A 56,750-nucleotide genomic window follows, 5' to 3' on the forward strand; every position below is an offset into this window, starting at 1 on the left:
GCGAGGTGCGCGATCTGGTGTGCGATGGTCCACCGCGCCGCCGGCGTCGGCGTCGCCCACGCCTCAGGCGCGAGGTCGGCGACCAGCGCATCGAGTTGCTGCGATTCCGCCTCGAGATCGGCCACGAGCTCTTGCACGATCGACATGAGACCAGCGTCACACGGGGCGCCAGAAAAATCAAGCACGCATGATTGTTTTACAACCTGCGCCTTGCCCTTCCGCCGACTGACACCATCCGCTGGCTGAGGTGCGAGCCTGCGAGCCTCGAAGCCCCTGGTGCGCTGAAAATGTCCTCTCACCAGGCCCTTCGAGGCTCGTCGCTAGCGCTCCTCGCGCCTCAGGGAGCGGTGAAAGGGTCCGCGTTCACCTCAACACGCAGTGCGCAAGGTTAACGCTCAGCAGTAGTGGACGTCGGCCGTCCCGCGGCTGAGGAGCGCGCCGTCGTGCGAGGTCAGGGTGACTTCGAAGGAGCCGATGCGGCGGCCGAGTTTGATCGGCACCACCTCGGCGACCACATCCCCGCCGTGCACCGCTGGTGACCGGTAGAAGCCGACCGCGAGGTCGGCCAGCGTGTAGTCCTGGCCGGGGGCGGTGTGTGCTTGCCCGGCGAGCGAGGCCGCCTGGCCGACGATCGTCGCGATGACACCGCCGTGCATGGTGCCGAACATGTTGCCCATCCACGGTTCGGTCCGGACCCGAAGCCTGACAACCGTGTCGCGACCCTCGCCCTCGATCTCGACCGCCCCGTTCAGCAGTTCGACCAGCGGCCCGGGTGACCGCACACCCGACGCCAACTGCGTGACGATGTCGTGTCCCGGCAACGACGGCTCGATGGCGAGCGGCAGCAGTGCGCCGTGGGCATCGGCACAGTCCGGAATGTCGCCGCCTGCTTCGTCTTCGAGCGATGTCGGCAGCTCGGCGGATCGTCCGACGACGGTGTTGCGGGCGCTGCCGACGCAACACACCCGGCCGGTCGACGTGCGGATCTCGACGCGGGTGACGCCCCACTGGTCGTCGTGCGTGGCGAGGTCGGCACTGCACGACAGGCGGTCGCCGACGTCGATGTGGCCGAGTGCCGAGAGGGACAGACGGGCCTGGATCGTGAAGCCGCCCGACTTGAACTGCTCGAGCTGATAGGGGATGCCGCCGAGGTGGTCGAACAGGACGCCGAGAGCGGGCAATTCGATTCGCCCGCGATGGTCGGCGAAACGGGCGGTCAACTGCTGTTCGGCGATCGCGCCGGTGTCGCCGGCACGCTCGAGGTGGCCGACGTGGAAGGTGGCCAACGGCTCGCGGAGCGGACTCATGAGAGTTATCTATCAGGACGCGCGTCCACACCGAGAACCGAGGAGGTCTTGAGGAGATGCAGGCCACTCCAGTACCGTGAGCCTCAAGTGTGGCCAAAGTGACAGGAGATACAGATGAGACTCAGGGGATTCATCCTCGCCGGCGCGACCATGGCGGCCGGAGCGCTGACGATGTGCACGCTTCCGGTCGCGTCCGCAGCGCCGGATCGAACGTCGCCCAAGCCACCACCCATCGCCGCCCAACAGGTCCCGAACGCCGGCATCACGGTCTCCGACCGGGGGATCACCGACGTGTTCGCCGTCTCCCTGGGTGTCGCTCTGGCACCCCAGGGTGCGACTCGGATCGCGGCGGTTCCGCGCGCCGACAATGCGTGTCGTACCAATCTCAAGGACGCCCGGATGGCGGTCACCTGGCGAAACACCCGCACCGGCAAGATGGGCGACGAGGTGTTCCCAGTGTGTGCCGGCCCGCGTTCGATGCCCGGAGCCACGATCAAGACCGGGCTCGGACGGATCTCGTTCACCACCACGATCCTGGGCAAGCGCACGCAGACCTTCACGATCATTCCCGGTTCGGGGTCGTTCACTCGCCGGTGACCACCGCCGAGTAGACAATTTTCGAAATCTGTACACACGAATCGAGAACACGTTCTAGATTTGGCCGCATGGCCGACACAGTCACCCAGCTTCTCCATGCCCGCGCCGACGACGACAACCTCGCCATCACCTACGACGGCGGCACGTGGTCGTGGCGCGAGTACATCGCCGACGCCCAGCGCATGGCTGCAACCGTCCTTGCCGCTGCCGACACGGGTCGGCCGATGCATGTCGGCGTACTGCTGGGGAACACTCCGGACATGCTCATCGCCCTTGCCGCGGGAGCGCTCGGCGGCTATGTGACGGTCGGGGTCAACAACACCCGACGTGGCGACGGTCTCGCGGCCGACATCAAGCGCGCGGATTGTCAGATCCTGATCACCGACGCCGAGCATCGACCGCTGCTCGACGGCCTCGACCTGCCCGATGTCACGATCTTCGACACCTCGTCGTCGCAGTGGGCCGATCTGCTCGCCGATGCCACAGACCTGACGCCGCATTCGATACCGACGGCGACCGACACCTTCATGCTCATCTTCACGTCCGGCACCAGTGGCAACCCCAAGCCGGTTCAGTTCGCGCACATGATGATTCCGTTCGCCGGCCCGGTTCTGGTGGACAAGTACAGCGTCGGTCCCGGCGACGTCTGTTACCTGTCGATGCCACTGTTCCACTCGGCCGCACTCATGGGCGGCTACTGCGTCGCACTGTGCGGTGGCGCCGCGATGGCTCCCGCCAAGTTCTCCGCGTCGACCTTCCTGTCCGACATCCGGCGGTACAACGCCACCTACATGAACTACGTCGGCAAACCACTCGCCTACATCCTCGCCACGCCCGAGCAGGCCGACGACGCCGACAACTCGCTGCGGGTCGCATTCGGTAACGAGGCCACCGACCGCGACATCGACGAGTTCTCCCGGCGTTTCGGCTGCACCGTCTGGGACGGCTTCGGCTCAACCGAACTCGCCATCATCATCACCCGCGAACCGGGCACGCCGCACGGGTCGATCGGCAAGGGCTTCCCGAATGTCGCGGTGTACAACTCCGCGACCGGAATAGAGTGTCCGCGAGCAGAATTCGATGCCAACGGCGCTCTGGCGAATGCCGACGAGGCGATCGGCGAACTCGTCAACATCGACGGCGGCGGGATGTTCATGGGCTACTACAACGACGCCGGTGCGACGCAGGAACGCCTGCGCGACGGCAAGTACTGGTCCGGCGACCTCGCGTACAAGGATGCCGACGACTGGATCTATCTCGCCGGACGTACCGGCGACTGGATGCGCGTCGACGGCGAGAACCTGGCCGCCGGCCCGATCGAGCGAATCCTGTTGCGTATCCCCGAGATCAACCGTGTGGCCGTGTACGCTGTCCCCGACGAGCACGTCGGCGACGCGATCATGGCTGCGGTGGTCCTGCAGGACGACGCCGACTTCGATCCGGACCACTTCGCCGCGCAACTCGCCGACCAGGCCGACCTGTCCCCCAAGGCGTGGCCGCGCTTTGTCCGCATCGCCGACGACCTCCCCACCACCGCGACCAACAAGATCCTCAAACGTGCGTTGAAGACCGAGGGCGTCACCGCGGGCGACGGCACCCTGTGGGTCCGCGAACCCCGTTCGCGCACTTACCGTTCGGCGGTCACTGCCGGCAATCCGGCCTGACATGACCGGACCTCTGGCCGAACTGGGCTACTACGCACTCTCCCGCCACCCGGTGACCCCGGCCGAGCTCGTCGCCGAAGCGCGCATCGCCGACGAGATCGGACTGGGGACCGCGTTCGTCTCCGAACGGTTCAACATCAAGGATGCGCCGACGCTGTGTGGCGCGTTGGCAGCAGCGACAGATCGACTCGGAATCGCCACCGCGGCAACCAATCACAACACGCGACATCCCATCATCACCGCAACGATGGGCGCGACGATGGGTGAACTCTCGCAGGGGAGATTCGCGCTCGGCCTGGGCCGAGGCATCGCCGCGCAGTGGCAGATCCTCGGCATCCCCGACGTGACCGGTGCACAACTCTCCGACATGTCCGCGGTACTGCGTCGTTTGTGGTCTGGGGAGATGGTGATCGGGCACGACGGTCCGATCGGCTCCTACCCGCTACTGCACCTCGGGGTGAAGCTCGACGCCCCACCGCCGATCATGCTGGTGACGATGAGTCGTCGAACCCTGGAGCTCGCCGGTCAGATGGCCGATGGCGTTGTGCTGCACACCTTTCTGAGCGCCGATGCGACTCGGCGCGCCGTGGGCCACGTCCGCGCCGCCGCGCAGCGAGCCGGGCGTGACCCCGCGTCGATCCGCATCTGGTCGGTCCTCGCCACCGCCACCGACGACCTCGACGAAAACGACCGGATGCGCCGGCTATACGGGCGGTTGGCGACCTATCTGCAGGGCTACCCGGGCCCGCTGATGGCCGCGAACGGTTGGTCGGATGCCGATCTCGAACGTGTCCGTGCCACCGCGGCTTTCACCAACGCCCGCGGACCGATCGACGCGACCGCGACCGTCGACGAGCTCGCGGAGCTGGCCGACGCCATCCCCGATGCCTGGGTGTCCGATTCGGCGATCGGCGACGCCCATGGTGCGGCACGATCCGTGGCTGCCCAATTCGATCTCGACGTCGACTCGGTGATCCTGCACGGCGCGACCCCGACCGAACTGACGCCGGTCGTCGACGCTTACCGGCAGATCCGACCGGAGACGACGCGAAAACTGCCCACGAATCCCGGAAGGATGACTCCGTGAGCGCGATACCCACCGCCGCAGACGATCTCACCGCCGAGCGGCTCACCGACATCCTGCGCAGCGCCGACCATGACGCCGAAGTCACGTCGGTCTCGGCCGAACCGGTGGGCACTGGGCAGATGGCCGGGTCGTATCGGATCCGCCTGACCTACGCCGAGGCCTCCCCCACGCTGCCCGACACCATGATCGCCAAGATGGCCACCGGGCCACAAGATCAGCGTGACTTCGCCTGTGGAGCATTCCGCAACGAGGTCGGATTCTACCAGGACCTCGCGAGCACCTTTCGGGTGCCGGTGCCACGGCACTTCGGTTCGGTCATCTCACCTACCGGCGCCGAGTTCGTGCTGTTGCTTGAAGACATGGCCGACGCGCGTCAGGGCGATCAGATCGCCGGATGCACACCGGCGCAGGCGGAATCGGTGGCGATCGCGGCCGCCGTCCTCCACGGCCCACGATGGAACGACGCCGACCTCATCGACCGTTTCCCACTGCCCACCGACGACGACCGGGCACTCATGGAGTCCGTGCTCGAACCGATGGCCCAGGTCTACCGCGACCGATTCGCACCGGTCGGCATCGACGACGGCGCAGTGGAGTGGCTGGTGGCGCAGGCGGGCGACTGGCTGGTCACACCGCAACGCAGCGTCGCCCTCGTCCACGGCGACCTGCGCATCGACAACGTCCTGTTCGGCGCCGACGACACCGTCACCATCATCGACTGGCAGACCATCGTTTCCGGTAACCCACTGCGCGACATAGCCTTTCTCTTGAGCACGAGCCTCACGGTCGACGATCGACGTGCGCACGAACGCCGGATCGTCGCCGCATACCATGACGCGCTCCTGTCACACGGGGTGTCGGGATACTCGCCCGAGGAATGCTGGGACGACTACGTCGCCAACCTCATCCAGGGACCGCTGATCGTGGTATTCGGCTCTGCGGCAGCCCAACCGACCCCGCGCGGCGACACGATGTTCGAGACAATGCTGCATCGCAGCGCAACGGCGATCGACGACCTGGTGGCGAGCCGATGAAGCTCGTCATCGGTGGCAACGGATTTCTCGGGTCGCATCTGGTCCGACAGTTGTTGGCTGACGGTTCCGACGTCCGCGTGTTCACGAGGCCGACAAGCGATCTGCGCGGACTCGCGGATCTCGACTTCGAGCACGTGACCGGCGATCTGTTCGACACCTCCTCGATCAGGAGCGCAATGCAGGGCTGCCGCACTGTCTTCTACTGCGCGGTCGATACCCGAGCATGGCTCTCGGACCCGGCTCCGCTGTTCCGCACCAACGTCGAGGCCATTCGCAACGTTCTCGACGTGGCCACCACATCCGGACTCGATTCCTTCACCTATACGAGCACCATGGCGACGATCGGTCGTCATCCCGGCCGGATCGTCGATGAGACAGACGACTTCAACTGGGACGACTCCGCGACCGACTACGTCAGATCGCGCGTTGCCGGCGAACGGCTGGCCCTCGGCTATGCCCACGACGGCCGAGTTCCGGTCGTGGCAGCATGTGTCTCCAACACCTATGGCTCAGGCGACTGGCAGCCCACTCCACACGGGTCATTCGTGGCGGCGGCCGCATTGGGCAAGATGCCCTTCGGAGTTCGTGGCATGAAGGCCGAGGCCGTCGCCGTGGACGACGCCGCCACGGCGTTGACTTCCGCCGCCGATCGGGGACGACCGGGCGAACGCTACATCGTGTCCGAGCGTTTCATCGATCTCGGCGAGGTGATCACCACCGCAGCTCGAGCGGCCGACGTACCCCCACCGCGCCTCGTGCTGGGCAAGGCCGCGTTGTACGGAGCCGGCGCGGTCGGCACCGCCCGCGCTCGGATCACCGGCCGCTCGCAGCGCCTGAAGATCGACACCGTCCGGTTGATGCACCACATGTCGCAGATGAGCCACGCGAAGGCTGAGACCGAACTGGACTGGCACCCACGCCCGGTCACCGACGCCATCGCCGATGGTGCCCGATTCTGGCTGGAGCGCAAGCGCAACCGTACTGAGGCCAAGGAGTCGCCTTCCGCCGGCTGAGGCGTTGCCCTGAGGAGCGAGCTTGCGAGCGGCTTTTCTACCGATGGCTGAGGTGCGAGCGAAGCGAGCCTCGAAGCCCCCCTGGTGAGATGACATTCGTTGTCTCACCAGCCCTTCGAGGCTCTCGGCTGGCGCCTCGAGCACCTCAGGGAGCGGAAGGAGTCGGTTGTGCGATGCCTGATCGACGCACGTCACCCGAGCAACTCGGCCAGTTCCTCGAGGCTGTACGGCGCGCTGTCCTGGTGGTCGCGGTAGGCGACGAAGCTGGCCTGTTGCGGTTCGAATCTGCCGATGAATCCGCCTGATGCGCTGAAGATCTGGCCGGAGATGTGGTCGGCCGCGTCGCCGGCAAGGAAGGTGTACAGCGGTGCGACGTACTCGGGCGGTGCCGGGTCGAGCGCGGCGTCACGAGTGAGTTCGTCGAGGATGCCTCGCTCGTGCAGACTCTCGATGTGGCGCACGTAATCGTCGCCACTGGACAATCGCGATTTCGCCCCCGGCATCACGACATTGATCCGCACCCCGTGTGGTGCGAGGTCGGAGTTGGCCGCGAGCGCCAATGCGTTCACGCCACCCTTGGCCGCCGGATAGCCACTGCCGCCGAATAATCCGAGGGAAGCGGCCGATCCGGTGAGCACGATGGACCCCGACCGTTGTTCGGCGAACACCCGGCCCGCTGCCTGCGTGATGTGGAAGGCGCTCATCAGGTGGGCGTCGATCTGCTCGCGGAAGTCTGCGGTGTCGATGGTGAGGATCGTCGATCCGGCCGGTTCGGCAATGCCGGCACAGTTGATGGCGATGTCGAGCGCCCCGAACTCCGAGAGCGCGGTGTCGACCATCTGTTGTGCGACACCGTCATCGCCCGCGGATCCGCAGACCCCGACCGCATACCCGCCACCACCGCGGATCTCGGCCACCGTGTCGTCGACCGCACTCTTGTCCCGGCCGTTGACGACCAGCGAAACACCCTGCCCCGACAGCGCATACGCGACGGCCAGACCGATCCCGCGGGTGGCGCCGGACACGATGGCCACCCGCCCGGACAGTCGGGCGGTCACCGGTGGTCTCCCCTCACCGCCCGGCATCAGGCCGAACTGCCCACGGGCGTGATGGGTATCGACCGTCCACGATCGGTGAACTCGAACGTCGAGCCGGAACTGAAACGTGCGATGGCCACCTCACCAGACTCCTTGTGCGCACGCTCCCCTACACGGAAGCGCACCTCGAGTCCGGCGTCGGTCTGCGTGGAGTCGGCGATCTCCCAGTGCTCGTCGACGGCGGTCGCGATCGCCTGCAGCGGTTCCAGATGGTCACTGTCGATCAGGCTGAGCCAGCCACCGTCGTCCACCGCGGCCGACGAAGACGGAATGGTGACCACCACGTCGTCGCCATCGGCCCGGACTGTGACACCCGTGTACTGAACGGGCCCGAGGCACGGATGCAGGGCTATGACCGACGCGAGACCGGCGGCGTCGCGCGGCAGATCCAGTGCCTGCCGTAGCCGGTCGGCGGCCAGGCCGGCGATCCCGGTGAGCTGCTTACCGTAGATCTCCCGCGCCTGTTCCTCGGTCTCGGCCTGGCGCCGAACACTCCACAGGAATCCGAGAGCCAGCAATTGATGTTGCAAGGCAACCTCTTCGGCGATCCGGACCAAGGCCGTATGCGACCACTCACGGAACTGGATGTCCTCGAACAACGGACCCCGGTAGTCGACGAAACCGTCCGTGGCCGACTCGTCGATCGGCGACAGGGCCACCGAACCCGCTTGGGTCGTGAACATGTCGACGGCGTCGGCCGGCAACGGCAGTTCGTCGCGATCCGGTTCTATGGTCACCGTCCACGCGCAGTGCGGATGTCGATCCGCCGGCCGCCGCGGCGGACGATGGATCGGGCGAATACGCGCACGACGGTTGGTCGCGATCGCGGTGGCGTCGAAGGTCGGGTCCTCGATGTCGTGACACATGGTGGTCACGTAGTCGTCGCCCATCGGCTCGACGTCCATCAGCGCGCCACAGTGATTCAGCACGAACGAGCCGTGGTAGCGGTCCTCGATCTCGTAGCGGAAATCCATGAACTGCGGCGGCGCACCGATGTCGAGCTGGAGGCATTTGAACATGTCCTCCACGCCGTCACCGTCGATACCCAGCGCCGCGCGCATGCGGTAGGTGTACACCGGGCTCGCGGCCATCCACTCCTCGATGGCCACCTGACCCATCACATCCCGTCCGAAGGCGCTGATGAGATGGGCCATGCCGCTGCGGTCGATCATCTGACCCGAGAGCAGGAGCTCGGGCACCAGGGTGGCGAGCTGAGGTTGACTCAGACCTGGGTAGGTCGGGGCTGTTTGAGTCACGTCAGGTCACCAGAACGCGACGGGCGCCTTGCCGAACGGATACCAGCCGGGCTGATCGCCGGTGGCCTTCTCGATCCGCTTGAGCATGCCGTCGCTCATCGCGTTGTTCTTCAGCATCTCGATGAACAGTGCCGATACGTTTCCATAGTCGAAAAAGTCTCGCTGCCACGAGAACTGGAAGTTGCCGCCGTACTTGAACCAGCTTCCCTGGATACCTTCGAGCGCGTATTGGGTTCCGTCCTCACGCTTGCCCTCGTACACCTGCTTCCACAGGCCGATCATGGATCCGGTCTGGTCGTCGATGACCCATTCCTGGTAGGGATACTCCCAACCTTCGAGGCCTTCCATTTCCTGGCCGAGTGCGATATCGCGGATCTCGTCCCGACCGACGGCCATGAAGTCCTTGTCCGGACCGTAGTTCCACCCGTAGGTGGCGTCCTCGGTGTAGAACTCCGCCAACGGTTTCCAGTCGCCGGCCTTCTCGGCCTCGATGTTGGCCGCGAGCCAGCGCTCTTTCATCTCTTCCAGTTCGGCACGATCAAAAGGCATTGTCACTCCACTTCATTCGTTCTCGATGATTCGCAAGGCCTGGGTCGGGCAGTAGTGCACGCCTGCCTCGACCTCCTCGCGCTGACTTTCGTCGGGATGGTCGTTGAGGATCTCCACGTGGTCGGAATGTGCCTCGAAGACGTCGGGGGCCTCCATCTCGCACATACCGTGTCCTTGGCAGATGTCGAGATCGACCTCGATGCGCATGGCCGTCATGCTCCTGCACCTGCGGGAGCGTCGGTACGACGACGATACTTCACGCGGCACGGCTGCTGGAGCTGAACGACCATCTTGGAGTGGTCGTTTCGGTAGGACTCCGACGGCTGGAGCATCTCGAACTCGTAGTTCTGGAAGAGCACCGAGAAGATCGCCTTGAGCTGCATGATCGCGAATTGTGCACCCACACAACGGTGCCGGCCGGCACCGAACGGAATCCACGTCCACCGGTTCACCAGATCCTCTTGGCGCGGCTTCACGTAACGGTCGGGATCGAAGGAGTCCGGATTCGGGAAGTCCTCGGGCAGCCGGTTGGACACCGCCGGCGAGACAGCGATGGTCTGGCCTGCCTTCACCTCGAAGTCCTCGATGTGAAAGTCGTGCTGTACCAAGCGCATCAGGATGATCAACGGAGGGTGCAGTCGCAGAGCCTCCTTGAGCGCGTTCTCGAGCAGCGGCATCTGCCTGGTGTGGGCAAACGTGTACTCCGGTCGTTCGCCGGCCGGTGTGTCACCGTAGATCTCGTCGAGTTCGTCGTAGACCCGCTTCATGTAGTCGGGGTTGCGCAGCAATTCGATCAGTGTCCACGCCGCCGTTCCCTGCGTGGTGTGATGGCCCGCGAACATCATCGAGATGAACATGCCGGTGATGGTGTTGGCATCGAACCCGACCTGGATCAGGATGTCCATCAGATCGCGATCTTCTTTGTCTTCAACAGGATTCGCGACCCGCTCGTCCATCACGCCCTGGATGAACTCGACGAGCTCGGCGCGCGCGGAATCGCGCTTGCGGAAGCTCTCGATGTCGGCGTGCATGTCGACATAGGCGATAGGGTCGGTGCCCTTCTCCAAGTCGTGGAACAGCTCGGACACATGCTTGTTGAGCTGTTCGCGGAACTTCCGGCCGATCAGGCAGGCCGACGACGTGTACAGAGTCAGCTCACCGAAGAACTCCAGCAGGTCGATCTCACCTTCGTCGCCCCAGCCGGCGATGATGCGTTCCACCTCGTTGGGGATGGTGACCGCGTGCTGCTTCATGTGCGGGCCCTTGAGGGCCGAGTTGTGAATCGCCTTGGACCGCTCCTCCGGGCTGGCGTCGAACACCACGCCCTCGCCGAACACCGGAGTCATGAACGGATAGGCGGCGGCCTGGTCGAGGTCTTCCTCGGGCGCACGGAAGAACTCCTCGTTGGCCAGCGCGCCGGAGACGAGGATTACTTCGCGGTCGGCGAGCTGGAACTGGCCGACGTCGCCGCATTCCTCCCGGACCCGCCAAAACAGCGAGATCGGGTCGGTCGCCAGCTCGTCGAGGTGGCCGTGTTCTCCGTCACCGCCGGAGACACGTTTGGGCTTGGTGAGTGCGGTCATGAGCCGGCTCCGTTCGGTGTTGTCGAATCCTGGGTTTTCTGTTCGCGTTTCGCTCGCGGAATGGCGCCTTCGGCCTCGACCTCGACGGAACGCATGTGCGCACCCCGGGGCATCGTGACCATCGCGGCAACGGCTTGCGCAATATGTTCGGGTGCAAGGAAATTGCCGTGCCGGGCCAGCCCGTGTTTGATCCAGTCGTTGAGCATGTCCTCGGTGTCCTTGGGGTCGAGGTTCATACCCATCCCGGTCAGGGTCTGACCCGGACGAACCACCCCCGCGCGCACTCCGGTGCCCTCGAGTTCGAGTTGGATGGTCGCGACCAGTCCGTCGATCCCCGACTTCGCGGCGACATACGCCGACGACCACGGACGCGGACGAATGGCGACGTCGGAACCGATGAACACGAAATCGCCACGCGTGCGGTCGATCATGCCACCGATCACGGCCCGGTAGATGCGGTAGGCGCCGGTGAGGTGGATGTTGATCTGCGCGGCGAATTCCTCGGGCAACGTGTCGTAGGAGAGGCCCACGGCCAGGTCGCCGGCGCCCGCCACCACGATCTCCAAGGAGCCGAGTGCGGCTTCCGCCTTGGCGACACAATCGAGCACGGACTGCTCGTCGGTCACGTCGAGCGGAACCGCCACTGCCTCACCACCGTTGGCGGTGATCTTGTCTGCCAACTCCTGCAGCTTCTCCACCCGACGGGCCGCCAGCGCAACCGGATATCCGGCTGCGGCAAGCCATTCGGCCGTCGCGGCGCCGATACCCGACGACGCGCCGGCGACCAGGACCGGACGACGGTCGGGATGAGGAATGTAGGCCATCAGCGCACCTGCACTTTCACCGGAAGCTCCGCAAACCCACGTACGTTCACCGAATGCACGCGCACCGCGTTCTCGATGTCGATGTCGACCGATTTGATTGTCTTGACCACCTCGGCGAGGCCGACGTTGGACTCAAGCCGGGCGAGATGCGCACCGAGGCAGAAGTGTGCGCCCATACCGAAACTCATCAGGGCCTGGCTGCAGTCCCGCCCGATCTGATAGCGGTCGGCGTCGGCACCGAAGACATCTTCATCGCGGTTGGCCGAGCCGACGAGCAGGAGCACACGATGCCCCTCGGGAATCACGAGATCGCCGTAGGGCGCATCCTGAACGACGCGTCGCAGCACCATCTGAGTCGAGTTATCATAGCGCAGCGTCTCCTCGGTCCAGTCCGGCACGAGAGCCTGATCGGCGAGCACCTTGGCGAGTTCATCGGGATTCTGCCAGCCCCAATACAGCGCGTTGGCAAGCAGTTTGGTGGTCGTCTCGTTCCCGGCCACCACCATCAGCACCATGAAGCCGACGATCTCGTCCTCGGTCAGCTTGGTGTTCTCGCCGGTCTCGTCGTCCTTGATCTCGGCCTCGATCAGCGCCGACACCAGATCCTCGCCCGGGTTCTTGCGCCGGTCGGCAATCAGCGCCGAATAGTACTTGTGCAGTTCGAGATACGCATAGATCGCGGCTTCCGGGATGTCGAGGACACCCTCTTCGCGGTGTAGCAACAGATCCGACTGGTGCCGTAGATGCGCGCGGTCGGCAACCGGCACTCCGAGCAACTCCGAGACCACATCCATCGGCAGCAGACCGGCAAAGTCTGCGACGTAGTCGAACTCGCCCTTCTCGAGGCAGATATTCCAATGCTGCTGCGTCAGTTGCTCGATGCGTTCGGAGAGCTCGTTGACGCGGCGCGGCGTGAACCCCTTGGACACCAGCTTGCGAATACGCATGTGCTTGGGATCGTCCATCGCGAGAAACGACATCGACTTGTGTGCGTCGGGACCGTAGGACGACGGATCCATCGACACGCCCCAGCTGTTCGACAGGCGCACCGTGTCGCGGAAACCGGCCCGCACATCTTCGTGGCGCGCCAACGCCCAGAAGTCCATGTCGGCGTTGTAGTACACCGGCGCTTCGTTGCGTAGCCGAAGGTAGGTCGGATACGGATCCTCGTGGAAGTCATAGGCATAGGGATCGAACGGGAGGCGTTTCTCCATCCCGTCGGTCCCGAGGGTGATCTCGGTCATCACTTCTCCATCAGTAGATGTGCGGCTGCGACAAGACGTTCGGAAGTCTGCTCGTAGGTCATGTGCCCCATGCCGGCGTGCACGAGGCCGCCGGCGTAGATCATTTCCAGCGCGTCGAGCAGCGGGCCAGGATTCTCCGGGTCCACTTCGAGTGCTTCGGCCAGCCGTACGCGGATGAACCCACCGATGCGGAGGCGCAGGTGCTCGACGTCGGGGTCGGTGCCCAGCAGCGCCATGGTCACCGCACCGCCGAGTTGCCCTTCGCCGGCCACCACCATCGACACCTCGCGCAGCACCTGCGCGACGCGCTCGGTATGGGTCGCGGTGGGGTCCGGCTCGGAGACCCCGGCAGACAGTCGGCGCCAGAACACCTCCGCCACCAGGTGGCTCTTCGACGAGAAGTAGGTGTAGGCGGTCGCGGGCGCCACCCCGGCCAACTTGGCCACCGACCGGACGGTGAGTCCGTCGAATCCGTCCTGGTTGAGGATGTCGACGGCTGCATCGGTGAGCTTGGTGACCGTCTCCGCCTGCTGCTGTGTCAGGCGCCGACGAGTGGATTCCTGAGATACGGGACTGGACATGTGAGTGAGGCTACACTAGGTTTGATCACGAGTCCAGACACCTGTCCAGATGGTAGTTCAGTCATTATGGGAGCCCAGACCATGGCACTACGCCCCGCATCCGCGTCGGATCTGTTGATCGACGGCAAACTAACCCCAGGCCAGGGTGGTGTCTTCGACATCGTCAACCCGGCAACCGAAGAGGTCATCGGCCAGGCCGCAGACGGCACCGCCGACGACATGTCCGCGGCGATCGCCGCAGCACGCAACGCCTTCGACAACACCGACTGGTCGCGCGATCACGCGCTGCGTGCGCGGTGCCTCCGCCAGTTGCGCGACGCCCTGCTCGGGCACGCCGACGAGTTCCGGGCGCTGGCCACCGAGGAGATCGGGTGCCCGGCCTTCCTCACCGGTGGGCCGCAGTTCGAGGGTCCCGTCAACGATCTGGGCTACTTCGCCGATCTCGCCGACAACTTCGCCTGGACCGAGGACCTCGGCAACGCCAAGCCGATGGGCCTGAAGAATCATCGCGAGATCCGACGCGAGGCCGTGGGGGTCGTCGGTGCGATCACCCCGTGGAACTTTCCTCATCAGATCAACTTCGCCAAGATCGGTCCGGCACTGGCCGCCGGCTGCACCGTGGTGCTCAAACCCGCACCCGACACCCCGTGGGCCGCCGCTCTCGTCGGCAAGGTGATCGCCGAGGAGACCGACTTCCCGCCCGGCGTCATCAACATCGTGACCTCCAGCGACCACGCCGTCGGCGCACAGTTGTCGACCGATCCCCGAGTGGACATCGTGTCCTTCACCGGGTCGACGGCGACGGGCAAGAAGGTGATGGCCGCCGCGTCGGAGTCACTGAAGAAGGTCTTCCTGGAACTCGGCGGCAAGTCGGCGTTCATCGTCCTCGACGACGCCGATCTCGGCGGGGCCTGCGCGATGGCCGCCTTCGCGGTGGTCACCCATGCCGGCCAGGGCTGCGCGATCACCACGCGTCTGGTGGTTCCGCGCGAGAAGCTCGACGACGCCATCACGGCAACCCGAGATGCCCTGGCGGGCTTGCCTGCCGGTGATCCCACCGACGGCGGCACCATCTGCGGTCCGCTGATCTCCGCGGTCCAGCGCGAGCGCGTCGAGTCCTACATCGCGCTCGCGAAGGAAGAGGGCGGCACCATCGAGATCGGCGGCGGCCGTCCCGCCGACAAGGAGAAGGGATTCTTCGTCGAGCCCACTCTGATCTCGGGTCTCGACAACTCCGCGCGCGTCGCCCAGGAGGAGATCTTCGGGCCGGTGCTGGTGATCATCCCCCACGACGGCGACGACGACGCGATCCGCATCGCCAACGACTCCCCCTACGGACTATCAGGCATGGTCTACGGCACCGACGAAGACCGAATCAACAAGGTGGTCAACGGTGTTCGCACCGGGACCATGGGCATCAACGGCGGCATCTGGTACTCGGCCGACGTCCCGTTCGGCGGCTACAAGCAATCCGGCATCGGCCGCGAGATGGGTGTCGCCGGTTTCGAGGAATACCTCGAGACCAAGGCCGTCGCCCGCCCCGCTTAGCAATCACCCCACCCACCACGCTGGTCGAGCCGACACCGAGCCCCTGGGCGAGGCGTCGCGTCGAGACCACCACGCAACCCCACAACAAGAAAGCACTCCATGACCACAGGACGTTTCGAGAACAAGACCATCATCGTGACCGGTGCCGCCGGTGGGATCGGTGAGGCCTACGCGCGTGGGCTGGCCGACGAGGGCGCCAACGTCGTCGTCGCCGATCTGGCCGACGAGAAGGGCAAGCAGGTGGCTGCCGACATCGGTGGGCTCTATGTCAGTACCGATGTCTCCGACGAGGCTTCCGCGCAGGCGCTTGCGACGGCAACGGTCGACACGTACGGCACCATCCACGGTCTGGTGAACAACGCCGCCATCTACGGCGGCATGAAGCTCGACTTCCTCATCACGGTGCCGTGGGACTACTACAAGAAGTTCATGAGCGTGAACCTCGACGGTGCACTCAACGTGACCCGCGCGATCTACCCGCACATGAAGGATGGCGGCGCCATCGTCAACCAGTCTTCCACTGCTGCTTGGCTGTACAGCGGTTTCTACGGTCTGGCGAAGGTGGGTATCAACGGACTCACCCAGCAGCTCGCCACCGAACTGGGCGGACAGAACATCCGGGTCAACGCCATCGCACCGGGGCCGATCGACACCGAGGCCACCCGGACCACCACCCCCAAGGAGATGGTCCAGGACATCGTGAACGGTTTGCCGCTCAAGCGTTTCGGACAGCCCGAAGATCTGGTGGGCATGTGCAAGTTCCTGCTCTCGGATGAGGCCAACTGGATCACTGGCCAGATCTTCAACGTCGACGGCGGCCAGGTCATCCGGTCATGAGCGACCTTCGTCTCGGCTACGTCGGGCTCGGCAACATCGGTGGACCGATGGCAGGCCGGCTGGCCAAGTGGTCCGGCGGTCTCGCGGTGTTCGACCTCGCACCCGACGCCGTCGCCAAGGTGGTGGATCAAGGTGCCCGCGCGGTGGATTCGCTGGCCGAGTTGGCCGCCGACTCGGACATCGTCGGGATCTGCGTCGTCAACGACGAACAGGTCCGTACGGTCGTCGCGGGAGAAGGTGGGCTCCTCGACTCGGCGAAGCCCGGCACCATCATCACCGTGCATTCGACGATCTCCCCCGACACCGCAACTGACTTGGCCGCAACCTGTGCGGGCAAGGGCGTCGTGCTGCTCGACGCACCGATCTCGGGTGGCGCACCGGGCGCCGAGCAGGGACGGCTTGCGATCATGGTCGGGGGCGACCGCGAGTCCTATCTCAAGCTCAAGGAACCGTTCTCGCTGGCGGCCGAGATGATCGTGCACGCCGGTGAGGAGGTTGGCGCCGGGACCAAGATGAAGCTCGCCCGCAACCTCCTGCATTTCATCTCGTTCACCGCGACCACCGAGGCGGCGCGGCTGGCCGAGGCGGCCGGCATCGACATCGCCAAGCTGGGCAAGGTGGTTCGCCACACCGACGCCATCACCGGCGGCGCCGGGGCAATCATGTTGCGCGACAGCACCGCACCGATCGCCGACGACGACTTCTGGTACGGCGTGTTCACCCATGTCCGCGCGCTGGGTGAGAAGGATCTGTCCCTGGCGCTGGAACTCGGCGATAAGCTCGACGTGGAACTCCCCCTCGGCGCGATCGCCCTGCGCGATCTCGCCGCGGGACTCGGAGTGCCACACAAGGAAGGAGATCCGTCATGACGTCAGGAACGGCAGTCGGGGGCGAAGGTACCGAACAGCGCAAGCGGGGCGTCGACATGATGTCGAAGGTCTATGGCTGGGAGATGTCCGACGGTCCCGGATTGCATTTCGCGCACACCGCCGACCAGTTGTTCGCCGAGGTGTGGACCCGCGAGGGTCTGTCGATGCGCGATCGGCGTCTACTCCTTCTCGGAGCGCTTGCCGCAGGCGGTCAGGTCGATGTCGCCGAGATCCAGGCGGGCGCAGCCCTGGGCAATGAGGAGCTCACCCCCGAGCAACTCGAGGAGATCGCCCTGTTCCTCTGCTACTACGTGGGATGGCCCACCGGAACCAAGATGAACATGATGTTCGGCGAGGTCATCAAGAAGCACCGTAAGGCGCAGGCCCGCGAAGCACAGGGGTGACGGTGCTGTTTCGAGAATTGGCCGGCGGCAACGGGTGTTCGCTCCTGAGCGCCACCCCCGGACCGGACCTCGATGCCCACGGTTACGTCGAGACCGAGTATGCGGTCAACGGCATCGTCCGTGGGGTCACGGCGAACGGCGACGCCGATCCCGCCGAGTTCGTGACCCGAATCCTCGTTCGACGCCCCGTATCGGCCGAAAGCTTCAACGGCACGCTCGTCGTCGAATGGCTCAACGTGAGCAGCGGAAACGATGCGGCACCCGAATACACCTATCTCGCAGAGGAACTCGTTCGCGGCGGCTTCGCGTGGGTCGGGGTGTCGGCGCAGTACACCGGCATCGAGGGTGGCGCGGGTTCGGTCGGTGATCTCGGGCAACCGGGCCCACAGAGTCTCGCTGCCAAGGACTCCGCGCGCTACGGCATGCTGCGGCACCCTGGCGACGCCTATTGCTTCGACATCTTCGGCGCCATCGGCGAGGTGCTGGGTCTGCCCTCCGACGACGCGCACCCACTGGCCGGGTTGTCGGTGACACGCACGCTGGCCGTGGGTGAATCGCAGTCCGCGATGGCGTTGACCACCTACGTCAACCGATTCGCCGGCGACCATCAGGTATACGACGGCTACCTCATCCACAGCCGCTCGGTGTCGGGGTTACCACTCGGCGAGGTGGGTGCGCCGAGCGACATCGAATTGGCCTTCACCGGCGAACCCGCTCCGGTCCGCGACGACCTCGCGGTACCGGTGTTCACGGTGCAGACCGAGACGGATCTGCTCACCAACTTCCGCTATCACTGTGCCCGGCAACCGGATACCGATCGGGTACGCACCTGGGAGGTCGCGGGTGCGGCGCACGCGGATCTGCATCAGATCGGCCCGTACGAGGAGATGCTCGGCTGCCCGACTCCGGTCAACCGTGGTCAGCAGCGTTTCGTGTTGCGTGCGGCGCTACGTCATCTGCACGGCTGGGTCGCCGACGGCACCACACCGCCGGCAGGCGAGCCACTCACCCTCGAGCACTCCCCCGACGCCGAACCCGTCTTTGTGACCGACGAGATCGGTAATGTTGTCGGCGGGGTTCGCACGCCGTGTGTCGATGCGCCCACCCAGGTCTTGAGCGGCGTGGTGGCAGACCCGGTGTCCCGGATCTGTCTGCTCTTCGGTTCCACCACAACGGTTCCCAGCGACCTGCTGGCCGCCCGGTACGGCACCCGCGACAAATATGACCGTCACTACCGCGACGCCACCGAAGCCGCCATCGCCGGCGGGTTCGTCCTCGCCGACGACCGCGACGAGATCCTCGCCGACGCGAATCCGGATCTCGTGCCCTGAGCCATCACTCACCCCGTCGCGCGCCGCAACCCCACCGCTCCCTGAGGTGCTCGAGGCGCTAGCCGAGAGCCTCGAAGGGATGGTGAGACAAACGAATTCGGCGACCAACGAGCGAACGTCACCAAGCCTTCGAGGCTCGTCGCTAGCGCTCCTCGCACCTCAGGCAGCGGAAGGGTGGCACCTCACCAGGCCCTTCGAGGCTCGCAAGCTCGCACCTCAGGGACCGGAGGGACATCGGCTTGATCAGCGAGAAACGCATCGGTCGCTCGCCGGATGTCACCGGAGATGGCGTGTCCGACATGACTTCCCGGGTACCAGTGCACGTGTCCACCCCAGTGGTCGTACAGGCGTTGCGCGGCGGTCACCGACGTCACGCGATCGTTGAGCGCGGCGACCACCATCCGACGGCCCGGCGCCGCAAAGGGTTCCACCGACAGTGGGTCGATGACCGACGAGACGGCGCGCACCGCGTCGGAGTTCATGAGTCGCGCGAGCGCCTTGCCCTTGGATCCGCCGCGGGCCATGTGGTGGGCCAGAGTGGCGTGCATGTCGAGCATCGGCACGACCGCGAGCACCGAGCTGACCCGCGGATCGAGCGAAGCGACCAGCGACGCGATGGGGCCGCCCAGTGAGGTTCCGGCAATGGTGATGTCGGCCGGATCGTGCGTGTCGATCCACGTGATCAGCGAACGGATCTCGGCGACTGCGCGCATCGTCATCACCACGTTGCGCAGCGGATCGAATCCGGGGTAGGCAACCTGCTCGACGCGCCGCGAACCGTGCGCGGGCAGCACCGGGAACACGACGTCATAGCCGAGGTTCTTGTGCAGGTGCGCAGCACGGAAGGCGTACAGGTCGTCGGCGCGGCCCTGCGCGGCGCCGTGCACCCAGATCAGCCAGCGTCGTCCGCTGCGGCCCCGGGTCAGCACGCGCACCGAGGCCACCCCATCACGGTAGGGGTCCACTCCGGCGACAGACGACGGAACGGCCGCGTCGACCCGGTAGTCGATGTGATGAAAACCCGTGGTGCCGAACACTCGTCGACGCCGCGACAAGATCCGCGGCACAGTCGGCTCGGTGTTCATCCCGACCGTGCCCGCGGCGGCGAAGTCGTCGGCGACCGCCTCGCAGCGCTGTACCGCATCCTCGACATCGGACAGCGCCGGGATGTCGCGGATCACCGAGTTGACCGCGATGAAGAATTCGTCGATGGCGGTCTCGCCGACCGCGCGCGGCCCGCATCCTGCCGGCGGGATACCAGCCGGCGCATCGCCCTGACCGGCGTTGCGGGCGCTGCCCACTGCACGGGGCAGCACGCCGGCGAAGAGGCCGACGCGGGCGAACGCGGACTCCCAGTCGGTCACCCGACGTCCTGCGTTGCGACCGGTTCACGATCGCCGATGCCGAGCGCGGTTTCCACCTCGGCCAGTGACTCTCGGACGCGGTCGATGAACGCGGCGGGTTCGGGCATGGATTCCGGAGTGGCGATCAGCCCCATCGAGATTCGGCCCGCATAGCTGTAGGCGGTCAGATTCACGTCGGCCGGGGCGATCGCCAACGCGAAGGAGATCCAGTCGACGACCTCGATGTCGCCGACCCACCGTGTCTCACGGGGTCCCGGCATGTTGGCGGTGGTGATGTTGTTCATCACCAGCGGAGCCCGGTGCGCGGCGACCGCGCGGAACACCGGCCCGAGTCGTCCGGTGTAGGTGGCGACCTTGGCGGTCAGGTCGAATCCCAGGTCTCGCCGACGACGCACGGTTGCCTCGCAGCTCGCGGCGGTCTCGACCACCCGCTCGACGGGATCGGCCAGATCGGTACGGAGATAGGCTGCGGCCGTGGCGATCTCATTGCCTTCGGTTCGGGTGGACGCGAGATCCTTGCACACGCCGAAGACGGTGACCGAGATTCCCGGTTCCTCACCGCGGGCCAGCAGTTCGGCACGCTTGGCGCCTGCGATGATTCCGTGCAGCGCACCGTTCACCGTGGTGTCGGTGGCCAGCGCAACGCGTTGCACCGATGCCAGGGGGATGTCGCCACTGGCACACACCCGCTGCGCCCCGCTGCGCGCGTTGAAGCTGTTGCGTCGCACGGTCAGTGGTTTCGGGATGCGGCCACGGCCCGTGGCGTTCCGTTTGACGTGCGCGGCACGAGCGAAGTCGCCGACGACCGTCGGCACCCCGCGCAGCAGCTTCCACGACTCGGATCGGGCCGCTCGAAACAGTCCACGCGCGTCGTGCCCGCTGTTCAGCGAGCCGATCGGGGCCGGCGTCACCTGTTGACCCGGCAGGCTGGTTGCCGCCATGAACGTGTTGAGGGCGGCCAACCCGTCGGCCACCGCATGATGCACCCGGATCACCACGGCCTGCCGACCGTCGGCGAGGCCGTGCACGAGCGTGAGTGCCCAGAGCGGTTGTGTGCGATCGAGTTTGCGGACGGCGAGGTCGGCGAGCACCGCGTCGAGTTCGTTCCGCCCGCCGGGGGCCTCGAGAACCATCTCGTCGAGGTGTGCGTCGATGTCGAAGTCCTTGTCGCGCACCCAGAACGGACGCGCGCCATAACCCGAGAGATACTCGAGACGCTGCGTCGCACGCGGGAATCTGCCCAGATAACCAGGCAACACCTCGCGCAGTTCGGCAAGAGTCACGACACGACCGCGACGCGAGGTGTCGAGCACCGCGACCTTGAGCGTGTGCATCGGCGTGCTCGGCGTCTCCATGTTCAGCATGAGGGCGTCGGGGCCCGTCATCCGCTCCATGTCAGCTCACCTTCCGTTCAACACCGGCGTCGTCGAGGAGCTCGCGCGTCACGACCTTCCCCGTGGCGTTCCGCGGCAACTCGTCGATGAAGTGGACTTCGCGCGGCACCTTGAATCCCGCCAGTTCGGCACGGACGTGGTCGCGCAGTTGTTCGGCTCCGACCAGGGTCCGGGGCGCACGCACGACGTAGGCGACGAGCCGCTGCCCGAACGTGGCGTCGTCGACCCCGATCACGGCGACCTCACGCACACCCTGATGCGCACCGAGAATCTGCTCCACCTCAAGGGGATAGACGTTTTCGCCACCGGAGACGATCATGTCGTCGTCGCGGCCGACGACGAACAGCAGTCCACTCTCGTCGAGTCGGCCGAGGTCGCCGGACACCATGTGCCCGTCGGCAAATGCCTTGTTCACGTCGGCCGACGTGTAGCCGTCGAAGCCCGAGCTGCTGGCGACGACGATCTTGCCGATTTCGCCGACGGGGAGCTCGCGGTCGTCGTCGTCGAGGATGCGGACGCTGGTGCCCACGAGTGCTCGTCCGGCGGTGTCGGGTGCGACGCGCAGATCCTGCGGGGTGGCCGTACTGATCAGCCCTGCCTCGGTGGCGTTGTAGCTGTTGTAGACGACGTCGCCGAAGCGATCCATGAAGGCCAGCAACGCATCTGGACGCATCCGTGACCCGCTGGCCGTGGCGAACCGCAGCGTCGGCATCGGATGTGCGTCGAGGACGTTGTCGGGAAGGTCCATGATGCGTTCGAGCATCACCGGCACCACCGCGAGACCGGTCGCACCGTGCTCGCGGACCAGATCCAGGGTCGCCTCCGGATCGAAGCGGCGTCGCATGATCATCGTGCAGGTCATCGTCGCCGAGATCGCCACCTGCCCAAAGCCCCACGCGTGGAAGATCGGGGCGGCAATCACGGTGGCCTCACCCGAGCGCCACGGGATGCGATCGAGCATCGCGGCCAGCGAACCTATGTCGGTCGAACCGCCGCGGCGCGCACCCTTGGGGGTGCCGGTGGTCCCGGAGGTGAGCAGCACGATACGTCCCGCCCGGGCGGGACGTGCCGCGCGCCGGCCGAGGTGTGCGGCGATGAGCGAGTCGAGGGTATCGAGCGCCGAACCCGCCTCCTCGACCCACGCGTGCACGTGTCGCAGCTGCGGATTGCGTTGCAGCGCATGGTCGATGAGGTCGTCGAACTCGTCGTCGGCGATCACCAGGTCGACGTTCTCGCGGATCAGCACGTCGGCGAGCTGCGGCGCGGCGAAACCGGTGTTGAGCAGTACCGCGTCGAGGCCGAGTCGCGAGGTGGCGGCCAACGATTCGATGAGACCGCGATGGTTGCGGCACATGATCGCCACGGTCGACACCGGACGGCCGGGCAGATCTGCGATGGCGGCGGCCAGTGCGTCGGACCGGTCGTCGAGCTCACGCCAGGTGAGGCTGCCGGCCTCGTCGATCAGCGCGACGGCGCGCGGTGCGCGTGCCGCGGCCAGGCCGATTCCGCTGACCGGTGAGGCGCCACCGTGTCGGCGCATGGCCAGGCCCATCCGGACGTAGCGGTCGAGGCGGGCGGTACCGAGGAATCCGCTGGTGATCAGTGTCCGGACGAGCCAGACGAGGTGAGCCACACGTTCGCGAAGGTTCTTCATCAGTCTTCCCCTTCCCTCAACCGATGACCGGGAACCGGCGCCGGCGGGCCAGGTCGTCGAGGGCGTGCTGCATGCGCTTGCGCACCATCTCGTCGACGTCGGCAATCTCCGGGTTGGTACCGAATTCGGCGGTGATGTCGATCGGGTCGAGGACTTCGGTGACGAGTTTGGACGGCAGTGGAACGTTGGGCGGGAATCCGGGGGTGATGCCGAACGGGAATCCGAGCCCGAGGGGTGCGCTCTTGATGCGGAGCAGCCGATCGATGCGCAGGAACTTAGCGAGTCCGTCACCGCGATTGATGAAGAGCTGCGTCTCCTGTCCACCGAGCGTGACGATGGGAACGATCGGCACGCCGGCCTCGATCGCGGTCCGCACGTACCCGGTACGGCCCTTGAAATCGATGGTCGCGCTCTGGGTGGTCGGTCGCATCGCCTCCCAGTCACCGCCGGGGAACACGATGGTGGCGGCCCCGGCCCGCAGCGCCTGGACGGCGTTGCGCGGGTGCGCCGGAAGGAATCCGACCTTGCCGAAGATCTGCTTGCCGAATCCGGTGAACACCAGGTCGTGGGCGAGGGTGTACAGGGGCCGCTGCTCGCCGAACTCATCGGCGAAGGCGACGGCGATCACCGGCACGTCGAAGGCCATCAGCCCGCCCGAGTGGTTGGACACGAGCAGAACGCCGCCGTCGGGCACCTTGTCCATGCCCCGGACTTCCGAGCGGAAGTAGGTCTTGGCGACCATGCGCAGGACGGGCAGTACCCGCCCCACCCAGGTCTCGTCGCGTGCGGTGAGGTCGATCGTGTCGGCCATGATGCTCCTGACAACTCTGGCTGCCGGTAGACGCGAATCCCCGCACATGTATGGTCGGGGTTCACGGTTCGGGCAAAATGAGAACCTGTTCTAGTGTCTAATTAGAACACGTTCTAGTTTCTGTGGCCACCGAAGGTAACGAAGGCCACACATCGCAGCTGGGAGCCCCGAATCGTGGAATTCACCCTGGAAGACATCTCCGAAGACGAAGTTCAGCGTCGACGCGAGGTGTATGCGCCGCTTGCCGACACGGTGCGCGAGTTGGTGGACGCCGTCATCCGCACTCAGGTCTCCGACGACGTCATCGCCGACGCCCGGCAACGGATCGCCGAGGTGGTCGCCGAGCTGCAGACCGATCAGATCGACGGTCCGTACGGGGTGCGCTACACACGCGAGTTCACCGGCATGCCGTGGGGCAATGCGGTGATCGGTCTGCGCAACGCGATCGCCCCGCCGATCGTCACCGAGCTGGAACCCGAGGGCGTGCGCAGTACTTTCACGCTCGGCGCGGCCTACGAGGGTCCGCCCGGGCACGTGCACGGCGGCGTGTGCGCGATGATCCTCGACCACGTACTCGGCGAGGGAGCCAGTGCCGACAAGGTGCCCTGCTACACCGGCACCATCACCATGCGTTACCTGCGACCGACGCCGCTGGGCGAACTCGTCGCGCAGTCGTGGATCACCGAGCGCGACGGCCGCAAGAAGATCGTGCACGGCACGCTGTCGGACGCCAACGGGGTGACCGTGGAGGCCGACGGGGTCTTCATCGTGCCGAAGACCTGGAACGGCACCATGCCCCGCGCGAAGAAGGGCTGAGACGATGCGTGCGGCCGTCACCACAGCGGACGGTTTCGAGATGATCGACGTTCCCGACCCGGTGCCGGGACCGCTGGATGTGGTGGTGCGGGTCGCCGCCAACGGCATCTGCGGATCGGATCTGTCCACTGCTCCCCTGCTTCCGCCCGGGGTGATCATGGGCCACGAGTTCGCCGGCGAGGTCATCGCGACCGGTTCCGATGTGGACGCCGCGGCCTGGCCCGCCGGCACACCGGTCGCCGCGATGCCGGTGACCGGATGCGGACGGTGCCGCGCGTGCGTGACCGGCGACATCGCGCGATGCGCCGACGCCCAGACCATGGGCCTCGGCCTGCGTCCCGGCGCCATGGCCGAACTCGTTGCGGTACCGGCCGATTCGTGTGTGCGGCTCGAGGGCTTCTCCGCGGACGTCGATCTGGTGAATGCCGCCATCACCGAGCCGCTGGCCGTCGGGTTGCACGCCGTGCAGGCGACCCCCATCGCGCCCGACGCCCGGGTGCTCGTCATGGGCGCGGGTCCGGTGGGTCTCGCCGTATTGCATTGGCTTTCGCGTTCGCCCGCGGGTGTGATCGCCTGTTCCGACAAGGCCCCGGCGCGGTTGTCGGCGGCGCACGACAACGGAGCCACCGACACCTACGACCCGGCCGATGTGCCGTCGAGTTCCTTCGACGTGGTGATCGAATGCGTCGGCAAACCCGGCGTCATCGGGTCGGCGATGGACGCGGCAGCGCCGCGCGGCACCGTGGTGGTGGCCGGGGTGTGCCTGTCCGAAGACCCGCTGATGCCCGTGCTCGGGGTGGTCAAGGAGCTCACGCTGCGGTTCGTCTCGTATTACACGAGAGACGAATTCGCGGCGTCGGCCCGCGCGGTGGTCACCGGTGCCGTCCGCGTGGCGGACTTCGTCAGCGACCGTGTCGGGCTCGACGAGGTGGGTCGCGTGATGGCCGACCTCCGATCGCCGAGTGATCAGCGCAAAGTGCTGGTTGTGCCGGGACGGACCGCAAGCCGACCGGCTCCGACAGTGGTTGGAGGATGACGTCCTCAAGGTTTTCGAAGGACGAATCCTGTCAGTTGACTTGCCGGTTGCACGGCGCGCCGCACATCTGCACGTTCTCGATCCGCGACCAGAGCGAAACGCTTTGATAGCTGCGACGGCAGTCGCGCACGGTTTGACGATGGTGACGAGGAACACGGCAGATTTCGCACCGATGGTGTCGCGACAATCGATCCGTGGACCCCTTGACTCACCCGGCCGAGACAGATTCACCCAAATAGGCGCGTTCGATCCGTCCGACGTTCGACGCGAGCGCTACTGCACTATCTTCGAGGCGAATCTCGCCGTGCACAAGCACAATTCCTCGGTCGGCGACCTCGAGGGCCAGGCGCACATGCTGTTCGACGAGGACGATGGCCGTGCCGTCGGTCGCGGCAACCTTCCGTAGCACGGGCAGTATCGACTCGACGACCACCGGCGCCAAACCCATACTGAGTTCGTCGATCAGCAGCACCTTGGGGCGTTGCAGCAGGGCACGCCCGATGGCCAGCATCTGTTGTTCACCGCCGGAGAGCTGTCCGGCGTCGACCTTGAGACGGTTACGCAAGGCCGGAAAGTATTCCAGCACTTGCTCGATCGCCTCGGTGTGCCCGTGACGACGAGTGGCCAGGCGGAGATTCTGCACGGTCGTGAGCCGCCGAAACAATGACCGGTCGTCGGGCACGAGTACCAGTCCCGCGCGTACTGCGGCCCGCGTCGACCCGGAGCCCAGCTCGGTGCCGCCGACCACGACCGTGCCGCCCAGCCGCGGTAGCAGCCCGGCGAGTGTCGTCAACAATGTTGTCTTTCCGGCCCCGTTGGGCCCGATGAGAGCCACCACCTCGCCACGCTCGACGGCGAGGTCGAGCCCGCGCACACACGATGAGGAACGCGTATATCCGGCGTCGAGGCCATGGCATTCGAGTGCGGCGGTCATCGCGTCATCTCCTTCTGGGTATCGGCCGCCGTTTCGGGTTCACCGTCTCCGGCACCGGCCGGTGTGCCCAGGTACGCGCGAATCACGTTGGCGTCCTGCCTGATCTGGTCGGGTGTACCTGTGGCGATCACCCTGCCCAGGTCCAGGACCACCACACGGTCGCAGATGTTGAGCACCAGATCCATGTCGTGGTCGACGAGCAACATCGTGATGCCCGCCGCACGCGCGGCCTGTAGTCGTTCACCGAGCCAGGCACTCTCGGTGGTGTCGAGGCCGGCAGCGGGCTCGTCGAGCAAGGCGACCTCGGGTCGGCGGGCGAGCACGCGGGCCACCGACACCAGCTGGCGCTGGCCTTGCGAGAGGTCGGAAGCAGCGGTGTCGGCGAGGTCCTCGATATCGAGGAGCCGCAACACGGAAGTCACCGTGGCGTCGATGTCGCCTGTCGCACCGGCCATCAGGTTCTCGGCGACGGTCAGTTCGTCGTAGAGCTCGATGTCCTGGAAGGTTCGGCCCAAACCGGCTCGACTCCGTCGGAACGCGGGCAGTCCGCCGATGTCATTGCCGTTCAGAGTGATTCGGCCGGTGCACCGTACAAATCCGCCGATGGCATCCATCAAGGTGGTCTTGCCGGCACCGTTCGGTCCGATCAATCCGACGATCTCGCCCTGCCGCACGTCGAAGGTGACGTCGGTGAGCGCGGCGACCTGGCCATAGCGAACGCCGACATCGCCGACGGCGAGCACCACGTCGCCGACAGACGCGCCGGTCGCCGCCGGCGCGATCGACTCGGCCGACGACGTCTCGTCCACCGTGACTGCCGGGCGACGCGCGAAGCGGCCCAGCGGGATACGGCCGAGATGGCCGACCAGTCCATCGGGACTGGTGATGACCGTGACCACCAGCAGAATTCCACTCATCAGCAGGTAGTAGTCGCCGAAACTCCCGAAGCGATCCGACATGAAATACAGCACCCCGCCGGGCGCGAGGAGACCGGCGAGCAACGCGCCGGACACCGACGTCACACCGGCGACGTAGAACACCGCGAACAGGCCCAGTCCGGCGAACACCGCGTAGCTGCCGGCTGTCGCCAAGGTCTGCTGATAGGCGAGCAGCGCGCCGCCGAGTCCGGCGAGGAAGGCAGCCGCGCCGAATGCCACGAGCTTGGTGAGGCCGACGTTGATGCCGGCGGCCGCCGCCGATCGCTCGTTGGCACGGACCGCAAGCATCGACGCACCGTGACCGCTGCGTCGCAGCAGCGCGACCGCCACCGCGCAGATCGTCAGCACCGCGAGACAGACGATTCCGAACGCCAGACGTGGGTAGCCGACTCCCGCACCGATTCCCAGGTCCCACCCGAAGATCGACGGCGGGTCGACCGGCGCCCCCTGCAGACCGCCGTTGAGGCTCGGATTGCGAAACCAGAACGCCTCGAGGAACACCGCGAGCGCCAACGTGGCCACCATCAGCGGAAGCCCGCGCACACGCAACGCCGGCAGCCCGATGACGACGCCGACGACCGCCGCCGCCAGTGCGGCCAGCAGGGGCGCAAACGGAAACGGGACACCCATGTCGACGGTCAGTCGGCTCAACGAGTAGGCGCCGACACCAGCAAGAGTCAACTGCGCCAACGACACCTGCCCCGCATAGCCGGTGACGACCACCTGCGAGAGCGCGATGACTGCAAAGACGATCGACAGGATCACGGCCAGCCGGGCACTGCCCGATGTGCTGAGGAGGGCGATCACCCCGATCACCACACCGATTCCCGTGGACACCAGCAGATGTCGCGGCCGCGGCGACCGGCCCAGGTCTTGGTTGACCACCGCTCCCCGGCCGGGCAGCGGTTGTCCTCGCACGAGGAGAAACACCACGATGAGTATCAGCGGGATCGCCTCGGCCAGACCAGCATCGGGGAACCAGTCCACCAGCGACTGAACGTTGGTCGCCTCCGCTTGCAGCATGCCGATCACCAGGCCTGCACCGACGGTGATGGCGATACTCGCAAAGTTGCCGACGAGCGCGGCCGCCAGTGCCGGGACGATGAACATCGAGTAGGCAACGGGATTCAGCGGGACGATCGGGGCGATCACCACGCCACCGATCGCCGCCGTGCCCGACGACAACGCCCAGTTGCTCACCGCTATTCGGTCCGGCGACAACCCGGTGAGCAGCGCACCCTTCTCCGACTCCGCGGAGGCTTCGGTTGCCATTCCGAATCGGGTGTACCGGAGCACAAGGCCGGCACAGACCGCCAGTCCGACGATGACGGCCGCCAACCAGATGCGGTCCGTCGGTACTGCCGCGTCGCCGATCTCGATAACGTCAGGCTTGAAGATCGCCCCCACCGTGGGAGTGTCGACGCCCACCCGCAGCGCGAGCAGCGCCTGGATGACCAGCATCAGTCCGATGGACGCGACGGCCTTGGCCAGCACCGGCGCCGACCGCATCGGACGAAACACTATGAGATACAGCAGGACTCCGAGTAGCGACGCGATCACCACCGAGAGGATGAGCGCCGGTCCGACACCCAGTTTTCCACCGAGGTCGATACGCGCGGGCAAGCCGGGTATGGGGTTGAGCAGTTCACCCTGACGCGCGAACGCGTAGGTGTAGGCGGCATACAGCGCCACCGCACCGGTCGCGAAGTTGACGACTCCAGAGCTCTTGAAGGTCATGACCAGGGCGAGCCCCAGCGCCGCATACACGGCGCCGTTGCCCAACCCCAGAGCCAAGAAGGCCACATGATCGGTCATCCGATGACCTACGACCTCAGTTGTTGACGACGCTGGTGTTGATGAGTTTGACGTCGTCGTTGACGTCGCTCACCAGAATCGCCTTGCTGCACAGCGCTTTCAGCTGCGGCATCGCCGTCCCGTTGCAGGTGAAGGTCAGTCCCGGCGCGGCGGGCAGCGGAACGTTGGTCGCCGACGACAAGGCCGCGGCAAAGGACTGCGGGGTCACCGGCCCGGTCAGCGACTTGCCCACCTCGCCGAGCGAGGCGATGACCTGATACCCGAGGTAGGCGAGACCGGCCGGATCGGTGTTGGGTGCATACTGGGCCATCACCGACCGATAGAGCACGACCGTCGGGTCCTCCGACGAGGTGTTGACGGTGGTGAACGCCTTGGCACCGGAGACCGCCGACGCACCGACAGCGTCGATGACAGGCTTGTCGATGCAGCTCGCGATCAGGTACTTCTTCACCGACGGCGCGGCGGTCTGCAAGGCCTTGAGAGTGCTGATGCACTGCCGCGTATCGCCGAGAATGGTCACCGCACCGGGCTTTCCGGCCATGGCCGCGGTGATCTGCGGGGTCGGGTCGGCGGCGCTGGCGGGGATCGTGACCACGTCGAGTTCGACACCCGCACGCTGGAACATCGGGGTGCCCAACGCTTTCACCGAAGCCGCGGCGTCACCGCTGTCACCGATGAACACGGTCACCTTCTTCACACCGTCACGTGCGGCCGTCGCGGCCTCACCCATGAGAACCGCCACGATGCCGCCGGTGAGCATGTACGAACCGGGCGAGACCATTTCGACCTGCGAGACCGGCGCCTGGGCGATGTAGGGAATCCCCGCGCCGGCGATGATGGGCAGCATCACGGCACCCTGCGCACCCAAGGGCGTCACCACGGCGGCGACCTTCTGCTCGACCATCTGGTTGGCACAGTTGGTGGCCGACGCGGGCTCCTCCTGTTGTTTGCACACCACCAGGTCGATCTTGTGCCCACCGATGCCGCCGCCGTTGTTGTTCAGGTACGACGCCGCCGCCTCACCGCCTTCGCGGACCATCGGCAAGGTCACCACCCCGCCCTCGGGTGCGATGAATCCGATCTTGATCGGATCGCCGGTCGCCGGGTTGCTCGGCAGGGCCGTCGTCGAGCCGGCCGAACTCGTATCGTCGGAACTGCTGTCATCCGCGCAGGCGGTGACTCCGCCGATGGCCAGCAGGCTCGCGGCCCCGAGGATTCCCGCGGACCGCAGTGCGCGGCGCAGGCGTGAAGATGTGGTCAATGTGGTCCCTTCCTACGGATGACGCTCTCGCGGCGGTTTCCCCCTGTGACCAGCCGAGAAGCAACCTCGAAGCCTTTACTGTAAAGCTCACGGTATGCGTTCTGGGAGCAAGGTAGCGCGAGTGATGGGCGCATGTGAGGCGATTCGTCGGATTCGAGTCGATACCCCTTCGACCGTCGTGTCGGAGACGTGGTTGTGCGTGTACGTTCGGGGAATGGCGCAGAAGGCAATGGCGCAGAAGACGTCGTCTGGGACGCGGCGGGCTCGCGGGTCGATCTCACCGGACGAGATCATCGCGGGCGCTTTTGACGTCGCCAACGAGAAGTCGCTGAGCGGATTCAGTATGCCCATGCTCGCCAAACATCTCGGTGTCGGCGTGACGAGCATCTACTGGTACTTCCGCAAGAAGGAAGACCTCCTCGACGCGATGGCCGATCGCGCCAACGGCGAATACCACGCTGCGACACCGTTCGTCGGTGCCACGGACTGGAAAGACGCACTTCGCCGCCACTTTCGACGGATGCGCGAGGCCTTCCGGGAACAGCCCGTGCTGATCGAACTCACGCTCCTGCGGCCCTACCCTCGGCCGGTCGATCACTCCTCGATGCAGGCGACCGCAGACAAGCTCGACTCGATGATCGGCGCCATGGTGGAGGTCGGCTTCTCCGCCGAGGATGCCCTGGAAATCTACCTGTCGCTTCTGGCGCATGTGTGCGGCGCGGCGATGGTCGCGCACCAGGGGATCTTCACCACCTACGACGGCGGCTTGCCCTCCGGCACCGCCGACGAGAACGCCTCTGTGCCCCTGTTGAATTCGCTGGCGGCCAAGGGCCACCGCATCGAGGATGTGGAGGACACCACCTTCGACTTCACCCTGGAGGCCATCCTCGCCTACGCCGAGAGGACACTGCAACGTGACTGACCCAGCACCGTTCAGCACTGCGGAGACCGATGGTGTCCGCGCGGTCTGGCAGGCGCTCGGCCTTCCAGGGATCGTCGACGTGCACACTCACTTCATGCCGCGCGCCGTCATGGACAAGGTGTGGGCCTACTTCGATTCGGTGGGTCCTCTCGTCGGCCGCGAGTGGCCGATCACCTACCGGGCCGACGAGGACGTGCGGGTGGCCGCACTGCAGGGATTCGGGGTTCGGGCGTACTCGTCACTGGTCTATCCACACAAGCCCAACATGGCCGAATGGCTCAACGGGTGGGCCGCCGATTTCGCCGCCCACCACCCCGATTGCCTGCACACCGCAACGTTCTATCCGGAAGAGCCCGCGACACAGTACGTTTCGCGGGCGATACAGTCCGGCGTGCGAGTCTTCAAGTGCCACATCCAAGTCGGCGACTTCACTGTGCTCGACTCGCTGCTCGACGGTGTGTGGTCGCAGATCGCCGACTCGCGCGTCCCGGTCATCATCCACTGCGGATCCGGTCCTGCGCCCGGAACGTTCACCGGACCCGAACCCATCGAGAAACTGCTGCACCGCTTTCCGTCGCTGCCGTTGATCGTCGCCCACATGGGCACTCCCGAGTACACCGAATTCGTGGATCTGGCACTGCGTTTCGACAATGTCCGCCTCGACACGACGATGTCGTTCACCGACTTCGCCGAGGAGGGTGCGCCGTTTCCGCGCGAGTTGCGGCCGCGGCTTCTCGACCTTCGCGACAAGATCCTGTTCGGCAGCGACTTCCCCAACATCCCCTACGGCTACGTTCACGCCCTCGAAGCGATCACTCGCCTCGACCTCGGCGACGATTGGGTGCGCGCCGTCCTGCATGACAACGCTGCTCGTCTTTTCGGCCTCGACGCTTGATCCGCGCGCTGGTTGAGGAACGCTCCTGATGCCCCCGGCTCCCTCAGCCCCTCCCGCTCCCTGAGCTGCGACGAGCGCAGCGAGGAGCCTCGAAGGGCTGGCGAGACGACAATGTCACCTCAGCGAAAGATCGAGACAACGCCGCCGATGACCGAGCCGAAAGTCCGCACATCGCACGGCAATTCGAGAACCTCGGCCAACGGCCGGTCGGCGATGATGAGATCGCTCGATTCGCCGACGGCGATCCGACGCGGCGCACCGCCGGGATCGTTTGCGGGAGTAACGTGTCGGCTCAGCGCGTCGGGCACCGAGATTCGTTCGTCGTCGTCGCCGACCACTCGCCCGGACGCGGTGCGCCGTTCGACGGCCGCCCCCACGGCTTCCCACGGAGAGAGTGGCCCATAGGGCGCGTCGCTGGACAATGCCACCGGCACACCGGCGTTGATGAGGGAGCCGCACCGGTAGAGGTCGGCGTGGTCCGATATCTCACTACCGTCGAGAAAGTCGTCGCCTCGATCCGACAAGAAAGCGGGCTGGGTAACGACGATGACTCCGCGTCGTGCCAGGTCGGCGCACGCTTCGGCCGGAACGATTCCGGCGTGCTCGATGCGATCGCCCGCCCGCACCCCGACGATGTCCCAGGCCGCCAGGAGCAAGGCGAACGCCACCCGGCTCACGCAGTGCACGGCAACGGACCGATCGGCGTGGTGGGCGGCGGCGATTCGCTCGGCCAGGTCATCGAGTGAGGGAAGATCCGAGTCGGCGATGACGATCTTGAACGGCCCGACGGAGATTCGGGGGTGGTCGAGGGTGCGTCCCAGCGGGACGCCGAGAAGGCACACCGTGCCGATCAGCGTCGAATCATCAACGGCATCAGTGATTGCGGCGATCGCCGTGTCGTCGAGGTCGGGCGTGGCGTCGGTGATCTCGGCAATGCCGTACGCGCGCAGTCGTGTTCCCACGTCGACGAGCGACGGAAACCTCGGTTGCGGAAGGTGTGAACGCAGCCAGGCATCGGCCCGCCAGAGTCGTCCGGTGGCGCGGCCGGTGGCGTCCCGCTCGATCCCCGGGTGATCCCCCGACTCGACGCCCACCCGCTCGACGCCCACACTGTTGAGCATCCACATCGCACCGCTGCGGTGCTGAATTCGCAAGGGACGGTGCGGCTCGAACGTGTCGAGGTCGGAGCGGTCGAGGTCGCCCGCGACCGTCTCGACGTAACCGGTGCCGCGTATCCACCCGTCGGCATCGGGTGGTGTGTTCGCGATGGCCCGGGCCAGTTGGGTTCGATCAACAACATCGGGTGGCCCGCAGCGAACGGATTCGCCCGCACGTGCCATCGCCGCGAGATGGAGGTGGTGATCGGTGAATGCGGGCAACACTGCGTGGCCGCCTGCGTCGACAACCTCCACCCCTGCCGTCGCGATCCGATCGTCGATCGCGACGATGGTGGAGACGGGATCGAGGGTCACACGGATCTGCTGCGGCCGGCCGACACCGAGGTCGGCTCCCGCGATCACCACATCCGCACTCACAACCTCGACATTAGTGACCCGGTGGGCACCGAACTGCGCGCGGGTTCGCCCGCGTCTCGCATTCGCCATGGAGTCCGAGAGCACCGAATGCCTCGGCGGGCGGGCCCGCGTCAACCGGATTCACCGAGGACACCGCCGGGGTGACCGGTCGGCCGTCGCTCCATCTCCCCATGTAGCTCAGGTCGGCGTCACAGTGCCGTCCGGTCAGCGTGCACGATTGCAGGGCGTCGCCCACCCGGTAGATGCCGAAGAAGCGGATGGCGTCGTTGGGCGCGAGCAGCGTGTTGGGTGACAGATGAGTGGCATCGAGGCGTTGCAGAGGTCCGCGAACATCGCTGCGCACCAACAGGTGTCGCTTGTGCGCAGCCGGCACCGTGTAGGCGCCGAACTGCTCGATGCCGAGTCGGGCGTCGAGGATGTTGTCGTGGTCGTAGTTCTCGACGACGATGCGGGTGCGCGCCGGCAGGACGATTGGGCCGGTGCCCACATTCGTCGCGAACGCGGGCGCGAGTTGGAAGAGCCACAGCGCCGACGATCCCCAGCCCCTGGCGACGGCTCGCTGCGCGAGATACGGCACCGCGCCACCGCCCATCGAATGTCCCACAATGCCCAGGCGCCGGAAGTCGCCCCGTGGCGCAAGGGCTTTCGCGGCCTGCAGGGCGGCATCTTCCCGCGGGAGTGAGTGCGAGAAGTCGTAGGGGTTGGTCGGCCAGCTCGCGAAGACGACGACGTTTCCGGTGCTCACGAAGTGTTTGATCAGGTCCGCGTACAGGAGGCTGCTACCGAGGAGTTGGTCGTCGATGCCGGCGAGCAACCCGTGGACCACGACGACGACCGGCCGCTTCACATCACTGCAATGGCCGCCCACGAGCGGCGTGGCGCCCCGGCCGACAGGGCTGTAGATGGTGATCTTGTGCGTCACGTCGTGCGGATTGGGGTAGATCTTGGTCGACGTGGCGCAGGGCCCGTTGGCCCCGAGACCGTGCACCGGCTGGGCCGGAGGTGTGAGCGGCCGGTCGGCACGCGCCAACCCCGGCACGATCAACCCGAGAACAGCGGTCAGCGCGATCACGGCCAGCAGCCGAGAACTCATCTGAAGTAATTGCGACATAACGGATCTCGACACTGAGCGCCCCCTTCACGTTCGACACGTTTGCCGACGTCGTGTCGATCATCATTCAGCGCACCCAGCATGTCTGTCAAGAATGACGGTAGTCTCTTATAAGTGACGGCACCAGGGTTACCGAGGCCAATCGCATGGTCGCCAGAAATGTGCGGCGATTCCGAACCGAGCGCGGTCTGACGCTGGGTGCGTTGGCCCGGCAATCGGGGCTGTCCAAGCAGACGGTGTCGAAGATCGAGCAGGGCACGGGAAATCCCACGGTGGAAACACTGATGCTGATCGGGACGGCGCTGGATGTTCCGGCACGGCGCCTTCTCACCGAATGGGGCACGCCGGTGTTCGTGCAACGCGCGGCCGACGCGACGTGGTCAGCCGATCATGACCGCTCCGAGCGCGTCCTCGACGAGGTCTACGGAACCGACTACGTCCGAACCCTCGTCGTGCATTTCGCCCGTGAATCGTCGGAACCGACCGTGATAGCAGCACATTCGCCGGGCACCCTGCACCATGTCTTCGTCATCGACGGGCGCCTCGAGCTCGGTCCGGTCGGCGACGCCGTCGCCGTCTCCGCGGGCGACTTCGTTCGCTACCCGGCCGATGTCCCCCATCAGTACGTCTGCGTGAGTGATCGGGCGACGGCGCACATCGTCACGACCCAGCCGCAACTACGCCAGTTCGACGCCGCCCGGCCGAGTTGAGTGCCCGTAGGATGGGAGTCGTGCGGCACAAGGAGGTGCGATGATCGTCGACGACTGGGCCACGTCCGGGCTCGCCACCCTCACCGGGCATTCCGACGGTCTCCCGGACCTGTCGCGTGCTCCCGTATTGCACCGCGCCCGAGAGGTTTTGGACAGATTCGTCACGGCCACCGACAACCGAGACGTTCTGACCGACCTTGATGCCGGCGAATTCCTCAGTGGCCGAGCCGGCCTCACTGGACATACCAGGAACGGACGTATTTCCGCCGGTGGCGCAACACGATTGATTCGCGCGGCCGACGGATGGTTCGCCTTGTCGCTCGCCCGCCCCGACGACGTCGACCTCGTCCCGGCACTCCTGTCCGGCGAGATGCCCGACGACGATCCGTGGACGTGCGTCGAACGTGCTGCACAACAATTGCCCGCCGCAGACGTGGTGTCGCGGGCACGCCTCCTCGGCCTGGCCGCCGCGATTCCCGGGGAGGCCGATCCCCGCCCACCGACTGTCGAATCCCGCGGCACCGCAACCGATCCTCGAGAACTCTCCGATCTCCTCGTCGCCGACCTGTCGTCGCTCTGGGCCGGCCCCTTGTGCACGCACCTGCTCGCGCGCGCCGGCGCGACGGTGGTGAAGGTCGAAAGCCGGTCTCGACCCGACGGCGCACGGCGCGGGAACCGCGACTTCTTCGATTGGATGAACGGCGGAAAGCTCTCCTACGCAGTCGATCTGCACGATGATAAGGACAACGTTGCCCGGCTGCTATCAACTGCCGACGTCGTCGTCGAGGCATCACGACCACGCGCCCTGCAGCGGCACGGGCTCGCCTCTGACCAACTACCCGCACGCCCCGGACAGGTGTGGGTGCGCCTCACCGCCCATGGAAGCTCCGGGTCGGGCGCGGACTGGGTAGGCTTCGGCGACGACGCAGCAGTTGCGGGTGGACTCACGGCGCAGACCCCGACCGGGCCCGTGTTCGTCGGAGACGCCATCGCCGACCCGTTGACCGGCCTGGAAGCCGCAGCGACAGTAGCCGAATCGCTGGCGCGCGGCGGCGGGCTGCTGATCGACACCGCACTGTCGCAGGTCGCTGCCACCTACGCGGCACTCGGCGTGGTGGAGAAACCGACGACCACTCCCGAGGTGTCGACGCCGAGACCGCCGCGTCGAGAGTTCCTCGCCGCAGCCGATCTGGGTGCCGATAATGCGGCGATCCGTGCCCAGATGGCCGGGCGCACCTGATCACGCAGCCGCGAGATCCTCTCCCGCGGAGCGCATCCAGCGCGCGATCCGCACCGTCGCGGCGACAGCGATTCCGGTCGCGACGAAGGGAAGGATCTGATTCCAGGTGTACGCGGCATCGAAGGTGTTGCGCGAGATGATGACCGCCGTGATTGCCGCCTGTGCAAGGTACACCCCCGCCCACACGAAGGACATGGCGTAGATCCCGTGCCGGAACCTAGGGTAATCGGCCCACATCAGATCAAAGACGTGCATACCCTCGGCTGTGCCGTCGGTTCCGTAGCGCTGCGAGAAGTAGAACATCACCGGTTTGGCCAGCACGCACGAGCCGAGGAAGATCAAGCCGATCAACGCGGTGAGGACACAGTCCTTGTACAGCAACATCTTCGGCGCCGTGCTGCCGACGAAGGCGATCAGTGCAGACAGGAGCGCAAAGGCCAGGATGGCAGCGGAGGCACCGTTGAGTCTTCGGGACCGCACCCAGACGGCCAGACCGCCGATGATCGGCGCGATGGCACCGACCAGGTAGGCGACCAGATCGCTCGCGCCCGCGCCACGGGCGAGTCGGAACAGGAGGATTGCTCCGCCGACCTCGACCACCGTGACGAGGACGTTGAACACGACTCCCTTGCGGGCAGGATGCTTCGAGCGCAGACGTGCGATCGTCGCCTGCTCGTCGTCAGGACCACTCGTCATCGATGTGCCCCCTCCGCAGCGGACGCTGCTGGTGCGCGCACCTCGTCGTGCAACCTTCGGATGGTGCCGGCGAGTTCACCCGGGTCGATCCCGATGCGAATTGCGTTGTCATCGAGGGAATCACCGAGCAGCTTGGAACACACATTCTTCTTGACGATCCCCGTTGGGGTGACCGTCAGATGTCGTACGTTGCCCGCGCCCGCAGGGGCCGAGTTGTCGATGAAGCCTGCATCGACCAGTTTTCGAACCAGGTTGCTTGTCGAGGGTTCGCTGATTCCGATGGCGCCGGCGAGCATGCGTACCGTCAGCCCCTCGTGCTCAGACAGCACGACCAGGGCAAGATAGCGGTTCCAGCTCAGACCCTGGGTTCTCAGTACCCGATCGGCGGCCCGGTCCAGGGTTCGAACCAGGTCGAATAGTTCGTAGGCAAGGTCCATACCGACTACATTAGCACACTAATTTAGTCGGCTAATGTTGTGCGCGTCAGCCGCGCGCCGCGATCCGGGCCTGCACCTCGGGGCGACGCAGCGGTGGGACCGTCTTCGGTGGCTGACGCCGCTCCGGTAGGACGTCGAGCAGCGCCCTGGTGGCGGCAGTGACCGCAACCACCGCCGCCTCGAATGCCTCTACGTTCGCCGCCGAGGGATGCCGCACGCCGCTGACCTTGCGGACGTACTGCCGCGCGGCGGCCTCGATCTCGTCCTCGGTGGCCGGTGGCTCCAGGCCCCGAAGCTCGGTGATGTTGCGGCACATGGCAAAGACCTTCCGTATCAGTCGGCGATCTTGACGACCGCTTTCCCCAGGATCCGCCCTTCGGCGAGATCAGTCAACGCCTGCGGCAGCTGGTCGAGCGAGTAGGTCGCGTTGACCATCGGGTTCAGGCCGTCGGCAATCATCTGCGCGAGTTCGTCGTGCAGTTCGGCGGGCAGGCCGGGATGGGTGCGGATGTACTCGCCCCAGGCCGCCCCGACGACCGCGATGTTGCGGAACAGCACCCGGTTGAGCTTGACGGTCGGGATGCCGCCCGCGGCGAATCCGATGACCACGTACCGGCCGTCGGGCGCGACCTGACGCAGCGCCTCGTCGAACACCTCGCCGCCCGACGGGTCGATCATCACGTCGACGCCCTGGGGGACGATCTCTTTCAGCTTCTTGCCCCAGCCGTCTTCGAGTTGCACCACCTCGTCGGCGCCCGCGTCGCGCAGGAGCTGCTCGGCACCCTTGCGGTGCACGATGGCGATCACCTTGGCGCCCAGGGCTTTCGCGACCAGGATCGACGCGGTGCCGACACCGCCCGCGGCGCCGAGAACGCCGACGACCTCGCCCGGCTCCACCTTGGCGCGCGTCTTGAGCGCGAAGATCGCGGTCTGATAGTTGATGCCCATGGCGGCGCCCTGATCGAAGGAGAGACCCTCGGGCAGCGGCAGAAGTTGCTCGGGCGCGGCGACGACCTGCTCGGCGAACCCACCGATGAACGACGCGACGAGTACCTTGTCGCCCGGCTTCACCGATGCGCCGTCAGGTGCGGTACGCACCACACCGGCGACCTCGGTGCCCGGAGTGAACGGCAACGGCGCCTTCATCTGGTACTTCCCCTGACTCATGAGCAGGTCGGGGAAGCAGATTCCGCACGACTTGATGTCGACGAGGACCTGCCCGTCGGCGGGTGTCGGGTCGGGAAGATCGGTCAGTTCGAGGCCTTCGGGCCCGATCTCGGCGGTGAGAACTTGAGCTTTCATGCCCCAACCCTACTTGGCATCGAGCCAGTGGTGTGAGGCGCACCACTGCTGTTCGATAGGATCGGCGCCATGACCTCATCGCACGTAGAGACATCCCCCGGGCTCACCCCGCAGCGACTCGCGGCCGCCGAAGCCGCACCCGGATTCATGCCTATCGATGAGGCGACGACGCTGTACGAGATCGCCGAAGAGATTCTGGCGCAGCCGGATTCGGTCGGCTTGGGCATCGAGATCGGCACCTACTGCGGAAAGTCCACTGTGTTCCTCGGTGCTGCGGCGCAACCGCTGCGCGCCACGATCGTCACCGTCGACCATCACCGTGGATCCGAGGAACACCAGCCGGGCTGGGAGTACCACGACCCCGACCTCGTCGACCCGCACACCGGCACCCTGGACACCTCGGCCCGATTCCGTCGAACCATGTTCGACGCGGACCTCGAGAAGACGGTCATCGGCGTGCTCGCGCCGTCCACGGTGGCGTCACGCATCTGGGGTTCACCCGCTGACTTCGTCTTCATCGACGGCGGACACAGCATGGAGGCCGCGCAGAACGACCTCGACGGCTGGGCGCCCTGGGTGCGGGTCGGTGGCTGCCTGCTGATCCACGACGTCTTTCCCGACCCCGCCGACGGTGGCCGTCCGCCATACGAGATCTACTGTCAGGCGCTCGAGACCGGGCAGTTCACCGAGATCCGCGTCGAAGGTTCACTGCGAGTCCTGCGCCGCGACAGTGGTGACGTCGGAAAGCCGCTGCCGCATAACTGACTTCAGGCCGGAGGGGCGGCAGCGAGCTCGGTCTCGTGCGCGGCACCGATGGGCGTACGAACGTTGATCAACAGCCCGGCCACCACCGCCACACCGGCGAGAATCCCTGCCGCGACGTAGAAGCCGGTGCTCTCGCCGTGGACGAGCGCCTTCGCCTGCAGCGCCATCGCGCCGGCCTGATCGTGCACCGACGCCATGTGGTCGGTGACGTAGGCGGCGGCCGCGGTCGCTGCGATGGTGTTCAGCAGCGCCGTACCGATCGCACCGCCGACCTGCTGCGAGGTGTTGACCATCGCCGACGCGACGCCCGCGTCGTGTGGCTCGACACCGTAGGTGGCCAGGTTGATCGAGGTCATGAACACCGTGCCCATCCCCATGCCGATGAGGAGCAGCGCGGGAAACACCACACTCCAATAGCGCGTCGAATCCGCCGAGATCTGGCTGAGCAGCAGCATCCCGAGTGCGGCCAGTGAGGCGCCCGGCACGACGAGGAATCGGGGCGGCACACGCGTGATCAGGCGTGCCGCGATCTGCGTCGAACCGATCAGCATGCCCAGCACCATCGGCAGGAAGGCCACACCCGCACTCAGTGGCGAATAGTGGTGGACCACCTGCATGTACAGCGTCAGGTACAGGAAGGATCCGAACATCGCGATCACCGACAGCCCGACGGTGAGGTAGGCGCCGCCGCGGGCGCGGTCGGCGACGATACGCAAGGGCAGCAACGGATTCCGGCAGCGTGACTGCCAGACGACGAAGGCCACCAGCAACACCACCGCGGCGACCAGGCAGATGATGGTACCGGTATCGCCCCACCCCTCTTCGGCGGCACGGCTGAATCCGTACACGACGAGCGCCAGACCGCCACCGCCCAGGATCACGCCGAGGATGTCGAGCCCCGACGTAGTCGTTTCCGCGCGGGCGGGTTCCTTGATCTCCACGATCGCGCCGAACAGTGCGATCGCCGCGAACACCACGTTGATGTACATGGTCCAGCGCCAGTCGAGGACTTGCGTCAGCAGGCCGCCCAGAAGCAGGCCGACTGCCGCCCCACCGCCGGCGATCGCGCCGAAGATGCCGAATGCACGCGCACGCTCCTGGGGAGAGGTGAACATGACCGTCAGCAACGACAGGGCCGCGGGCGCCAACAATGCGCCGAACGCACCTTGCAACGCTCGCGCGCCGAACAGCATCGCCTCGTTGACCGCGGCACCGCCCAGCGCGGAGGCGAACGCGAAACCGACGAGTCCGACCATCAGTGCCCGACGGCGGCCCCACATGTCGGCGATGCGGCCGCCGAGGAGCAGCAGGCCACCGAAGGCCAGCGCGTAGGCGGTGATCACCCACTGCTGATTGGCGGTGCTGATGCCGAGGTCGACTTTGGCGTCGGGAAGGGCGATCTGCACGACGGTGCCGTCGAGCACCACCATCAATTGCGCCAGACAGATGAAGACCAGTGCCTTCCAGCGGCGCGGATCGGGACCGACAGGAGATGCGGAGGTACTCACTCCGGATAGGCTACTCCTCCATGCCCGCCGCGAGAAGGCGTCAGCCGCTCGGCGCCATCATGGCCCGCACCTTCCCCAGCACGTCGGGGTATCGCCGCAGGTGAGCGCCGCCGTTGACGTCGAAGGCCGCACCGGTGATCCAGGCGGCCTTGTCCGACGCCAGGAAGGCCACCATGTCGGCGATCTCCTCGGGCCGGCCGCCGCGCCCGAGGGGCGTGTTCTCGATGTATTCGCCGAGCAACCCCGGGACGAGTGCGACACCGGCCGTCAGTGGGGTATCGATGAAGCCCGGCGCGATCGCGTTGACGCGGATGCCGCGTGGGGCGAACTCCAGGGCAGCCACCTCGACGAGGGTGGTGACGCCGGCCTTTGCCGCGCAGTAGCCGGCCATGCCCGCACCGGGCTGCCGCGCGTTCAGCGACGAGATCACCACGACGGAACCGCCGTCGACGATGTGCTGTGCGGCGTGCTTGAGTACGAGGAACGATCCGGTGAGGCAGACGTCGATGGTGGTCTGCCACTGTTCGAGCCCGAGTTCGGCGATGGCACCGGGCAGCGAAAGCCCTGCACAGCTGACAACGACGCGTAGGTCGTCGAGCTTGCCGAAGCCGTCGGCCACGGAGTCTTCGTCGGTGACGTCCATGGTGATCGCGGTACCACCGATGGAGGCGGCGGCGGCACGGGCGGCATCGGCGTTGACGTCGGCGACACAAACCGTAAACCCCTCAGCAGCAAGCACCTTCGCGCTCGCCAGCCCGATCCCGGACGCGCCGCCGACGACGATCGCGCCGCTCATCGGGTCGCCTCCGCTGTCTCGGTTTGTGCAAGATGCCTTGTCAGGAACGAGATCTGGTGCTTGACGGCCGGTTCGAACCATTCGTGGCCGGCGAAGATGTCGAAGTGGTCGCACGGGTAGTGACGCACCTCAGCGTGTGCCTTGAACGCGGCCGACGCGGCAGCCTGCGGAGGTGCACCGCGATCGTGGTCGGCGATCTGCATGAGAACCGGAGCGGTAATCCTCTCGGCGGCCTTGTCGGCACGAAAACTACCCAGTTCCAACCCGACCGACGCGTCGACCTCATTGCGCCAGGTGGGTCCGGCGATGGAAGTGTAGCTCTCGTAGTAGCCGTCCGCGGTGAGTGCGGCCCGCTCGCCGGGCTTCCCGACCACCGCCATCATCGTCGGCTCGCGGCCGACCTTGCCGGCCAGGGCGCTGTGCACACCCAAGGCCGTAGAGCGCACCATCGAAGCTGCGCCGACCTGCGGATAAGCATGTCGTCCGGCCGCAACGCCATTGACGAGCGGCACGAGTGAGATCACCGCCGCGACGTCGTCCCGGTCGGCGGCGACGATCAGCGCGTGCCCGCCAGACTGCGACAGGCCCCAGAGGATCACCCGGTTGCGGTCGACGCCCGGCTTCTCCTTGGCCGCCGCGATCGCCGCGCGGTAGTCCTCGGCCTGACCGGACATCGAGATACGCTGTCGCGGTTCGCCGTCCGATGCGCCGAAGCCGCGGTAGTCGAAGGCGAACACCGCGAGCCCGGCGTCGGCGAGTCGTTGGGCAAACGGTTCGAGTCCGGAGTCCTTGGTGCCGGCGAATCCGTGGGCCATGACCACCACGGGGCGCCCGTTGCCGGTGTCGAAACCGGAGATGTCCGGTCCCGGGAAAAACCATGCGGCGCAGGTGGTTCCCTGCGAGAGAAAGGTGGTGTCGTGTCGGCTGGTCACTTCTCGGCACCTCCTGCCGCGACCGCGAGTTCACCGGTCGGCGCATCGACACGCGCCCACATGGGTGGCCCGCTGCTGAGCGCACGGTCGAGTCCCGCGGGCAATTCCTTGGTGCGCATGTTGTATTCGTAGAGCGAGTAGTCGAGCTGCTGGGTGTGACGCGGCCGGTCGAGCATGTGGCCGGTGTAGTACTGGGTGTCGGCCTCTATCGTCGCGTGCATCTCGTCGACCGAGGGCAGCCGATAGCGACCCACCGCGTAGGCGCCGATGAGCCGGGACTGACACTCCACGAACGGGAACAGCGTCGGAACCGCCTGTGCAAATCCGGCAAAGATCAGATCGTCGATGCCGGGATGGAACATTCGCTTGTACAGGTCGATCCGGTTGTCGGGTGCGCTGATGAAATCGGGGTCGAAGAACGGGAAGGTGATGTTGTAACCCGTTGCGTAGATGATGATGTCGAAGTCACTCGAGGTGCCGTCCTCGAAGTGGACGGTCGGGCCGTCGAGCCGGCCGATGTCGGGCTTGGCGACGATGTCGCCGGACCCGAGCCGCAGCGGCAACTCCACCGATTGCGTCGGATGTGCTTCGAAGAACTTGTGATTCGGTGTCGGCAGCCCGTAGTCCTCGGGGCGTCCGGCCGTCATCGGCTGCATCACCTGCATGAACTTGCGCTGCCACGAGGTCGGGATGTGCGGCGACAGCTTGTAGTACTTGTCGGCGGGTTTTCCCGCGAAGTACTTCGGTACGATCCACGCACCCGAGCGCGTCGACAGCGTCAGCTCGTTGTCGAGCGCCTTCGACGACAGTTCGACGGCGATGTCGGCTGCGCTATTTCCCAAGCCCACCACCAGGATTCGCTTGCCGGAGAACTCGAGCGGGGTGCGCGGATCGATGTAATGGTGGGCGTGCAGTGTTGTGCCGGAGAACTCACCGGGGAAGCTCGGGTATCGAGGGTCCCAGTGATGGCCGTTGGCGACGACGAGCAGATCGAACCGTCGTCGTTCGCCGCGTTGGGTTTCCAGTTCCCATCCCCCGCCGCCGAGACGCTCGGCGTGCACGATGCCGTTGGTGAACTCGATGCGCTCGAGCAGGCCGAACGCTTCGGCGTAGGAGTCGAGGTACTGCTTGATCTGGGTGTGGTGCGGGAAGTCCGGGAACTCGTCGGGCATCGGGAAGTCGCGGAACGACAGCTGATGCTTGGAGGTGTCGATGTGCAGCGAGCGGTAGGCACTGCTGTGCCCGTTGGGGTTACCGAACGCCCAGTTGCCGCCAATCCGGTCGGAACTGTCGAAGCAGGTGTACGGCACGCCGTAGTCGTTCAACATCTTTCCTGCGGTCAAACCGCTGATCCCGGCGCCGATGATCGCCGTCGTGGGTCGGTACATACCCATCCCCTGTCGGTATAGATTCTCTGTGTAGACACTATTTCCATTGTGTCTACACCAGTCGCGCATCGTTGTATACAGATTCGAGAAACTGTCTATTGGGTTTGTTAGAGTGCCGTCATGCCGAATACGACGAGGGCGGAGGGGACGTGACCGACACATCGACGGAGACCGTGTCCGAGCGTCTCCTGGCGGCCACCGAAAAATTGCTGGCCGACAAAGGAATTCGTGCGACGACGATGCAGCAGGTGGCCGAAGTGGCCGGCGTCTCCCGCGCGTGGCTTTATCGTCACTATCCGGACAAACCGGCCATGATCGGCGCTGCGATCGTGCGCCTCAACGAATCCTTTTGGTCCGGTGCACGCAGCGAGTTGGACTCCATCGACTCGCTCTCCGCGCAGTTGGCTGCCGGCGTCCGCATCGGCCGCGGCGCCTACGACGACCCCGGCGCCCTGCTCATGCGCCTGCGGACCGATGAACCCGAGGAGTTCGCCGCGTGCGCCGGCGCCGGAATCAGCGGTCTGGTACCCGATCTCGCGATCTTCTGGCGCAGCTACGTCGATGCCGCACAGCAGCGCGGCGAGATCCATCCCGATCACGACCTCGCCGAGGTGTCGGAATGGGTTGCGCGCGTACTCATCAGCCTGGGCACAATGCCCGGCGACACCGTCGACATCGACGACGGTGCGCAGGTTTGCGGCTATCTCGACCGGTACGTGATGCCGGGACTGACCGCCGCGCCGAGGTGAGCGCATCGCCTACCCGGCCGGCTCGAGGCGCACAGCGCCGCCGCCCTTCCGCTCCCTGAGGTGCTCGAGGCGCTAGCCGAGAGCCTCGAAGGGCTGGTGAGACAAAGCAATTGGGCGAGCAAGCCGGGACCGTCACCAGGGCCTTCGAGGCTCCTCGCTAGCGCTCGTCGCACCTCAGGCAGCGGTGGTTGCGTTCCTCGCGATTCAGTTCAGGCAGCGGTGGTAGCGCCGCTCACACCACAGCCGGGGCGAGGCCCAGTTTGCCTGCGAGCTTGGCGAGGTAGCCGCTCGCACGTTCGACGGAGTCGTCGGGAAGTCCGTAAAGTACTGTGGTGACGCCGATTTCGCGCCACTTCTCGAGCTTCTCCGGGATCGGTTTGAAGTCGAGCACGACGACGTCGGGGTCGCCTTCGCGTCCGGCGTCGGCCCAGATCTGCTTGAGGAGGCTCACCGATCCTTCGATGTCTTCCTCGCCGGGGGTGGTGATCCAGCCGTCGGCGCTGCGTGCGATCCACTTGAAGTTCTTCTCGTTGCCGGCCGCCCCCACCTGGACCGGGATGTGCGACTGGGTCGACTTGGGCCACGCCCAGCTGGGGCCGAATTGCACGAATTCGCCGTCGAACTCGGCTTCTTCCTCGGTCCACAGCGCGCGCATCGCCTCGAGATACTCGCGCAGCATCGTCCGGCGGCGCTTCGGCGGGACGTTGTGGTCGCTCAATTCGTCCAGGTTCCAACCGAATCCGACGCCAAGCGTGACGCGTCCGTCGGAGATGTGGTCGAGCGTCGCGATGGTCTTGGCGAGCGTGATGGGGTCGGACTGCACGGGCAGGGCGACGGCGGTGGCGAGGCGGATGCGTTCGGTGACTGCTGCCGCGGCGGCGAGCGAGGTCCAGGGGTCGAGGGTGCGCATGTAGCGATCGTCGGGCAGTGAGGCATCGCCGGTGCGCGGGTGCGCGGCGTCACGCCGGGTGGGGATGTGACCGTGCTCCGGGACGTAGTACGACGCAAACCCGGCGTCCTCGATCAGTGGCGCGAGCACGTGCGGCTTGAGCCCGCGATCGCTGGTGAACTGCACGATTCCGAATTCCATGGGCCCTCCGTTGATGCGCCATTGCTGCCGTCCGAGGCTGCGCCGGACGGTTGACTGGACACTAGTCTAGTTGATTGTGCGCCAGGTCACCAGGGGGGCATCTGAGCGCGAGCTATGGACGGCGTCTCACCAGCCCTTCGACGCTCGTCGCCAGCGCTCCTCGCACCTCAGGGAGCGGATGGAGCGGCGGTGAGGCGTGCGTCAGTGCGCGGCGGTGAGTCGTTGGCGGACGTCACGGAAGATGCCGTTGGCGACGCTTGTGCGGCTGACCGCGTCGGCGGCGAGTATGACGGCGGCCGAGGTCCAGCAACTCTTCTCGACGGGCCAGCGCTTGCCGTCGGCGAAGACGAGGCCGGTCCAGTAGGAGCCGTCGGGATCGCGGAGATGCTGGATGGACGCGATGAGGGAGATGGCATCGTCGGTGTCGCCCAACGCATCCAGTGCGAGTGCGAGTTCGCAGGTTTCGGCGCCGGTGACCCAGGGCCGGTGGTCGACGCATCGGACGCCGCGGCCGGGGACCACGAATTCGTCCCACCGCCGCGCGATCAGTTCCTGCCCGGCCGTGCCGCGCAGGGCTCCACCGAGGATCGGGTAGTACCAGTCCATCGAATGCTCCGACGGCGGCTGGAAGATCTCCCACCGGTCGCGGGCGAGGTCGGTTCGGATGGCGTCGCCGAGCGCGGAATGCGCTCGAATCCAGTCCTTTTCGGGCTGATCCACTTCGACGGCGATGTGGATCGCGCAGTCGAGCGCCTGGAAGATGCTGGCGTTGCCGGTGATCTGGGCTTCGTCGAACATGTTGCCCGCGGTATCCCCGCCCCAGCGGAAGGCCCCGTCTTCCCGCTGGAATCGGAGTACGCAGTCGATGGCCGACCATACGACGGGCCACATGCGTTCCAGGAATCGCTCGTCGCCGGTGATGAGGTAGTGGTGCCACACGCCGACCGCGATGTAGGCGCAGAAGTTGCTGTCGACGCCGTCGTCTTCGATGCGGCCGGCCACGGTGCGGATCGGCCACGAGCCGTCGGTGCGCTGCATGCGCCGCGACCACTCGTACGCCGCTTCGGCCTCGTCGTGAAAGCCGGTCACCGACAACGCCATTGCCGATTCGATGTGATCCCAAGGATCGGTTTGGCCGCCCGGAAACCACGGCAGTGCGCCGGAGGACTCCTGCATGCCGACGATGGCCGCGCCGGTGGCCCGCATCTGCTCGGCGCTCACCACGCCGGGCACGTGCGGGTAGTCACCCGACGTGTCGTCGTCGACGGGTAGCGCCGTCATGAAGAAGCGGTGTCGGGCTTACGCAGATACAGTGCCACCGACTTGCCGATGACCGGGTTCAGCGCCTGCTCGCCGACGCGGGTGAGCCACGGCTTGCTCATCATGTCCCACACCAGCAGCTTGTGGTAACCCTTGACCAGCAGGTTGTCGTTGTTCTCCACGCCGACAGCACATTTGAGCCACCAGTACGGTGCGTGCAGGGCGTGGGCGTGGTCGGTTCCGGTGACCTCGAGGCCGGCTGCGGTCAGCTTGTCCGCGAGTTCGGATGCCTTGTAGATCCGGACGTGTCCACCCTCGACCTCGTGGTATTCGTCGGACAGTGCCCAGCACACCTTCTCCGGCCAGTAGCGCGGCACCGTCACCGCGGCGAGTCCACCGGGCTTGAGGATGCGCACCATCTCGGCCATCGCGGCCTCGTCGGCCGGCACGTGCTCCAGGATCTCTGACATCAAGACCACGTCGAAGCTGTTGTCGGCGTAGGGAAGTCGCAGCGCGTCGCCCACCTCGGCACGCGCCTTGGCCGACGCCGGGACATGCCCTTCGGCCATCATCGCGTCGAACATCTCGCCGACGTCGGCCATGTCGGATTCGGACATGTCGAAGGCGATGACGTCGGCTCCGCGCCGGAACATCTCGAAGGAGTGCCGGCCCTGTCCCGCCCCGATGTCGATGGCCTTGGTGCCCGATCCCACGCCCAGCCGGTCGAAATCAACTGTCAGCACTCGGTTTCCCTTCGGTCGGCAGCCCTGCCTTGGCCAAGACTGTCTCATAGTGTGCCGCGGTTTTCGCGGCGACGGCGGCCCAGCTGTAGTTCTCTTCGGCCCGCGTTCGGCCCCCGGCCCCGAGCCGGGCACGCAGATCGGCGTCGCCGAGCAGGCGTCCGATCGCCTGGGCCAGGCGTCCGGAATCGCGCGGCGGCACCAGGATCGCGGCTTCCTCACCCGTGCCGACGACCTCCGGGATCGCCCCCGCGCGGGTCGCGACCAACGGCGTCCCGCAGCTCATCGCCTCCACCGCCGGCAGCGAGAATCCCTCGTACAGCGAAGGGACACAGGCGACTTCGGCGGATGCGAGGAGCTCGGCGAGTTCCTCGTCCTCCAGGCCCGACACCACCGACACCCGGTCACCGATGGCGAGGTCGTCGATCATCTTGGCCGACGGCCCGTTCGGGTCGAGTTTGGACACGAGCACCAGTTCGACATCGCGCTCGGCGGAGAGCTTCGCCACCGCCTCCAACAGGTACGACACCCCCTTGAGCGGGGCGTCGGCACTGGCCACGCACACGATCCGGCCGGGTACACGCTCGGGGGCAGTAACATTCGGCCCGCTCGCTCCGCTCCCGGCGCCTGGCTTGAACACCTCGGTGTCCACGCCCAGCGGGATGGTGGTGATCCGGCCCGACGGGATGTCGAAGGCCTTGCGGATGTCGACCTCGCTGCTGCGCGACACCGTCAGCAGCTCCGGGATTCGCCGCGACACCCGGCCCTGCATCCGCAGGAAGGAGTGCCAGCGCCAGGCGCTGATCTTGCGCCACCCCTTGGCCGCCTTGACGGCCAGCGTCCGGTCGCGGGTGATCGGATGGTGGATGGTCGCGATCAGCGGGAACCCGGCCTTTTGGATGTCGAGCAGTCCGTAGCCGAGGCACTGGTTGTCGTGCACGATGTCGAAGTCGTCGCGACGCTCCTTCAGCAGCCGCGCGACACGCAGGCTGAAGGTGAGCGGTTCACCGAAGCTCGCCGTCCACATCGATCCGACCTCGAGCACGTCGATCCAGTCGCGGTACTCCCCCGGACGCGGCGTCCGGAACGGATCGGGCTCGTCGTAGAGATTGAGGCTGGGCACCTTGGTGACCGTGACACCGGCGTCGATGGCGGACTGGTCGAGCTCCGGGTACGGCGCACCCGAGAAGATCTCGACGGAATGGCCAAGCAGCGCCAGTTCGCGGCTGAGGTGACGGACGTAGACTCCCTGCCCACCGCAATGAGGCTTGCTGCGGTAGGACAACAATGCGACCCGCACGACTACTGCGCCGTTCCGGCGGCGGCCGACTCGAAGTCGGTGATGCTGACGAACTTGAGGCGCTGTTTCCCGGCGGCTCGTCCGGCGCTCTTCTCTGCCGCGTCGATGGCTTTCCAGCCGTCGAGCGCGATGCGGTGCGCGCCGCGATCGGTGACGAGGTCGGTGACGTCGTCTCGCGAGGTCGTCGGGTCGTCGATCGTCGCGTCGACGAAGTCCTTGAGCACCGCTTCGGCGGTCTCGTGCCCGCACATCCGATTCATCCCGATCCCTCCGGTGGCTCCGCGTTTGATCCAGCCCGTCACGTACAGGCCGGGCATCACATTCCCGTCGGCGGCATCCTGCACCCGCCCCTCGGTGTTGGGCACGACGCCGCGCCCCTCATCGAAGGGTAGATCGGTTACCGGCACCCCGCGATATCCGATGGCCCGAAGCACCAGCCCGGCATCGATGTCGAAGCGGTCCTCGGTGGGTGTCACAGCGATCCGACCGGCGACTCCCTCGGCGTATGCGTTGCGCACACAGGCGAGCTTTTCGACGGCGTCGGTCCCCTCGATCTCGACCGGCGACGTGAGGAAGCGGAACACGATGCGCTTGTTGCCCGGTGTCTGGGGTCGCTCGGCGAATTCGCGGGCGAGCCGGATCTTGGTGGCGATCGTCGAATCGAGCGTGTCGTCGTCGAGCGCGGCCTGCGTCGCATCGTCGAGGACGAGTTCGTCGGGGTCGATCACCACATCCACGCCCTCGACGTCGCCGAGCGCGAGGAACTCGCTGTTGGTGTAGGCCGCCTGGGCGACGCCGCGCCGGCCGAGAAGCACCACTTCGTCGATGTTCGAGTCGCGCAGGGCGGCGACAGCGTGCTCGGCGATGTCGGTCTTCGCGAGGTCGTCGGGGTCGGACACCAGGATCCGCGCGACGTCGAGCGCGACATTGCCGTTGCCGACCACCACCGCGCGCTCCGACGACAGGTCGACGTCGAGGTTCGCGAAATCGGGGTGCCCGTTGTACCAGGCGACGAACTGGGTGGCGGGCAGCGAGTTGCGCAGGTCCTCGCCGTCGATGCCGAGCCGTTTGTCGGTGGCGGCGCCGACCGCGTAGATCACCGCGTGGTACCGCGCGACAAGTTCGTCGTGGCTGATGTGCTTGCCGACCTCGACGTTGAGGAAGTACTGGAAGTTCTTCTTGGCCGCGACCGACGCGAAGGTCTTCTCCACACCCTTGGTGGCTGCGTGGTCGGGGGCGACGCCGGCGCGCACGAGGCCGTACGGCACGGGCAGGCGTTCGAACATGTCGACCCTGACCGACGGCTTGCGCACCAGTTCTTCGGCAGCGTAGAACGCGGCCGGGCCGGCGCCGATGATCGCGACGTGCAGTTCCTTGTCGGGCAGCTGCGGTGCCTTCTTGGGCGGCACCAGCCCGCCTTCGACGTCGTGATCCTTGTAGTAATCGGCGTTGATCTGCAGGTACGGCTCGTCGCGTTCTTCGAGAGAGTCGTCGGGGATGATCGCCTCGACCGGGCATTCGTCGATGCAGGCACCGCAGTCGATGCAGGTCTCCGGGTCGATGTACAGCGACTCGGCGGTGAAGAACTCCGGCTCGTCAGGCGTCGGGTGGATGCAGTTCACCGGACACACGCTGACGCAACTGGCATCGTTGCAACATGGTCGGGTAATTACGTGCGCCATCTGCTGTTTCCTCGGAATCCGATACGTGGAACGTGTTCTAGTTTTCGGGCTGAATGTATCTTAACCAGAAACCCGCCGCCGTCCTAGGAGAGGACCCGCTGAGTGAAAGCGCCGACCCCCGTGCCGCCACCGTTCGAAGGGCTGTCCGAACGCAAGGAAGGTGCCCGGTATTTCGAGGGCGAATACCGGGTACGCACCGGTGATGTCGACCAGGAGATGCGGGTCCGTCTGGATGCGGTCGCACGCTACCTGCAGGACGTCGCCAACGACAACATCGAGGTCACCGAGTTCCGTGACACCGATCCGTTCTGGATTGTGCGTCGGACCATCATCGACGTGATCCGTCCGATCTCGTGGCCGGCAGGCTTCACCGCGCAACGCTGGTGCGGGGCTCTCTCGACCCGGTGGACCAACATGCGGGTGCGGCTGCAGGCCGACCACGAGACCAACCGGTTCAATCCGGATCAGCGCGAACCAGGCCTGATCGAGACCGAGGCGTTCTGGATCAACGTCAACGAGCAGGGCATGCCGTCCCGCCTCACCGACGACGCTTTCGAGATGCTGTCGGCCATGACCGACGAGCATCGGCTGCGCTGGAAGTCGATGAACCCCGACAAGGCGCCCGCGGCCGACGACATCGAGCTGCCCGACCGGCCGCACGTCCTGCGCATCACCGATTTCGACCCGTTCAAGCACCTCAACAACGCCGCTTATCTGGAGGCGGTCGAGGACGAACTGGTGGACCATCCCGACCTCGTCGACGTCCCGCATCGGGCGGTCATCGAGTATCTGCGTCCGATCGTGCCCGGCACACCGCTCACGCTACGACGCGTGCGGGAAGCCGACCGTCTCCTGATCTGGATGCTCATCCCCGACGATGCGGGCGAGCTTCAGGTCGCCGCGACGGTCTCGGTGTCGAAGCTGCCCGTCACAGCCTGACGACGTAGACGGTTCCGTTCTCGCTCGCCACGACGAGCCGGGTGGGGTCGCCGGGCGTGGCCGTGACCGCGGTGAGTGGTGCGCCGACGTTGACCGCGCACGAGCTGCCGGTCCGGACGTTCACGACGTAGAGCTGTCCGAGCGTCGTGGTGACGGCGAGCTTTGACGGTCCGATCACTGCGAGGTCGTCGACGAGCCCGGGGAGCGGCGCGGTGAGGTCGGCGACCGCGCGGGCGCGTTCGGGATGCGCGAGCGGCACCGCGATGACGCGGCCGGTGAGGCTGGTGGTGAGGGTGACGTAGAGCGTGTCGCCGTCGATGGCAGCGCCGTTGATCCCGGTTCCGTTGACCGTTGCGGTGGGTGCCACGTTCTTCGGTGCGGCGGCCGACCAGCGCCGGTCGATGCTGCCGTTGGGCTTCAGTCGGACGACGCCGAGTCGGCTGTCGGAGACGTAGGCGTTGCCGGCCTTGTCGAAGGCCAGGCCGTTGGGCATACCGAGGCCGCGAGCCCATGGCTTCGCCACCGGTCGTGGCGCGCGTGGGTCGATGGTGACGATGGTTCCGGTCAGTGGTCCGACGGGCAGCATGTTCGTGGCCGAATTACCGGACGTGACATACAGTTTCCCGCGCGGACCGGTTCGGATCGCGCCGGGCGCGGTGACCGGTACCGTCGCGGTGAGCCGGTTGTTGCGGTCGTAGCGCGCGACTGTGCTGTCGAGGGATCGGGTCACCCAGAGGTTGCCCGCGGCGTCGTAGGTGAGGTTCTCGGCCCACCCGGTCGGCGATGGTGACGGGATGAGGGTTCGGACTGTGGCGCTGCACGTCGGTGCCGCTGTTGCGGGCCCGGCTACCGCAACCGACCCGATGGCCCCGAAGGCCAAGGCCGCCATCAGGGCAAGGATTCGTCGCATCTCACTGTCCCCCGCTCAGTACCAGTTCCATCAGTTTTATCGGCGCCGCACAGGCGTCGGCCGGTGCCGGACCGCGAGGTTCGACCCACCAGGTGAAGATGCCGCGACTCGGCGCGCGGGCGGTGACACCGCAGACCGACGGGCGGTTGGAGTCGCGCTGGGTGAACGCGGTCTGGCTGGAGATGCGGATGTTCTCGGTCTGGTAGCCGAGGCGTTTGGCGGTGTCCTTCTCGACGTTGAGGTTGCCCCATTCGAACCAGTTGAACGTCACGTTCGAGACGGTCGGGCCGTTGACGACCCAGCGGCAGATCGCGCCGAAGAACGTTCCACGGGCGAAGGCGTCCGGGCCGCCGACGACTTCGGCGATCTGCTGGGTGGAGAGGATCTCGCATTCGAGGGTGAGTTTGTCGTAGCGGTCGGTGTCGACGTTGCCCTTGGTCTGCGACGTCGACGGACTCGCGTCGTTGTTGTTGTCGTCGGAGCAGGCTGTGAAGGTGACGAGCGCGAACAGTGCCACGACGAGGAGGGAGAGCACTCGTTTCATGACGCACGCTCGATGGACATTCGGGACAGCTGTTTGGCTGCCGCGCAGATCTGGTCGATGGCTGGTCCCCCCTCGGCTGGGCTGACGCCCGATCGGACCGACCACTCGAAGAAATCGGCGTCGAACTGTATACCGATCTCGCAGATGGTCGGGCTGGACGCGATGAACCCGCGGTGGCCGTTGATGTCGACGTCGACGACCGTGTCCTTGGACAGCTGGACGGTCGCGCGTTCGCGGCCGATCGGCGATCCGCGGTACCAGTTGAACGATGCGACGGATGAGTTCTGCAGCGCGTCGGCGCTCCACACGCAGGCCGACGGGTTGTTGACGGTGTTGGCCATCTGGCCGAAGCCGGTGATCTGCACGACCTCGTCGGTGTCGACGCCGCCGCATGCGCCGAAGAACGGTCCGGCGCCGGCGCGTCCGGGGGCGGTTGGCCCCTGCGGTCCGCCGGGGTCTGCGGTGTCGTCGTCGGACGAACATGCGGTGAGCGCGAGAGCAGCGATCGTGAGGACGGTCAGCCACCTGATCATGACGCTCGCTCGATCGACAGGCGGGACAGTTCCCGGGTGGCCTGGCAGACCTGCTCGACGGTCTGGCCGCCGTTGGTGCCTGCGCTGACTGACCATTCGAAGAAGTCGGCGCCGAATTCGATGCCGACCTCGCAGATGCCCTCCGCGTCGTGCGCGATGAAGCCCCGGTGGCCGTTGATCTCGATGTCGGTGGTCGACGCGCGGGAGAGTTGTTCGGTGGCACGTTCGCGGCCGATCGGCGATCCGCGGTACCAGTTGAACGACGCCACCGGCCCGGTGCGTGTGCCGCTGCTGTCCCACTCGCACACCGACGTGTTGTTGATGGTGTTGGTGAGGCCGCCAAGCCGGGTGATGGAGATGACCTCTTCGGTGGTGACGCCGCCGCATGCGCCGAAGAAGGGCCCCTCGCCGGCGCGGCCGGGCGCTGTGGGGGTGGACGCTTTGGCGGGGTCGGGGGTGTCGTCGTCGGACGAACATCCGGCGATGGCGAGTGCGACGACGGCAACAAGTGCGATGAGGAATCCGCCGCGTAGTTGATCGAGTTGTCGCCGTTCACGTTTCGTCGGTCGGCCGGCGCCACGGTCGCGTCGGGGCTGGCTTGCGACGATCTCACGCGGGGGTGGTGGCGGGCTGCGGTCGATGTAGCATTCGGCGGCCATCGGGGCGGACACGCGTTTGCTGATGAGTTTGGTGACTTCGACGATGCGTTCGCGTCCGGCCAGGCGCACCCGGATCTCGTCGCCGGGGACGATGGGTTGTGCCGGTTTCGCGGTGGCGCCGTTGACGCGGACGTGCCCGCCGCGGCATGCGGCTCCCGCTGCGGAACGGGTCTTGGTCAGTCGGATCGCCCAGATCCAGGCATCAACGCGGGTGGACACGGTTGGCTGGTGCTCCCTCCGTCGCGCCGACTGGTTCGGTGGCCACCACTCTAGCTGTGCGATCTCGATATACGGCCCAAGGCGTGTCTTCCATTGCTTCTGCGAGGGATTGGCGGAGCCGATTATTTCCTGGCAAGGCGGAGGAGGAAGCGATAGCGCCAGCTATCGTGACCGACGACAACGCCGCCAGGGGAGAATCGGGCCGTCAAGAACCGCAAAGGGCAATGGGAGACACGCCCTAGGATCGCGGGCCGTCGTGTGTCAGCTCTTGCGCGTGAGGAGGTAGTACCCGACTCCGCCTGCGACGACGGCAAGGATGAAGGCGAGCCAGAAATTGGTGAGGAACCAGACGACGCCGAACACGACGATGGCCGGCGAGATGGCGGCGAGGCTCATACCCGGATGCTGGCGGACGACCTGTGACAGGGCCTGACTCTTCTGCCGATCGATCTCCATGGCGCGCTCCTCTGCTCGGGCGGTGGTCTCCACTGTAGACGCGCCGCCCGGGTTGCCGGGTTCTGGAATGGATGACGCCCCGGCGCGGTCGGGGGTTCCGCGCCGGGGCGTCGTTTGTGGGGATGGGCTGGCCGGCCTAGCTTTCGTTGCCCGATCCGTTGTTGGAGCTGTTGCTGCTGTTCGAGTTGCTGCTCGAGTCGGAGCCCTTGTTCTCGGAGGAACCGTTGTCGTCGGACTTGTTCTCCGATGAGCCCTTGTTGTCGGACTTGGTCGACGAGGAGTCCTTGTTGTCGGAACCCTTGTTGTCGGAGCCCTCGTTGTCGTTCTTGCTTTCCGAGCGGTGCTTGCCGACGTAGCCGCCCTTGTTCTCCGACCGATGCTTGCCGACGTAGTTGTTCGACTGGTCCTTGTTGTCAGTCGAATTGTCGGTGGTCGTGGTTGTGGTGTCTGCAGTCTTGTCGGTCGTGACCTCGTCCTCGGTGGTGTCCACCGGCGCAGCGAGCGTGGTGACCTTCTCTGGTTCGGCCTCCGTGGTGTCGTCGGTGGTGGTCGTGGTGGTACGCAGCAGACTGGGCGACGGAGTG

57 protein-coding genes (1 of these 57 running past the window's edge) are annotated in these 56,750 nt (G+C 66.2%); 19 read left to right on the plus strand and 38 right to left on the minus strand.

Annotation, left to right across the window (positions count from 1 at the left end):
- On the minus strand, positions 1-146 hold a 146-nt coding region (locus ABZW74_RS03390; RefSeq protein ID WP_355274040.1), incomplete at its 3' end, for a maleylpyruvate isomerase N-terminal domain-containing protein.
- 249 nt (positions 147-395) lie between these two features.
- Positions 396-1,307 (minus strand): PaaI family thioesterase, encoded by a 912-nt coding sequence (locus ABZW74_RS03395; protein ID WP_355273881.1) that lies wholly within the window; start codon positions 1,305-1,307, stop codon positions 396-398.
- A gap of 114 nt (positions 1,308-1,421) precedes the next feature.
- On the opposite strand from ABZW74_RS03395, the gene ABZW74_RS03400 reads away from it, so the two are divergent.
- From ABZW74_RS03400 to ABZW74_RS03420, 5 genes are all read left to right on the plus strand, one after another.
- Positions 1,422-1,904, plus strand: a complete 483-nt coding sequence (locus tag ABZW74_RS03400; protein ID WP_240860773.1) for a hypothetical protein — start codon at positions 1,422-1,424, stop codon at positions 1,902-1,904.
- Between the two features lie 68 nt (positions 1,905-1,972).
- On the plus strand, positions 1,973-3,568 hold the full coding sequence (gene fadD1 / locus ABZW74_RS03405; protein WP_240860772.1) for a fatty-acid--CoA ligase FadD1: 1,596 nt from the start codon (positions 1,973-1,975) through the stop codon (positions 3,566-3,568).
- Position 3,569: 1 nt separating this feature from the next.
- Complete coding sequence (locus ABZW74_RS03410; RefSeq protein ID WP_355273886.1) at positions 3,570-4,655, plus strand: TIGR03857 family LLM class F420-dependent oxidoreductase; 1,086 nt, start codon at positions 3,570-3,572, stop codon at positions 4,653-4,655.
- On the plus strand, positions 4,652-5,689 hold the full coding sequence (locus tag ABZW74_RS03415; RefSeq protein ID WP_355273889.1) for a phosphotransferase: 1,038 nt from the start codon (positions 4,652-4,654) through the stop codon (positions 5,687-5,689). Before ABZW74_RS03410 ends, ABZW74_RS03415 begins: the two co-directional genes overlap by 4 nt.
- Positions 5,686-6,702 (plus strand): NAD-dependent epimerase/dehydratase family protein, encoded by a 1,017-nt coding sequence (locus ABZW74_RS03420; RefSeq protein WP_355273892.1) that lies wholly within the window; start codon positions 5,686-5,688, stop codon positions 6,700-6,702. The genes ABZW74_RS03415 and ABZW74_RS03420 overlap by 4 nt, the downstream gene beginning before the upstream one ends.
- A 191-nt stretch (positions 6,703-6,893) precedes the next feature.
- Here ABZW74_RS03420 and ABZW74_RS03425 read toward each other — a convergent pair whose 3' ends face one another.
- Genes ABZW74_RS03425 through ABZW74_RS03460 form a run of 8 tightly spaced genes read right to left on the minus strand, consistent with a single transcriptional unit; the run spans position 6,894 to position 13,836 of the window.
- Positions 6,894-7,787, minus strand: a complete 894-nt coding sequence (locus ABZW74_RS03425; protein ID WP_240860768.1) for an SDR family oxidoreductase — start codon at positions 7,785-7,787, stop codon at positions 6,894-6,896.
- Positions 7,787-9,055, minus strand: coding sequence for a hypothetical protein (locus ABZW74_RS03430; RefSeq protein WP_355273896.1), 1,269 nt, complete (start codon positions 9,053-9,055; stop codon positions 7,787-7,789). Before ABZW74_RS03430 ends, ABZW74_RS03425 begins: the two co-directional genes overlap by 1 nt.
- A gap of 6 nt (positions 9,056-9,061) precedes the next feature.
- Entirely contained in the window at positions 9,062-9,604 is a 543-nt protein-coding gene (locus ABZW74_RS03435; RefSeq protein WP_240860764.1) for a nuclear transport factor 2 family protein, read from the minus strand.
- A gap of 12 nt (positions 9,605-9,616) precedes the next feature.
- Positions 9,617-9,811, minus strand: coding sequence for a ferredoxin (locus ABZW74_RS03440; RefSeq protein WP_240860805.1), 195 nt, complete (start codon positions 9,809-9,811; stop codon positions 9,617-9,619).
- 5 nt (positions 9,812-9,816) lie between these two features.
- Positions 9,817-11,187, minus strand: coding sequence for a cytochrome P450 (locus ABZW74_RS03445; RefSeq protein WP_355273899.1), 1,371 nt, complete (start codon positions 11,185-11,187; stop codon positions 9,817-9,819).
- Positions 11,184-12,011, minus strand: coding sequence for an SDR family oxidoreductase (locus ABZW74_RS03450; RefSeq protein ID WP_240860759.1), 828 nt, complete (start codon positions 12,009-12,011; stop codon positions 11,184-11,186). The genes ABZW74_RS03445 and ABZW74_RS03450 overlap by 4 nt, the downstream gene beginning before the upstream one ends.
- Positions 12,011-13,255 (minus strand): cytochrome P450, encoded by a 1,245-nt coding sequence (locus ABZW74_RS03455; protein ID WP_240860757.1) that lies wholly within the window; start codon positions 13,253-13,255, stop codon positions 12,011-12,013. Before ABZW74_RS03455 ends, ABZW74_RS03450 begins: the two co-directional genes overlap by 1 nt.
- A complete protein-coding gene (locus ABZW74_RS03460; RefSeq protein ID WP_240860755.1) occupies positions 13,255-13,836 on the minus strand; it encodes a TetR/AcrR family transcriptional regulator in 582 nt (193 codons plus the stop codon). The genes ABZW74_RS03455 and ABZW74_RS03460 overlap by 1 nt, the downstream gene beginning before the upstream one ends.
- A gap of 81 nt (positions 13,837-13,917) precedes the next feature.
- On the opposite strand from ABZW74_RS03460, the gene ABZW74_RS03465 reads away from it, so the two are divergent.
- From ABZW74_RS03465 to ABZW74_RS03485, 5 genes are all read left to right on the plus strand, one after another.
- Positions 13,918-15,384 carry an aldehyde dehydrogenase gene (locus ABZW74_RS03465; RefSeq protein WP_355273903.1) on the plus strand — a complete coding sequence of 489 codons (1,467 nt, stop codon included), beginning with the start codon at positions 13,918-13,920 and terminating at the stop codon, positions 15,382-15,384.
- Between the two features lie 99 nt (positions 15,385-15,483).
- On the plus strand, positions 15,484-16,221 hold the full coding sequence (locus ABZW74_RS03470) for an SDR family oxidoreductase (protein ID WP_240860750.1): 738 nt from the start codon (positions 15,484-15,486) through the stop codon (positions 16,219-16,221).
- On the plus strand, positions 16,218-17,090 hold the full coding sequence (locus ABZW74_RS03475) for an NAD(P)-dependent oxidoreductase (protein WP_240860747.1): 873 nt from the start codon (positions 16,218-16,220) through the stop codon (positions 17,088-17,090). Before ABZW74_RS03470 ends, ABZW74_RS03475 begins: the two co-directional genes overlap by 4 nt.
- Positions 17,087-17,494, plus strand: a complete 408-nt coding sequence (locus tag ABZW74_RS03480; protein WP_240860745.1) for a carboxymuconolactone decarboxylase family protein — start codon at positions 17,087-17,089, stop codon at positions 17,492-17,494. The genes ABZW74_RS03475 and ABZW74_RS03480 overlap by 4 nt, the downstream gene beginning before the upstream one ends.
- A 2-nt stretch (positions 17,495-17,496) precedes the next feature.
- Positions 17,497-18,825: an alpha/beta hydrolase domain-containing protein gene (locus tag ABZW74_RS03485; protein WP_355274044.1), complete on the plus strand. Its 1,329-nt coding sequence runs from the start codon at positions 17,497-17,499 to the stop codon at positions 18,823-18,825.
- A 182-nt stretch (positions 18,826-19,007) separates the two neighbouring features.
- Here ABZW74_RS03485 and ABZW74_RS03490 read toward each other — a convergent pair whose 3' ends face one another.
- The 4 genes from ABZW74_RS03490 to ABZW74_RS03505 are packed head-to-tail and all read right to left on the minus strand — an operon-like array spanning position 19,008 to position 24,051.
- Positions 19,008-20,189 (minus strand): alpha/beta hydrolase family protein, encoded by a 1,182-nt coding sequence (locus ABZW74_RS03490; RefSeq protein ID WP_355273908.1) that lies wholly within the window; start codon positions 20,187-20,189, stop codon positions 19,008-19,010.
- On the minus strand, positions 20,186-21,574 hold the full coding sequence (locus ABZW74_RS03495) for a wax ester/triacylglycerol synthase domain-containing protein (protein WP_355274047.1): 1,389 nt from the start codon (positions 21,572-21,574) through the stop codon (positions 20,186-20,188). The genes ABZW74_RS03490 and ABZW74_RS03495 overlap by 4 nt, the downstream gene beginning before the upstream one ends.
- Positions 21,575-21,584: 10 nt before the next feature.
- Positions 21,585-23,240 (minus strand): AMP-binding protein, encoded by a 1,656-nt coding sequence (locus ABZW74_RS03500; RefSeq protein WP_355274050.1) that lies wholly within the window; start codon positions 23,238-23,240, stop codon positions 21,585-21,587.
- Between the two features lie 13 nt (positions 23,241-23,253).
- A complete protein-coding gene (locus tag ABZW74_RS03505; protein ID WP_355274053.1) occupies positions 23,254-24,051 on the minus strand; it encodes a lysophospholipid acyltransferase family protein in 798 nt (265 codons plus the stop codon).
- Positions 24,052-24,222: 171 nt separating this feature from the next.
- Here ABZW74_RS03505 and ABZW74_RS03510 point away from each other — a divergent pair, with 171 nt between their 5' ends.
- Positions 24,223-24,864, plus strand: coding sequence for a PaaI family thioesterase (locus ABZW74_RS03510; RefSeq protein ID WP_240860742.1), 642 nt, complete (start codon positions 24,223-24,225; stop codon positions 24,862-24,864).
- A gap of 4 nt (positions 24,865-24,868) precedes the next feature.
- Entirely contained in the window at positions 24,869-25,900 is a 1,032-nt protein-coding gene (locus ABZW74_RS03515) for an alcohol dehydrogenase catalytic domain-containing protein (protein ID WP_355273912.1), read from the plus strand.
- Between the two features lie 208 nt (positions 25,901-26,108).
- Here the strand turns inward: ABZW74_RS03515 and ABZW74_RS03520 are convergent, their stop codons facing one another.
- Genes ABZW74_RS03520 through ABZW74_RS03530 form a run of 3 tightly spaced genes read right to left on the minus strand, consistent with a single transcriptional unit; the run spans position 26,109 to position 30,848 of the window.
- Complete coding sequence (locus tag ABZW74_RS03520; RefSeq protein WP_355273915.1) at positions 26,109-26,834, minus strand: ATP-binding cassette domain-containing protein; 726 nt, start codon at positions 26,832-26,834, stop codon at positions 26,109-26,111.
- The gene (locus ABZW74_RS03525) at positions 26,831-29,587 is read right to left on the minus strand and encodes a branched-chain amino acid ABC transporter permease/ATP-binding protein (protein WP_355273918.1); all 2,757 of its coding nucleotides are present in this window, start codon (positions 29,585-29,587) and stop codon (positions 26,831-26,833) included. The genes ABZW74_RS03520 and ABZW74_RS03525 overlap by 4 nt, the downstream gene beginning before the upstream one ends.
- Before the next feature lie 16 nt (positions 29,588-29,603).
- Positions 29,604-30,848, minus strand: a complete 1,245-nt coding sequence (locus ABZW74_RS03530; protein WP_355273921.1) for an ABC transporter substrate-binding protein — start codon at positions 30,846-30,848, stop codon at positions 29,604-29,606.
- A 214-nt stretch (positions 30,849-31,062) separates the two neighbouring features.
- Here ABZW74_RS03530 and ABZW74_RS03535 point away from each other — a divergent pair, with 214 nt between their 5' ends.
- The gene (locus tag ABZW74_RS03535) at positions 31,063-31,770 is read left to right on the plus strand and encodes a TetR/AcrR family transcriptional regulator (RefSeq protein WP_355273924.1); all 708 of its coding nucleotides are present in this window, start codon (positions 31,063-31,065) and stop codon (positions 31,768-31,770) included.
- Positions 31,763-32,665 (plus strand): amidohydrolase family protein, encoded by a 903-nt coding sequence (locus tag ABZW74_RS03540; protein WP_355273926.1) that lies wholly within the window; start codon positions 31,763-31,765, stop codon positions 32,663-32,665. Before ABZW74_RS03535 ends, ABZW74_RS03540 begins: the two co-directional genes overlap by 8 nt.
- Before the next feature lie 119 nt (positions 32,666-32,784).
- On the opposite strand, the gene ABZW74_RS03545 is transcribed toward ABZW74_RS03540, so the two are convergent.
- Complete coding sequence (locus ABZW74_RS03545) at positions 32,785-34,200, minus strand: amidohydrolase family protein (protein WP_355273929.1); 1,416 nt, start codon at positions 34,198-34,200, stop codon at positions 32,785-32,787.
- A gap of 10 nt (positions 34,201-34,210) precedes the next feature.
- Entirely contained in the window at positions 34,211-35,293 is a 1,083-nt protein-coding gene (locus ABZW74_RS03550) for a hypothetical protein (protein WP_355273932.1), read from the minus strand.
- Positions 35,294-35,457: 164 nt separating this feature from the next.
- Here ABZW74_RS03550 and ABZW74_RS03555 point away from each other — a divergent pair, with 164 nt between their 5' ends.
- Both ABZW74_RS03555 and ABZW74_RS03560 read left to right on the plus strand, forming a co-directional pair.
- Positions 35,458-36,021, plus strand: a complete 564-nt coding sequence (locus tag ABZW74_RS03555; protein WP_355273935.1) for a helix-turn-helix domain-containing protein — start codon at positions 35,458-35,460, stop codon at positions 36,019-36,021.
- Between the two features lie 40 nt (positions 36,022-36,061).
- On the plus strand, positions 36,062-37,261 hold the full coding sequence (locus tag ABZW74_RS03560) for a CoA transferase (RefSeq protein WP_355273938.1): 1,200 nt from the start codon (positions 36,062-36,064) through the stop codon (positions 37,259-37,261).
- Here ABZW74_RS03560 and ABZW74_RS03565 read toward each other — a convergent pair whose 3' ends face one another.
- Genes ABZW74_RS03565 through ABZW74_RS03580 form a run of 4 tightly spaced genes read right to left on the minus strand, consistent with a single transcriptional unit; the run spans position 37,262 to position 39,696 of the window.
- Positions 37,262-37,957 (minus strand): VC0807 family protein, encoded by a 696-nt coding sequence (locus ABZW74_RS03565; protein ID WP_355273941.1) that lies wholly within the window; start codon positions 37,955-37,957, stop codon positions 37,262-37,264. It abuts the gene before it with no gap.
- Positions 37,954-38,394, minus strand: coding sequence for a MarR family transcriptional regulator (locus tag ABZW74_RS03570; RefSeq protein WP_240860726.1), 441 nt, complete (start codon positions 38,392-38,394; stop codon positions 37,954-37,956). Before ABZW74_RS03570 ends, ABZW74_RS03565 begins: the two co-directional genes overlap by 4 nt.
- Positions 38,395-38,440: 46 nt before the next feature.
- Positions 38,441-38,710, minus strand: a complete 270-nt coding sequence (locus ABZW74_RS03575; protein ID WP_355273945.1) for a DUF2277 domain-containing protein — start codon at positions 38,708-38,710, stop codon at positions 38,441-38,443.
- A gap of 17 nt (positions 38,711-38,727) precedes the next feature.
- Positions 38,728-39,696, minus strand: a complete 969-nt coding sequence (locus ABZW74_RS03580; RefSeq protein ID WP_355273948.1) for an NADPH:quinone oxidoreductase family protein — start codon at positions 39,694-39,696, stop codon at positions 38,728-38,730.
- Between the two features lie 69 nt (positions 39,697-39,765).
- Between ABZW74_RS03580 and ABZW74_RS03585 the strand changes: the two genes are divergently transcribed.
- Positions 39,766-40,461: a class I SAM-dependent methyltransferase gene (locus ABZW74_RS03585; protein ID WP_355273951.1), complete on the plus strand. Its 696-nt coding sequence runs from the start codon at positions 39,766-39,768 to the stop codon at positions 40,459-40,461.
- A 2-nt stretch (positions 40,462-40,463) separates the two neighbouring features.
- On the opposite strand, the gene ABZW74_RS03590 is transcribed toward ABZW74_RS03585, so the two are convergent.
- The 4 genes from ABZW74_RS03590 to ABZW74_RS03605 are packed head-to-tail and all read right to left on the minus strand — an operon-like array spanning position 40,464 to position 45,085.
- Positions 40,464-41,969, minus strand: a complete 1,506-nt coding sequence (locus ABZW74_RS03590) for an MFS transporter (RefSeq protein WP_355273955.1) — start codon at positions 41,967-41,969, stop codon at positions 40,464-40,466.
- Positions 41,970-42,009: 40 nt separating this feature from the next.
- Positions 42,010-42,765: an SDR family NAD(P)-dependent oxidoreductase gene (locus ABZW74_RS03595; protein WP_355273958.1), complete on the minus strand. Its 756-nt coding sequence runs from the start codon at positions 42,763-42,765 to the stop codon at positions 42,010-42,012.
- On the minus strand, positions 42,762-43,697 hold the full coding sequence (locus ABZW74_RS03600; RefSeq protein ID WP_355273961.1) for an alpha/beta fold hydrolase: 936 nt from the start codon (positions 43,695-43,697) through the stop codon (positions 42,762-42,764). Before ABZW74_RS03600 ends, ABZW74_RS03595 begins: the two co-directional genes overlap by 4 nt.
- Positions 43,694-45,085, minus strand: coding sequence for an NAD(P)-binding domain-containing protein (locus tag ABZW74_RS03605; protein WP_355274056.1), 1,392 nt, complete (start codon positions 45,083-45,085; stop codon positions 43,694-43,696). Before ABZW74_RS03605 ends, ABZW74_RS03600 begins: the two co-directional genes overlap by 4 nt.
- Positions 45,086-45,234: 149 nt before the next feature.
- Between ABZW74_RS03605 and ABZW74_RS03610 the strand changes: the two genes are divergently transcribed.
- Entirely contained in the window at positions 45,235-45,834 is a 600-nt protein-coding gene (locus ABZW74_RS03610; RefSeq protein WP_240860711.1) for a TetR/AcrR family transcriptional regulator, read from the plus strand.
- A gap of 232 nt (positions 45,835-46,066) precedes the next feature.
- On the opposite strand, the gene ABZW74_RS03615 is transcribed toward ABZW74_RS03610, so the two are convergent.
- From ABZW74_RS03615 to ABZW74_RS03635, 5 genes are all read right to left on the minus strand, one after another.
- Complete coding sequence (locus ABZW74_RS03615; protein WP_355273964.1) at positions 46,067-46,924, minus strand: LLM class F420-dependent oxidoreductase; 858 nt, start codon at positions 46,922-46,924, stop codon at positions 46,067-46,069.
- 201 nt (positions 46,925-47,125) lie between these two features.
- The gene (locus tag ABZW74_RS03620; RefSeq protein ID WP_355273967.1) at positions 47,126-48,205 is read right to left on the minus strand and encodes a prenyltransferase; all 1,080 of its coding nucleotides are present in this window, start codon (positions 48,203-48,205) and stop codon (positions 47,126-47,128) included.
- Positions 48,202-48,927: a class I SAM-dependent methyltransferase gene (locus ABZW74_RS03625; RefSeq protein ID WP_355273970.1), complete on the minus strand. Its 726-nt coding sequence runs from the start codon at positions 48,925-48,927 to the stop codon at positions 48,202-48,204. Before ABZW74_RS03625 ends, ABZW74_RS03620 begins: the two co-directional genes overlap by 4 nt.
- Positions 48,914-50,224: a glycosyltransferase family 4 protein gene (locus ABZW74_RS03630; protein WP_355273973.1), complete on the minus strand. Its 1,311-nt coding sequence runs from the start codon at positions 50,222-50,224 to the stop codon at positions 48,914-48,916. Before ABZW74_RS03630 ends, ABZW74_RS03625 begins: the two co-directional genes overlap by 14 nt.
- Before the next feature lie 2 nt (positions 50,225-50,226).
- Positions 50,227-51,906, minus strand: coding sequence for an FAD-dependent oxidoreductase (locus tag ABZW74_RS03635; RefSeq protein ID WP_240860704.1), 1,680 nt, complete (start codon positions 51,904-51,906; stop codon positions 50,227-50,229).
- A gap of 102 nt (positions 51,907-52,008) precedes the next feature.
- On the opposite strand from ABZW74_RS03635, the gene ABZW74_RS03640 reads away from it, so the two are divergent.
- On the plus strand, positions 52,009-52,845 hold the full coding sequence (locus tag ABZW74_RS03640) for an acyl-ACP thioesterase domain-containing protein (protein ID WP_240860703.1): 837 nt from the start codon (positions 52,009-52,011) through the stop codon (positions 52,843-52,845).
- On the opposite strand, the gene ABZW74_RS03645 is transcribed toward ABZW74_RS03640, so the two are convergent.
- The 6 genes from ABZW74_RS03645 to ABZW74_RS03670 all read right to left on the minus strand — a co-directional run.
- A complete protein-coding gene (locus ABZW74_RS03645; RefSeq protein ID WP_355273978.1) occupies positions 52,835-53,755 on the minus strand; it encodes a hypothetical protein in 921 nt (306 codons plus the stop codon). The genes ABZW74_RS03640 and ABZW74_RS03645 overlap by 11 nt on opposite strands.
- 1 nt (position 53,756) lies before the next feature.
- Positions 53,757-54,299, minus strand: a complete 543-nt coding sequence (locus ABZW74_RS03650; protein ID WP_355273981.1) for a DUF3558 domain-containing protein — start codon at positions 54,297-54,299, stop codon at positions 53,757-53,759.
- Positions 54,296-54,832 (minus strand): DUF3558 domain-containing protein, encoded by a 537-nt coding sequence (locus ABZW74_RS03655; RefSeq protein ID WP_240860698.1) that lies wholly within the window; start codon positions 54,830-54,832, stop codon positions 54,296-54,298. The genes ABZW74_RS03650 and ABZW74_RS03655 overlap by 4 nt, the downstream gene beginning before the upstream one ends.
- Positions 54,829-55,710, minus strand: coding sequence for a DUF3558 family protein (locus ABZW74_RS03660; protein ID WP_240860697.1), 882 nt, complete (start codon positions 55,708-55,710; stop codon positions 54,829-54,831). Before ABZW74_RS03660 ends, ABZW74_RS03655 begins: the two co-directional genes overlap by 4 nt.
- Before the next feature lie 261 nt (positions 55,711-55,971).
- Positions 55,972-56,166 (minus strand): hypothetical protein, encoded by a 195-nt coding sequence (locus tag ABZW74_RS03665; RefSeq protein ID WP_240860696.1) that lies wholly within the window; start codon positions 56,164-56,166, stop codon positions 55,972-55,974.
- A gap of 136 nt (positions 56,167-56,302) precedes the next feature.
- Positions 56,303-56,750 carry the end of a hypothetical protein gene (locus ABZW74_RS03670; RefSeq protein WP_355273986.1) on the minus strand. 1,433 nt of this gene lie beyond the right edge of the window, so only the last 448 of its 1,881 coding nucleotides appear in the window; its start codon lies beyond the right edge, outside the window; its stop codon occupies positions 56,303-56,305.

The organism is Gordonia sp. NPDC003585, from assembly GCF_040610755.1.
Classification (GTDB): Bacteria; Actinomycetota; Actinomycetes; order Mycobacteriales; family Mycobacteriaceae; genus Gordonia.

Bases quoted from the DNA above. Each gene is read 5' to 3' on its own strand.
- ABZW74_RS03615 (WP_355273964.1), bottom strand. From the start codon at position 46,924: ATGGAATTCGGAATCGTGCAGTTCACCAGCGATCGCGGGCTCAAGCCG.
- ABZW74_RS03480 (WP_240860745.1), top strand. From the start codon at position 17,087: ATGACGTCAGGAACGGCAGTCGGGGGCGAAGGTACCGAACAGCGCAAG.
- ABZW74_RS03595 (WP_355273958.1), bottom strand. From the start codon at position 42,765: ATGAGCGGCGCGATCGTCGTCGGCGGCGCGTCCGGGATCGGGCTGGCG.
- ABZW74_RS03475 (WP_240860747.1), top strand. From the start codon at position 16,218: ATGAGCGACCTTCGTCTCGGCTACGTCGGGCTCGGCAACATCGGTGGA.
- ABZW74_RS03565 (WP_355273941.1), bottom strand. From the start codon at position 37,957: ATGACGAGTGGTCCTGACGACGAGCAGGCGACGATCGCACGTCTGCGC.
- fadD1 (WP_240860772.1), top strand. From the start codon at position 1,973: ATGGCCGACACAGTCACCCAGCTTCTCCATGCCCGCGCCGACGACGAC.
- ABZW74_RS03445 (WP_355273899.1), bottom strand. From the start codon at position 11,187: ATGACCGCACTCACCAAGCCCAAACGTGTCTCCGGCGGTGACGGAGAA.
- ABZW74_RS03435 (WP_240860764.1), bottom strand. From the start codon at position 9,604: ATGCCTTTTGATCGTGCCGAACTGGAAGAGATGAAAGAGCGCTGGCTC.
- ABZW74_RS03525 (WP_355273918.1), bottom strand. From the start codon at position 29,587: ATGACCGATCATGTGGCCTTCTTGGCTCTGGGGTTGGGCAACGGCGCC.
- ABZW74_RS03655 (WP_240860698.1), bottom strand. From the start codon at position 54,832: ATGATCAGGTGGCTGACCGTCCTCACGATCGCTGCTCTCGCGCTCACC.
- ABZW74_RS03440 (WP_240860805.1), bottom strand. From the start codon at position 9,811: ATGCGCATCGAGGTCGATCTCGACATCTGCCAAGGACACGGTATGTGC.
- ABZW74_RS03520 (WP_355273915.1), bottom strand. From the start codon at position 26,834: ATGACCGCCGCACTCGAATGCCATGGCCTCGACGCCGGATATACGCGT.
- ABZW74_RS03495 (WP_355274047.1), bottom strand. From the start codon at position 21,574: ATGACGGGCCCCGACGCCCTCATGCTGAACATGGAGACGCCGAGCACG.
- ABZW74_RS03645 (WP_355273978.1), bottom strand. From the start codon at position 53,755: ATGCGACGAATCCTTGCCCTGATGGCGGCCTTGGCCTTCGGGGCCATC.
- ABZW74_RS03395 (WP_355273881.1), bottom strand. From the start codon at position 1,307: ATGAGTCCGCTCCGCGAGCCGTTGGCCACCTTCCACGTCGGCCACCTC.
- ABZW74_RS03410 (WP_355273886.1), top strand. From the start codon at position 3,570: ATGACCGGACCTCTGGCCGAACTGGGCTACTACGCACTCTCCCGCCAC.
- ABZW74_RS03465 (WP_355273903.1), top strand. From the start codon at position 13,918: ATGGCACTACGCCCCGCATCCGCGTCGGATCTGTTGATCGACGGCAAA.
- ABZW74_RS03420 (WP_355273892.1), top strand. From the start codon at position 5,686: ATGAAGCTCGTCATCGGTGGCAACGGATTTCTCGGGTCGCATCTGGTC.
- ABZW74_RS03560 (WP_355273938.1), top strand. From the start codon at position 36,062: ATGATCGTCGACGACTGGGCCACGTCCGGGCTCGCCACCCTCACCGGG.
- ABZW74_RS03550 (WP_355273932.1), bottom strand. From the start codon at position 35,293: ATGAGTTCTCGGCTGCTGGCCGTGATCGCGCTGACCGCTGTTCTCGGG.
- ABZW74_RS03575 (WP_355273945.1), bottom strand. From the start codon at position 38,710: ATGTGCCGCAACATCACCGAGCTTCGGGGCCTGGAGCCACCGGCCACC.
- ABZW74_RS03605 (WP_355274056.1), bottom strand. From the start codon at position 45,085: ATGTACCGACCCACGACGGCGATCATCGGCGCCGGGATCAGCGGTTTG.
- ABZW74_RS03635 (WP_240860704.1), bottom strand. From the start codon at position 51,906: ATGGCGCACGTAATTACCCGACCATGTTGCAACGATGCCAGTTGCGTC.
- ABZW74_RS03450 (WP_240860759.1), bottom strand. From the start codon at position 12,011: ATGGCCTACATTCCTCATCCCGACCGTCGTCCGGTCCTGGTCGCCGGC.
- ABZW74_RS03570 (WP_240860726.1), bottom strand. From the start codon at position 38,394: ATGGACCTTGCCTACGAACTATTCGACCTGGTTCGAACCCTGGACCGG.
- ABZW74_RS03460 (WP_240860755.1), bottom strand. From the start codon at position 13,836: ATGTCCAGTCCCGTATCTCAGGAATCCACTCGTCGGCGCCTGACACAG.
- ABZW74_RS03650 (WP_355273981.1), bottom strand. From the start codon at position 54,299: ATGAAACGAGTGCTCTCCCTCCTCGTCGTGGCACTGTTCGCGCTCGTC.
- ABZW74_RS03425 (WP_240860768.1), bottom strand. From the start codon at position 7,787: ATGCCGGGCGGTGAGGGGAGACCACCGGTGACCGCCCGACTGTCCGGG.
- ABZW74_RS03470 (WP_240860750.1), top strand. From the start codon at position 15,484: ATGACCACAGGACGTTTCGAGAACAAGACCATCATCGTGACCGGTGCC.
- ABZW74_RS03400 (WP_240860773.1), top strand. From the start codon at position 1,422: ATGAGACTCAGGGGATTCATCCTCGCCGGCGCGACCATGGCGGCCGGA.
- ABZW74_RS03555 (WP_355273935.1), top strand. From the start codon at position 35,458: ATGGTCGCCAGAAATGTGCGGCGATTCCGAACCGAGCGCGGTCTGACG.
- ABZW74_RS03580 (WP_355273948.1), bottom strand. From the start codon at position 39,696: ATGAAAGCTCAAGTTCTCACCGCCGAGATCGGGCCCGAAGGCCTCGAA.
- ABZW74_RS03620 (WP_355273967.1), bottom strand. From the start codon at position 48,205: ATGACGGCGCTACCCGTCGACGACGACACGTCGGGTGACTACCCGCAC.
- ABZW74_RS03515 (WP_355273912.1), top strand. From the start codon at position 24,869: ATGCGTGCGGCCGTCACCACAGCGGACGGTTTCGAGATGATCGACGTT.
- ABZW74_RS03585 (WP_355273951.1), top strand. From the start codon at position 39,766: ATGACCTCATCGCACGTAGAGACATCCCCCGGGCTCACCCCGCAGCGA.
- ABZW74_RS03455 (WP_240860757.1), bottom strand. From the start codon at position 13,255: ATGACCGAGATCACCCTCGGGACCGACGGGATGGAGAAACGCCTCCCG.
- ABZW74_RS03665 (WP_240860696.1), bottom strand. From the start codon at position 56,166: ATGGAGATCGATCGGCAGAAGAGTCAGGCCCTGTCACAGGTCGTCCGC.
- ABZW74_RS03535 (WP_355273924.1), top strand. From the start codon at position 31,063: ATGGCGCAGAAGGCAATGGCGCAGAAGACGTCGTCTGGGACGCGGCGG.